This is a genomic window from Comamonas sp. E6 (assembly GCF_001010305.1).
GTDB classification, from domain to species: domain Bacteria; phylum Pseudomonadota; class Gammaproteobacteria; order Burkholderiales; family Burkholderiaceae_C; genus Comamonas; species Comamonas thiooxydans.
The window spans coordinates 1-56915 of record NZ_BBXH01000007.1; the positions used below are offsets into that span (position 1 = coordinate 1).

Consider the following 56915-nt stretch of genomic DNA (forward strand, 5'->3'; position numbering starts at 1 on the left):
AAGAAGCTTGATTTCAAATCTCGTTGCTTGCTGCGATCAGCGAAGCCTTGAATTCTATCACAACTTTGCCGTCTGATTTCTTTCAGATCGACTAGCAAAAATTTGCATTTCGCTCAGTGAAGCCTTGCATTGTACACAGATTTTGGCAGGCCAGGCAACATCCGCACGGACATCCAGACAAAGAACCCCGGCAGGCCTTGCCTGCCGGGGTTCTTTGTCGCTTCTCAGGCGCTAGCTGCCTGCTCCAGTGCATCAACAAACAGTGCTGCCACATCGCAGCCGGTCTGATCAAAGATCTCCTGGAAGCAGGTGGGACTGGTCACATTGATCTCGGTGACGTTGTGACCAATCACATCCAGTCCGATCAATAGCAGGCCACGCTGCACCAAACGCTCCCCAATGAACTCGGCAATTGCCTTGTCCTGCTGCGCCAATGGCTGGGCAACCCCCTTGCCGCCAGCCGCCAGATTGCCGCGCACCTCATTGCCCTGCGGAATGCGTGCCAGGCAGAACGGCACGGGCTTGCCGCCGATGATAAGCACCCGCTTGTCGCCATGAACGATGTCGGGCAGGAATTTCTGCACCATGACGCTGGTAGAGCCCCCCTGATTCAGGGTTTCGATGATGCTGCCGAGATTGCGGCCGTCTTCGCCGACCCGGAAGATGCCCATGCCGCCCATGCCGTCCAGCGGCTTGAGGATGATGTCCTTGTGCTCTGCATGAAAAGCACGGATGTCCTGGGCGCTGCGCGTGACCAGGGTGGGCGAGATGAACTGTGCAAACTCCATGATGGCGAGCTTTTCGGGATGCTCGCGCAGTGCGCTGGGTTTGTTGAAGACCTTGGCGCCCTCACGCTCGGCCTGACCGAGCATGTGCGTGGCGTAGAAGAACTCGGAATCGAAGGGCGGATCCTTGCGCATGACGATGGCATCAAAATCTGCCAGTGCCGTCAAAGCGCTTCGCGTCTCCTCAAACCAGCGGTCTTGTTCCCCGGTCAGGCTGATGTGGCGCACCTGCGCCATGACCTTGCCGCCGCTTTGCCAGGAGATATGGCGGGGCTCGCAGGCCACGATCTGGTGTCCTCGGCGTTGAGCCTCACGCATCATGGCAAAGGTGGAGTCCTTGTAGATGACAAAGGATTCCAGCGGATCGGCAACAAACAGTATTTGCATGGTGAAAAACTCTAGCGGTAGAGGTAGATACCGGCATCATGCCCAGCCAGGCAAAACACCACAATATGACGGCAGATACTCAGGTCCTGCGCGCACGCAGGCTCTGGACAAGCAAGGCCAGGCTGCCAGCGACCACGCCCCAGAAGGCTGAGCCCACCCCTGCGATGACGACGCCGCTGAGCGTGACCAGAAAGGTGATGAGCGCTGCCTCTCGGTGCTTTTCCTCCTTGAAGGCCGTCGCCATGCCGCCGCCTATGGAGCCAAGCAGGGCCAGTCCGGCGATGCAGGCCACCAGCTCCTTGGGAAAGGCCGTCAGCAGGCCCGTGACCACCGCACCAAAGACACCTATCAAAATATATAGCAGTCCGCACACAGCAGCAGCGGTATAGCGCTTGTCCCTGTCCTCATGCGCCTCGTCTCCCATGCAGATCGCCGCCGTGATGGCGCTGAGGTTGAGGGCATAGCCGCCAAACGGCGCCAGCAACAAGGTCGCCATGCCGGTCATGCTGATGACCTTGGACACCGGTATCGGATAGCCCGTGGCACGGATCACCGCCACGCCTGGCAGATTCTGCGAAGCCATGGTCACGACAAACAGGGGCAACGCCAGGCTGATGAGCGCCTGCAGCGAGAACTCGGGAGCCGTATAGACCGGCATGGCCAGCCCGCCATGCACGGCCGACCACTGCATCTGCCCGCTCAGCGCCGCCCAGGCGGTTCCGGCCAGCAGGGTGATGATGACCGCATAGCGAGGAGCCATACGCCGCGAAAGCAGATAGGCAAGCAGCATGACCAGCACCAGGGACAGATTGGTCTCGGCCGCAGAGAAAGCCTGCATGCCGAACTTGGCCAGCACGCCGGCCAGCAGGGCCGACGCAATTTCCATGGGGATGCGGTTCATGATGCGCTCGAACCAGCCGGTCACCCCCACCAGAATGATGAGTGCCGCGCTGACAATAAAGGCACCGATCGCCTCCCCCATGGAGAAACCGCCCGCCAGCCCGGCGGTCGCCAGCACCGCCGCCCCTGGGGTGGACCAGGCCACCATGACTGGCATGCGCAGAATCAGCGACGGGAGCAGCGAACACAGACCCATGCCCAGACCCAGTGCCCAGATCCAGGAAGTAATCTGCTCAGGCGTGGCATGAAACGCCTGCGCCGCCTGAAACACCAGGGCTACCGAGCTGGTAAAGCCCACAAGCACGGCCACAAAGCCTGCGGCCACGGCGGCAGGACTCAAGTCTTTGAAAAAGCGCATCCGTGCATTCTGGCACCAGCCCCACCCCAAATGATGCACTCCGCGTAAGCGCGAATGACGAAGCCCATCATCACGTCAAAATCAATAGCTATCAGCGCTTGCGGATAAAGAGCCAAAGGCCTATTTGACTCAAAGTATTTACAGCTCGATCTTGGAGCCCAGCTCCACCACCGAGTTGCTCGGCAGGTGCAGGAAATCAGCCACCCGGCTCGCATTCTTGTGCATCTGCGCGAACAGCTTTTCGCGCCAGTGCGCCATGGAGTTGTTCATGCGCGGGATGATCACATCACGCGACAGGAAATAGCTGGTGGACATGGAGTCCAGCTTGCAGCCCTGGGTACGCAGTTGCGCCAGCGCAGCAGGCACATCGGGCTCATTCTTGAAGCCGTAGTGGATGATGACTTCCCAGCAGTCGCCGCCCAGCGACTCGGACTCCACCCGCTTGTCCATTCCGACCCAGGGCACTTCGTGGTTGCGTACGGTCACAAAGAGATTGCGCTCATGCAGCACTTTGTTGTGCTTGAGGTTATGGAGAAGCGCATGCGGCACGGTGCCGGGCTCCCCCGAGAGGAAAACCGCCGTGCCGGGCACGCGCGTGGGCGGATGACGCCAGGTGGATTCCAGAAACTGACGCAGATCCAGCGCATCCGCCTGCAACTTCTGATGCAGCAGCTCGCGCCCTCGGCGCCAGGTCATCATCAGGGTAAAGACCGTGCCACCGATCAGCAACGGGAACCAGCCGCCTTCAAACAGCTTGAGCAGATTCGAGGCGAAGAAAGCCAGATCCACCACGAAGAAGAAGCCCGTCGCCAGCAGGCACAAGGCCAGCGAATAGTTCCAGCGATAGCGGATGACAAAGAAGGTCAGCATGGTGGTGATCAGCATGTCCAGCGTCACCGCAATACCGTAGGCCGCCGCCAGATTGCCGCTATTGCGAAACAGCAGAACAGCCAGCGCAATCGCCACAAACAGACCCCAGTTGACCAGAGGCATATAGATCTGGCCGGTCTCCTTCACACTGGTGTGGCGTACCTCAAAGCGAGGGAAGTAGCCCAGCTGAATGACCTGACGCGTCACGCTGAAGGCTCCCGTGATCAGCGCCTGCGAGGCGATCACCGTGGCCATGGTGGCCATGATGACCAGCGGCAGCAGCGCCCAGCTGGGCGCCATCATGAAAAACGGGTTCTTGACTGCCTCGGGATTGGCCAGCAGCAAAGCGCCCTGACCGAAGTAATTCAAGGTCAGCGCCGGCATGGCAACGCTGAACCAGGCCAGACGGATAGGCTTCTTGCCGAAGTGCCCGAGATCGGCGTACAGCGCCTCGGCACCCGTCACACAGAGCACGACCGAGCCCAGAATGATGAAGCTGATGCCCGGGCTGTTCCAGATGAAGCGGACCGCGTAATGCGGGCTGAGTGCCGCCAGGATTTCCGGATGCCCCATGATCTGGTGCACGCCCAGCAGGGCGATACAGACAAACCAGGTCACGGTGACAGGGCCAAAGAACTTGCCTATGCCTGCGGTGCCGCGCTTTTGCACGAAGAACAGCAGAAACAGAATCACCAGTGTCAGCGGAATCACGGCCTTGGTGAAATGCGGCGAGATGACTTCCAGGCCCTCGACCGCCGAGAGCACGGAAATCGCCGGAGTAATAACGCCATCGCCATAGAAGAGCGAGGTGCCGAACATCCCCACCAGAAACAACGTGCAGGACAGTCGCGGCCTGTCCTTGACCGTCTGCGAGGCAAGGGCCAGCATGGCCACCAGCCCGCCCTCGCCGTTGTTGTCGGCGCGCAGCACCAGGGTCACGTACTTGAGGGAGACGATGACCGTGAGCGTCCAGAACAGTACCGAGAGCACGCCATAGACGTTGTCCGGCGTGAACGGCACATAGCCTGAGCCGAAAACCTCCTTGACCGAGTACAAAACACTGGTTCCGATGTCTCCGTAGACGACACCGATCGCGCCCAGGGTCAGGGCGCCTAGCGAGGATTTCGAATTTTGCACGATTCAGGAAGCGACTCGTAAGGCAGTCACCAAGTGATCAAATTGTCGGCATTGTGCGCTGTCCTCAGCGCCTGCGAAATCAGTCGTAAATTTCTGCGTCGGGATTAGTGGCTTCCAACTCGTAGCTGGCCGCCAACATGGCCAAACGTGCTATCACGCCATACATATAGAAGCGGTTGGGTGCGCTGGCACCCGGACGTGCGCTGGCCTGAGGCAGGTGGTTGCTCTGCTGGAAAGCCAGGGGCACGTAGCCCGCACCGGGAGCATTGAGGTTCTCGTCCTCGCCGCGCTCGGGGTGCATGCGGTAGAAACCGCCCACCACATAGCGATCCATCATGTAGACCACGGGCTCGGCCACGGCGTTGTGCATGCGCTCATAGGTCAGCACGCCCTCCTGCACGATGACGTCATGCACGGTCTGGCCGTCCTTGATGACGCCCATCTTGTTGCGGCTCTTGCGCGGCAGCGCAGCCAGCTCCTTGGCGTCGCGCACGGTCATCACGCCCATGCCATAAGTGCCGTTGTCGGCCTTGACCACGGCAAACGGCTTTTCCTTGATGCCGTATTCCTTGTACTTGCGGCGCACCTTGGAGAGGATCACGTCCACCTGCTCGGCCAGGGCCTCCATGCCCGTGCCTTCGGCAAAGTCGATGTTCTCCACATGACCGAACAAGGGGTTGATCAGCCAGGGGTCGATGCCCAGCAGCTTGCCGAAGCGCTTGCCGACTTCCTCGTAGCTCTGGAAGTGACGGCTCTTGCGGCGCACATTCCAGCCTGCATGCAGCGGCGGCAGCAGGTATTGCTCGTACAGCTCCTCGATGATGCCGGGCACGCCGGTGGAGAGGTCGTTGTTGAGCAAAATGGTGCAGGGGTCGAAATCCTTGAGGCCCAGACGGCGCTTGCTGCGGATCACCGGCTCCAGCTTGATCTCGTCGCCCAGGGGCAGCGTGATGGACAGCGTCTTCTTGATCTCGGGGCTGATGGAGCCGATGCGCACATTGAGACCCGCCATGCTGAAGATGCGCTTGAGCTGCAGCACGCTGGCCAGATAGTGGGTGTTGCGCGTGTGGTTCTCGGGAATGATGAGCAGATTGCGCGCCTCGGGGCATATCTTTTCGATGGCAGCCATCGCAGCCTGGACAGCCAGTGGCAGCATTTCATCGGTCAGGTTGTTCCAGCCGCCAGGAAACAGGTTGGTATCCACCGGTGCCAGCTTGAAACCCGCATTACGAATGTCCACCGAACAGTAGAACGGCGGCGTGTGCTCCATCCATTCCAGGCGGAACCAACGCTCAATGGCAGGCATGGAGTCGAGAATGCGCTGCTCAAGTTCGTTAATGGGGCCGGTCAAAGCCGTGACGAGATGTGGAACCATAAATACCCTCAGGAGACGATGGTGGGGGGCAATTGTAGAGATTGAAGCATGAGATAGGTGTTTTCCCCAGTCTTTGTTTCAACGACGCCAGAACGCCGGTGACAGCAAAGCCATGAAACTCAGTATCTCGAGCCGCCCCAACAGCATGCCCAGAGTACACACCCAGATCTGGAAATCCGTCAACACCGTGTAGTTGGATGATGGGCCAACCGCGCCCAGTCCCGGTCCCATGCAGTGCACGCTGGCCAGCACGGCAGAGAACGCGGTCAGAGGGTCGAGATCGGTCAGCAGCAGCACCATGCTCAGCACAATGACGGTGGCACCGTAAACCAGCATGTAGGCCAGCACCGAAAAAATCATCGGGTTATCTACCACCGCATCGCCCAGCCGCACCGGCTGCACGGCTCGCGGGTGCACCAGACGTGTCATCTCGCGCCTGGCCTGCTTGACCAGAATCAGCATGCGCACCATCTTGATGCCGCCGCCGGTCGAGCCTGCGCTGGTGGCCACCCCCGACAACAGCAACAGCAAAACAGGAATGAACACCGGCCAGGACAGATAGTCCGTGGTGGAAAAGCCGGTGGTCGTGGCGACCGAGACCGTGTGGAACATGCCGTTGCGCAAGGCATCGAGCGGCCCATAGACCCCCTTGACCCAGAGCAGCAGCGCCACCAGCAGGCCCGAGCCCAGCAACACGCCGATCGTGGCGCGCATTTCGGGGTCGCGCATGAAACTATCGATACGCCCCTTGCGCATGGCCACGAAGTACAGCGCAAAGTTGCAACTTGCCAGCAACATGAACAGCAAGGCCGCGGCCTCCAGCAGCGGCGAGTTGAAATAGGCAAAGCTGGCATCGTGCGACGACAGCCCGCCCAGGCTCACCGTGGCGAACATATGCATCAGCGCATCCAGCGGCTGCATGCCGCAGGCCCAGAAGGTCAGAAAGCAGCCAATGGAGAACAGCGCGTACACACCCCACAGGCCTTTGGCCGTCTCGGTAATACGCGGCGTGAGCTTGGTGTCCTTGACGGGACCTGCAGCTTCCGCTCTGAAAAGCTGAGCACCGCCGACACCCAGCAGTGGCAACACGGCCACGGCCAGAATCAGAATCCCCATACCCCCCATCCATTGCATGAAGGTACGCCAGACATTGATGGACACCGGCAACTGATCCAGACCGCTGAGCACCGTGGCCCCGGTCGTCGTCAGGCCCGATACAGCCTCGAAGTAGGCATGGGTGAGACTGATGGAAATGCCCACCCGGTTCAGCCCCATCATCAGCGGCACCATGGCACACAGCGGCAGCACTACCCAGACCAGGGTCACCAGAATCACGCCATGGCGCGGTTGCAGATCCTGCTTGTGACGGTGCAGCCCCCCCCACAGCAGCAGGCCCACGCCTACCGTCAGTCCGATCGACCAGGGATAGATGCGCCAGATGCCATCCTGCGTGAACCAGGAGATGCCAAAGGGCAGCAGCATGGCGCCGGCAAACATGATCATCAGCATGCCCAGCACACGCAGGACAGGAAGCAGGTCTTTCATGTGTGCAGCTTAGAAAAAGGTGGCGCTGACGCGGAACAGGTTTTCCACGTTGCGCACCAGTCGCTTGTTGGGCAGAAAGAACACCACATGGTCGCCGGATTCGATTACGGTATGGCTGCGCGGAATGATGACCTCGGTCTCCAATGCCGTGCCCGCCACTTCCTCGCAGGTCTTGCCTTCTGGAATGCCGCGCACAATGAGACCGATATGCACTTCCTCGGGCAGGCGCAGCTCTTCCACCTTGCGCCCCACTACGCGCGAGCTTTTGCGGTCGCCGCGCGCCACGATCTCCAGTGCCTCGGCCACGCCGCGGCGCAGGCTGTGCACGGCCTGCACATCGCCGCGGCGCACGTAAGCAAGGAACTCGCCCAACATGGCCTGCGCCGGCGACAGCGCAATATCGATCTGCGTACCGTGCATTAGATCGGCATAGGCGCGGCGATTGATCAGCGACAGAACACGGCGCGCGCCCATGCGCTTGGCCAGCAGGCTGGACATGATGTTGTCCTCATCGTCGTCCGTCAGCGCGAGGAACAGATCCACCTCCTCGATGCCCTCTTCCTCCAGCAGGGCCTCATCGGTGGCATCACCCTCCAGCACCAGCACTTCGGCAGGCAGCGCCGACGACAGGCTCAGACATTGCTGGGCGTTGGACTCGATGATCTTGACGTGAAAGCGCCCGGGCGTCTGCGCCAGCTTCCTGGCCAGCCGCAGGCTGACCTGACCTCCGCCCGCAATCATGATGCGAAACACCGGCCGGCTCGGGCGGCCTTCGGGCAGATTGATGGCCTTGAGAGCCTCGGACACATGCTCGGTCGCTGCCAGCATGAAGACCTCGTCGCCGGGCTCTATGCGCGTGGCCCCGTCGCAGCGCACAAACCGGTCTGGCTCGTCCATGAAACGGCGGTAGATCGCCACGATGCGCATGGCCAGCTCGGGCATGCGCTCTCGCACCTGGGCAATCTGCAGGCCCACAGCAGGCGCGCCGGCGCGCGCGCGCACCGAGGCCAATGCGGCCCGACCGCCCGCAAAGGCGCGCACCTGCATGGCTTCCGGGTATTCGATGAGCTTGCGGATGTAATGGGTGACCGATTCCTCGGGACAGATGATGCGATCGACCGCAAAACCCTCCTTGCCCAGCACCGGGTCGTCCACCGCAAAGCTGGACGAGCGCACCCGCGCAATACGGGTCGGAATATCGAACACGGCCTGGGCAATCTTGCAGCAGACCAGGTTGGTCTCGTCCATGGAGGCACAGGCGATCAGCAGGTCGGTATCCTTGGCGCCCGCTTCAGCCAGCACCTGGGGATCGATGCCGTTGCCAACCACGCCGCGCAGGTCGAAGCGCGACTCCAACTCACGCAATGCTCGCGCATCCGTGTCGATGACGGTGATTCCGTTTTGCTCGGACACCAGACTTTCGGCCACACTCTGGCCTACGCGCCCGGCACCCAGAATAATGATTTTCATGGTGTTATGGAAAGGGATCCAAGCTGCGGCATTGAGTCATATCCGGAAAAGACCGCGCCTGCAGCCTCTCCGGAAGACGGATTTCAGGAGCGGACTTCGCCGTCGCCCAAGACCACGTATTTGAGCGAAGTCAGGCCCTCGATGCCCACCGGCCCACGCGCATGGAACTTGTCGGTGCTGATGCCGATCTCGGCGCCGAGTCCGAACTCGAAGCCATCGGCAAAGCGGGTGCTGGTATTGACCATGACGCTGGCCGAATCGACCTCGCGCAGGAATTTCTGCGCATGCAGGTGATTGGTGGTCAGAATCGACTCCGTATGGTGGCTGGAGTACTTGTTGATGTGTGCAATGGCCTCGTCCACACCGTCCACCAGCTTCACGCTGATGATGGGGGCCAGATATTCCTCGTACCAGTCCTGCTCCACTGCCTGGGCCAGCTTGGCATCCTTGACAGTCTGCAAAATAGCCAGGGCCTCGGCATCGCAGCGCATCTCCACGCCCTTGGCAGCATAGACGACACCGATCCTGGGCAGGAAGTCTGCAGCCACGGCGCGTGCCACCAGCAGGCTTTCGCTGGCGTTGCAGGGGCTGTACTTGTTGGTCTTGGCGTTGTCGGCCACCTTCACGGCCATGGCGATGTCGCAGGGATCATCCACATAGGTGTGGCAATTGCCATCCAGATGCTTGATGACGGGCACCTTGGCCTCGCGACTGATGCGCTCGATCAGGCCCTTGCCGCCACGGGGGATGATGACGTCCACATAGTCGGGCATGGCGATGAGTTGACCCACGGCGTCACGGTCGGTGGTCTCCACCAGCTTGACGCCGTCTTCAGGCAGACCGGCCTCGGCCAGCGCCTGGGCCACCAGCCTGGCCAGCGCCTTGTTCGAGTCGATCGCCTCCGAGCCACCGCGCAAAATGCAGGCATTGCCGCTCTTGATCGAGAGGCTGGCCGCTTCGATGGTCACATTCGGGCGGCTTTCATAAATCATGCCGAACACGCCCAGGGGCACACGCATCTGGCCCACGCGGATACCGCTTGGCATTTGCTTGAGGCCGCTGATCTCGCCGATCACATCGGGCATGGCAGCCAGCTGCTCGCAGCCTTCGGCGCAGGTCTCCAGCACCTTGGGCGTCAGTCGCAGCCTGTCGACCATGGGCGCCGACAGGCCATTGGCCACGGCACGCTCCAGATCGCGGGCATTGTCGATCTGCAGCGGCTCGACGTTCTCGCGAAGCAGACGGGCCAGCGCCTTGAGTGCTTTGTTTTTAGTAGCTGCAGACGCACGCGCCATCAGTGCAGAGGCGGCTTTTGCCTGTACACCGAGGTTGTGCATGTATTCGACGGTATTGAGCGCGTTCATGGCGTGATTTTCGCCGAGATAAGCAAGTTGCGCAGACAAGCCCGACCATGAGGGGGTTTATGGCCCTGCTGACACCTACACTCGGCCTCTGAATCGCAAGGAGACTTATGAGCCACAACACCACAGCGCTGCAGGAAAGCGCCCGCCAGCTCCAGCAGCTGCGCAGCGGATTCGAGCAGCTCGCCCGCTCACAGATCAGCGCCAGCGCCCTCGGCCAGCAGGCACGCGCCGCGACCACATTGCTTGCGGCACTGCCGCCACGCTATGGCGAGGTGCTGCTCAATCTGCTGGACCGGCTCGAATCCAGCGCGCTGTTCACCGAGGAAAGCTGCTCCTTCAGCCAGAAGGACCTGCTGGACAATCTTCGCCTATGGGCCGACAAGGCCCAAGCCCAGCTCACTGCCAATCCCGACTGAGCCGCAAATCAGCGCCCGGCCTGGGCCAGCTGCATGGCCAGCTGCCGCAGGGCCTGCCAGCTGTCGCGCGGCCAGCCCTCGCTGGGCAGACCTTTGACAATGCCGTCCACCGCATGAGCTGCCTGCAGCAACTCGGCCGCGCGTGCATCGCTGACACGTGGCAGCAGCCGCTCCATCAGCCTCTCCTTGGGGCCCCAGATGCGGTTTTCGCGCAGTGCCATGGGCAAAGGCTTGCCGCCCGCCATGGCGTCCTTGACCCGCTTGATGTTGCGAATGTCCTCGGCCAGTGCCCAATGCACCAGCACCTCGGCCTCGCCTTCGGCCTGCAAGCCGTCCAGCATGCGCATGCTGCGCGCCACCTGGCCCGAGAGCACGGCTTCGGACAGTTTGAACACGTCATAGCGCGCCACATTGAGCACGGCCTGCTCCACCTGCGCCAGACTCAGCTCGCCCGCGGGGTGCAGCAGGGCCAGTTTCTGAATTTCCTGGTGCGCGGCCAGCAGATTGCCTTCCACGCGGTCGGCAAAGAACTGCAGCGTACGCTGGCCTTCTTCCCCGGCCGCCACGCGCTGGTTCTGCAGCGCCAGACGCTGGGCAATCCAGTGCGGCAGCGCACCGCGCTCCACCGGGTCGACCTGGATGGAGACACCGTTGCCGTCCAGCGCCCCAAACCAGGCCCCGGTCCTGGTGGCCTTGTCCAGGCGCGGCAGACTGATCAGGGTCAGCGTGCTGTCGTTGCCCTGGGCGCTGCTGGCCAGTTGCTGCAGCGCAGCACTACCATCCTTGCCGGGTTTGCCGCTGGGAATACGAATTTCCAGAATCTGCTTGTCCGCAAACAGGCTCAGGCTGCCGCCGGCCGCCAGCACGCCGCTCCAGTCAAAGTGCGCGCCCATGACGGTATAGCTGCTGCGCTCGGTATAGCCCTGAGCACGCGCCGCTGCACGAATCGCGTCGGCCGCTTCCTGCTGCTGCAAGGGCTCATCGCCATGCAGCACATAGAGCGAGCGCAAGCCCTTGGCCAGATGGGAGGTAAGCTGGTTCAGCGCAAGCTGCATGGAGAAAAGTTTTCTATAAAAAGTATCTGAAACGCCCTGAATTCAAGCGTCAGCAGCTATCAGATTCACCGGCGCATCGCCGGCGACTCGCGGCCTCCGCCCGGGACCGCCGCGCAGCAACTCAGGCAATGGCTTATGACACCTGCAGGCTCTTGACCGCAGCCAAACGGCGAATGATCTGCTGCACGATGTCGTTGCGCATGTCCTTGTTCAGCATTTCCTCTTCTACTGCCTTGGACAAGGCATTGGTTTCGTTATAGGTCACGTTGCGAATCTGGCGAATCTCGACCGGCTCAATCAGCTCATCGCCGCCGGGCGTGCGCAACGAGAAGCGCACGATCAGGCGCAGTTCGATTTCACGCACCTGGCCAGCCACGTTGGAGCCGATGATCACGCGCTGGGCCTGCTCGCTGATGATCTGGCAGATCACCTCGGCGGTATCGGGCGATGCCGGGTCCTTGACCACGGTCAATTGATCGCTGCTCGATTCCAGACTGCGACGCAGCAAAGTGCCCACGGGCGCACCACGCCCCGCCTGCACATAAATGGAGCGAAACACAAAATTCGGCGCACCGCGCAGGCGAAAGCCGCAGGCCCCCAGCAAAGGCGTCAAGGCCATGGCGGCCAGCAGCGTACGTTTTTGCATCAACTGTCCTCAAATCTTCAAGCCCTGCTGCGAGCATCGCCTCCTGCTCCAGAAATACCGAGCAAGAGCCGCCCCGCAGCGAAGGTATTGTCCCCCTCCCGCGAAGCGAGAGAGGGGGAAGGCGGGGCCGCCTGGGCGCGAAGCGCCTCAGGGGGTGACTCCGGTCACACGACAATATTCACCAGACGACCCGGCACCACGATGATCTTCTTGGGTGCACGGCCTTCGGCAAACTTCTGGTACTCCTCATTGGCCAGTGCAGCCGCCTCGATGGCAGCCTTGTCGGCAGTGGCGGAAACCAGGATCGCACCGCGCAGCTTGCCGTTGACCTGCAGCACCAGCGAGATCTCGTCCTGCACCAGGGCCTTGGGATCGACCTGCGGCCAGGGGGCATCGAGCAGATCGCCCAGGTGGTTGGCATAGCCCAGTTCGCTCCACAGCACATGCGCCAGATGGGGCGTAGCGGGGTAGAGCACGCGCAGCAGAATGCCGAAGCCTTCGATCAGCGCCACCTTGGCACCGGTGTCATCCAGGGCCTTGAAGTCTTCCAGCGCATTGATCATCTTCATCGCGCCGGACACCACGGTGTTGTACTGCATGCGCGAGTAGTCGTACTCGACCTGCTTGAGCACGTTGTGGATTTCCAGACGCAGGGCCTTGGCCGCCTTGCCGAATTCCACATCGTCCAGCGACTTGGCGCCGGCCACGCCCTGCACGGCGGAAGCCATGTCCATGCCTGTCAGCTTGCTGCCGAAGTTGTAGACGCGGCGCAGGAAGCGATAGCTGCCTTCCACGGCGGCGTCGTTCCACTCCAGCGTCAGCTCGGGGGGCGAGGTGAACATGGTGTACAGACGTGCGGTGTCGGCGCCGTACTTCTCGATCAGATCCTGAGGGTCCACGCCGTTGTTCTTGGACTTGGACATGGTGCCCACGCCCTCGTAATCGATGGCGGTACCCACGGGCAGCAGGCCGTCGGCGCTGTCCACTTCGACCTTGAGCTTGGCGCCGATGATCTTGCCGGAGTCGTCGAACACATGCTCCACATCCTTGGGCCAGAAGTATTCCTTGGCGCCCTTGGCCGTGCGACGGCTGTAGATGTGGTTGAGCACCATGCCCTGGGTCAGCAGCTTGGTGAAGGGCTCGTCGATCTTGACCAGACCCAGGTCGCGCATGACCTTGGTCCAGAAGCGCGCATACAGCAGGTGCAGGATGGCGTGTTCCACGCCGCCGATGTACTGGTCCATGGGCATCCAGTAATCGGCGCCGTCGGCCACCATCTGCTCGCTGTTCTTGGCGTCGCAATAGCGCATGAAGTACCAGGACGAATCCACGAAGGTGTCCATGGTGTCGGTTTCACGGCGGGCAGGCTTGCCGCAGCAGGGGCAGACCACGCCTGCGTGGAAGGCCTCGGACTTGACCAGCGGATTGCCGGAGCCATCGGGCACCAGATCCTGGGGCAGGACCACGGGCAGATCCTTCTCGGGCACGGGCTGAGGACCGCAATCGGCGCAATGAATGATGGGGATGGGGGTGCCCCAGTAGCGCTGACGGCTGATGCCCCAGTCGCGCAGGCGCCAGGTGGTCTTGAGCTCGCCCAGGCCCTTGTCGCCCACAATCTTGGCCACGGCCTGCACCGCATCCTTGTGGTTCAGACCGTCGAGATCGCCGGAGTTGATCAGTACGCCGCGCTCCTTGTCGCCATACCAGTCGCTCCACTGCTTGTCGTCATAAGCGGCCTGGCCTTCCACGGCCACCACCTGCTTGATGGGCAGGCCGTACTTGTTGGCGAAGGCGAAGTCGCGTTCGTCGTGGGCGGGCACGCCCATCACGGCGCCGTCGCCATAGCTCATCAGCACATAGTTGCCGATCCACACCTCGACCTGCGCGCCGGTGATGGGATGGGTGACGAACAGGCCCGTGGGCTTGCCTTCCTTTTCCTTGACGGCCAGTTCGGCCTCTGTCGTGCCACCCTTTTTGCATTCTTCGATGAAGGCAGCCAGTTCGGGCTTGTCGGCAGCAGCATGCTGTGCCAGGGGGTGCTCAGGCGCCACGGCGCAGAAGGTCACGCCCATGATGGTGTCGGCACGCGTGGTGAAGACATACATCTTGCCGTCCTGGATCAGTTGGCCGTCAGCCCCCTTGATGTCATGGGTGAACGCAAAGCGCACGCCAGCGGACTTGCCGATCCAGTTCTCCTGCATCAGGCGCACCTTGTCGGGCCAGCCATTCAATGTGGCCTTCTCGTTGCCGACCTGCACATGGTCCAGCAGCTCCTGGGCGTAGTTGGTGATGCCCAGGTAGTAGCCGGGAATCTCGCGCTTTTCCACCAGCGCGCCGGTGCGCCAGCCGCGGCCGTCGATGACCTGCTCGTTGGCCAGCACGGTCTGATCCACCGGATCCCAGTTCACCACCTGGGTCTTGCGGTAGGCAATGCCTTTTTCCAGCATCTTGAGGAACAGCCACTGGTTCCACTTGTAGTACTCGGGGTCGCAGGTGGCGACCTCGCGGCTCCAGTCGATGGCCAGGCCCATGGCCTGCATCTGCTTCTTCATGTACGCGATGTTCTCGTACGTCCACTTGGCAGGCGGCACCTTGTTCTTCAGCGCAGCGTTCTCGGCAGGCAGGCCGAAGGCGTCCCAGCCCATGGGCATGAGGACGTTGTAGCCCTTCATGCGCAGCTGACGCGTGAGCATGTCGTTGATGGTGTAGTTGCGCACATGGCCCATGTGCAGCTTGCCGCTGGGGTAGGGCAGCATGGAGCAGGCGTAGTACTTGGGCTTGCTGCCGTCTTCGGTGACGCGGTAGGCGTCCTTGGCTTGCCAGTGGTCTTGCGCGGCGCGCTCGACCTCAATGTGGTTGAATTTTTCTTGCATGGTGCAGTGCAGTGGCCGCCAGCCCCACTTGGGACCCGGCAAGGTAGAAATCTGAAATCAGCAGGGATTTTAGGCTGCCCGACCGCTTGCGCCGTTTTAGCCCCGCATGACCGCAGAACCCGCTGCGCCATCCGGGCGGCCTTCCTGCACGCCACGCTGGGAAATACGGCTTTGCGTAAGCTAGTGGCTGTTCACACATTGCTGAACTTTTTGCACGCCAGCCGGTCTGACCGGCCTGTTTCCGTGCCCGACGCCATCGCCTGCCTTCTGCCCGAAGTTGCCAGACTTGCGCTCCTGCCCCGGTCCATTCTTCTGAGGAGCTGCTCTTGCTTTCCCGCTGGTCTTTTGTTTCTGACTGGAATCCCGCCATGCAAATGCTGGCCTCGCTCTGCGTCCTGACCCTGACCGCTCTTGTGGCCGGCTGGCTGACCCAGTGGCTGGGGCTCAAGGTCTTTCGCCGTATGCGCGACACCCTCAGGACCGGCTGGGCCCAGATCCTCATGCACGACAAGGTGCTGCGCCGCCTGGCCAAGGTCGTGCCCTCGCTGATCGTGCAGTTCGGCGTGCAAGGCGTGCCGCATCTGGAGCCGCGCTGGACCACGCTGATCACCAATGTGGCGGTTGCCTTCACGCTCTACCACCTGGCACGCGCGCTGTGCGATCTGCTCAATGCCACGAACGAGGCCCATGAACGCGACGAGGCACGCAAGGCCGCCGTCCAGACCCACTCCATCAAGAGCTATGTGCAACTGGGCAAGCTGCTGGTCTGCAGCTTTGCCGTGGTGCTCATCGTGGCCACGCTGATGGACCGCTCGCCGCTGCTGCTGCTCTCGGGCCTGGGCGCCATGTCGGCCGTGCTGATGCTGGTCTTCAAGGACACCATCCTCTCATTTGTCGCCGGCGTTCAGCTCGGCAGCAACGACATGCTGCGCGTGGGCGACTGGATAGAGATGCCCCAGGTCGGCGCCGACGGCTTTGTGACCGATATCGCGCTCAATACCGTCAAAGTGCAAAACTGGGACAAGACCATCACCACCATTCCCACCTGGCGGCTGATGACGGACAGCTTCAAGAACTGGCGCGGCATGTTCGACTCGGGCGGACGCCGCATCATGCGCTCGCTGAACCTGGACGCCAACACCGTGCATCTGCTCTCGCCCGAGGAACGCGCAGGCATGGGCCATATCGCGCTGCTGCAACCCTACTGGAGCGAGCGCGACGGCCTGCAGGCCATGCCGGGCGCGGCCGAGGCCGCCATGCCAACCCAGGCCATCGCCGCCCACCAGGTGACAAATCTGGCCGCCTTCAAGGCCTATGCCTACGCCTATCTGATGGGCCATCCGCGCATTGGCAAAGGCCCGGGCATGTTCCTCATGGTGCGCACCATGGAGACATCGCCCACGGGGCTGCCGCTGCAGCTGTTCTGCTACACCAACACCACCGTCTGGGTGGAGTACGAAGGCATACAGGGCGAAATCTTCGACCATCTGATCGGTGTGCTGCCGCAGTTCGGGCTGACGCTGTACCAGCGCTCGTCGGACTATGGCACCCACTATCCGCCCGCCCGTCCCGATGTAGTAGCCCGTTAATACCTGCCGCGTGCCCTGACTGCCCACAATGGCCTGACCCAACCACAAGGAGACAGACCATGGCAGGCAAGAAAATTTTGATGATTTGCGGCGACTACTGCGAGGACTATGAAACCATGGTCCCGTTCCAGGCCCTGCTGGCCGTAGGCCATACCGTGCACGCGGTCTGCCCCGACAAAAAGGCCGGCGACCAGATCAAGACCGCCATCCACGACTTTGAAGGCGCACAGACCTATAGCGAAAAGCCCGGCCACAACTTCACGCTCAACGCCACGTTTGCCGATGTGAAGCCCGAGCAGTACGACGCCCTGGTCATCCCCGGCGGCCGCGGCCCCGAGTATCTGCGCGGCTATGAAAGCGTGCGCGCCGCCGTACGTCACTTCTTCGACACCAACAAGCCCGTGGCCGCCGTCTGCCATGGCGCGCAACTACTGGCCGGGGCCGGCGTGCTCAAGGGCCGCACCTGCTCAGCCTACCCCGCCTGCCGCGCCGAGGTGGAACTGGCCGGGGGCAGCTACGCCGACATCCCCGTCGATCAGGCCCATACCGAAGGCAATCTGGTCAGCGCTCCGGCCTGGCCTGCCCATCCTGCCTGGATTGCACAGTTTCTCGCGCTGCTGGGCACGAAAATTTCACACTGAAATCGGCCTCCAGCGCTTTCCCATAAAGCGTATCAAGCTATTAATTCGAGAGTTCACCTCTTGACGCAGCAGTCGCCGGGCCACACCATGGCCCGGTTTTGTTTTGGAGAGTCGCGCCATGTGCCAGGTCTTTATCAGCGCCGATCCGCAGCTCTGGGCCCACCGGGCCCGCTCCATCCGGCTGCATGGAGTCGCCACCAGCATCCGGCTGGAAAACCTGTTCTGGCAGGTACTCGAAGAGATTGCCGCGCGGGACGGCTATACCGTTCCCCAGCTCTGCACCAAGCTCTACGACGAACTGCTGGCCGAGCGCGGAGCGGTGGACAACTTCAGCTCTTTTTTGCGCGTCTGCTGCACCCGCTATCTGGCGCTGCAGCTGTCGGGCGAGATTCCACAGGACATGGGCATACCGATTCGCTCGCTGGGCAATGCCTCGTCACTCAAGTCCTCAAGCCCACAACTCACGCACTGAGGTTCAGCGCAGATACACGGCCTCGAGTCGCAGCAGCGCACGCCCCTCGGCATCGCTGAGCACCAGCTTCTGTCCCTGCACGGCGTAGCTGCTGACCTGAGCCAGGGTTGCCAGCAGCAGTTGCTCCCGACGCATGCCCTGCACACAGGCCATGCGGGTGCCGCCCACGTCCGAAAATCGCAGCCAGCGCCCGTCCAGGCTGTAGTTGCCGCGCAGGCGATTGCAGCCGCCCGCGCCATGAAAACGGCCGCTGCCGGTCTCCAGCACCAGATGCGGCTCGGGCTGATTGTCATAGGCGCTGACATGCGGGCCGTCACCCAGCTGTACCAGTTTCCAGTAGGTATCGAGAAGCGGGGCCGGCACGGCAGCCATGGCTTCGCCTTCGGACGCTGCAGGCCCTGCATCCGCAGCGCCGACTGCCAGGATCCCCAACAGCAAGAGTGCGCTCAATGCCGGGCGAAGAACGGCATGCAGCTTCGAGAAAGCAGTCATCACAAACACCTTTGCGGCCTTCAACGCATACAGACAAAGCGCTTGCAGCTCATTATTCAGGAGCATCAGACGCTTGCGCAAGCACCTGATCACCGCGCACAAAGCTGCAGGCCACCGCATTGGTACAGCGCCAGATGGCCTGCCCCGCCAGCGGCCCGCGCTGCATCAGCAACCTGCGCAGCGGCCATTCGCATTGCGGGCAGACCGGCACAGCATCGACCCGTCCGTGCCGCACCGGCTCTGCAGCCTCTGCCGCAGAGTCAGCCAACCTGGCAGGAGCCGCAACGGCAGGCTGGGCGGGCGACACCTGCGCCGACAGATCCCTATCGACCGCTGTCGAAGGCGGCGCCGGCATGACAGGCTCCAGCAGAACATCCACCGTCTCGGGCGCGGGCGGCCTGACCAGCTGGTCAGCGGCCTCCGCCACCGGCTCCTGCCTGGGTTTGCGCGCCTTGCTGGCCGCCTGCAACTGCCGGACATGCGCCACATGCCGCCTGTCGGTGGCACGACCGGGCTGCAGCCGCAGTTCTTCGAGCTTGTCCAGCAGCGCCTGCATTTGCTCGGGACTCCACACGGGCTGGGTAAAGCTCTGGATATGGCCGACAAAGCCAAGGCCGCGCGTGACATGGGCCGGCATCTCGGTCTTGAACTCGCAGTCACCCACAAATGCGATCACCGAGTGCAGATGCTCGGGTGCGATGTCCAGCAGCGACTGCAAGGTCTTGATGTGCTTGTAGTTCTGGCGCAGCGGGTTCTGGAAGCGGCTGCGCTTTCTGAAGATCTGCTGCGTCCATTCGCGCTGCTTTTCGGTGCCGAAGATCCAGCCCTGGAAGTTCTTGGTTTCCAGCACAAACAGGCCGTAGGGCGAAAAGATCAGATGGTCGATCTGCGTGCTGCCGCCATCCGCCGTGGGCAGGGTGACGTTGTGCATGTCCACATAGACCAGCGGATCGAGCTGCCGGCGAATCGCTGCCTGCACGGCCCGCTCGCCGCGCCAGCCCTTGAAGCGCGGCGAGCGCAGCACGGCCGCCAGCACCATGAATGCGAGCGCCAGCCCCAGATACAAAAACAGGCCATCAAAGGCCGTGGAAAGAATCTGATTCATTGATCCCACCATGTCAAAAACTGGCGCGTACAAAAGTCAGAGATGCCAAGCAAGAGCCGCCTCGCGGCGGGGGCGCCCAGCCGAAGGCATCGCCCCCCTCCCATAACGCGCAGCGCGTAGAGAGAGGGGCGCCCGGCCAGAGGGAGGTGCGGGGCCGCCCAGGCAAAGCGCCTCAGGGGGAGGTTTAATTCAACGCCATGCTCAGCTTGCGGCGATAGCTGTTGACCAGCGCCGTCGCCTCGTCCTGCTCGGCACTGTTCTTGCCCAGCAGCTCGATGCCGCCACTGGTCTTGCCGGGAACGGCGTCCTGCTTCTTGGGCTTGGGCGGGGTCAGCAGCTCCAGCACGCCGACGATGAGCTTGCGCGCCGCCTGCTCGTTCCAGGTCTTGTCGCGCATGATGATTTCCAGCAACTCGTCCATGGCATCGGTCCACTGGCTGTGGGCCAGCAGCGCGCGCGCACGGCCAAAGCGGGCGTCGAAGTCGCGCTTGTTGGCGGCGATGGCGGCGTCGTACTTGGCCACATCGGCATTGTCGTCCTGCACGGCAAATTCCAGCGCCTTGAGCCACTGGTTCAGCGCTTCGAAGCGCAGCGGCTGGGGAATGCGCTTGACGGGCTCAGCCAGCAGGGCTGCAGCTTCCTCGAAGCTGCCGGTGGCGATCAGCAGGCGCACATAGTCAAAGCGCGCATCGTCGTTGGCCGGGTCGGCCGCCAGCGCATCGGCCAGCTTTTGCAGCGCGGCCTGGGTGTCGCCGGACTCCAGCAGGGCCTGGGCTTCGTCGGCGTCAGCCTCGGCCGACAGCTCGCCCTCGGAGGGCAGATGCTTGTCCAGGAACTCGCGCAGCTTGCCTTCGGGCTGGGCGCCCATGAAGCCATCCACGGGCTTGCCGCCGATCATCAGCACGCAGGTCGGGATGGAGCGGATGCCGAACATGCTGGCCAGTTGCTGCTCCTGATCGGAGTCGATCTTGACCAGTTTGAAGCGGCCTTCATAGGCGACTTCCAGCTTTTCGAGCACCGGGCCCAGCGTCTTGCAGGGACCGCACCAGGGTGCCCAGAAGTCCACCAGCACGGGTACGGCCATGGAGGCGGCTACGACTTCGGCTTCAAAATTCTCGAGGGTGACGTCAATCATGTGATTCCCAATGCTGCTTGTGCGCTGCCACGCGGGCAGCGGCGCTGAAAAGTCTGCGAACCGGCCACTCCAGCAGAGTGCCCACCGCGCGATGCTGCGATTCTCCACGCAAATGCGCGAGCGCAAGCCATAGACCAGAGCGGACCGGGTCTTTGCTACTCAGATGGGAGCAGCCTTCGCCTGTTTCAAGGTCGATTCGAGGTGTTTTATGCTGAAAACCAATGAATGACATGCGCAAGTAGCTACGGTTTCAAGAGTAACCACCCCGCAGTCTCGCTCGCCCCTGGGCTATATTGCTTGCGAACCAAGGAGCGCAGACTTGATTGAAGTTTCACAACTGGTGTTTGAATATCCGGGCCACCGCGCCCTCGACGGCGTGAGCCTGTCCATCGCTGCGGGCAGCGTGACGGCACTCGTCGGCCCCAACGGCGCTGGCAAATCCACACTGATGCGCTGCATCGCCGGCCTCGAGCAGCCGCTGTCCGGCCATATCCGTGTCAAAGGCCTGTCGGTCGAGGAACAGCCGCGCGAGGTGCATCGCCACCTGGGCTATCTCTCGGACTTCTATGGTCTGTATGACCGGCTCAGCGTGATGCGCTGCCTCCAGTACTCGGCCCTGTCCATGGGCGTTGCACCCGGTGACGTGGATGCCCGCGTACGGCAGGTGGCCGCCCAGCTGGGCCTGACGGAGCTGCTGCACCGCCACCCGACCGAACTCTCGCGCGGTCAGCGCCAGCGCGTGGCGATCGGCCAGGCCATCGTCCACCAGCCCGGCGTGCTGCTGCTCGACGAGCCGGCCAGCGGCCTCGATCCCGATGCGCGCAGCAGCCTCTCGACGCTGTTTCGCCAGTTGCAGGCCCAGGGCATGACGCTGATCGTCTCCAGCCACATCCTCAGCGAGCTGGACGAGTACTGCACCCATATCCTGAGCATCCGCGACGGCCGCATCGAAAGCCATGAGGCGCTGCAGAACGCCCACGGCCCGGGCCAGCCCGCCGCTGTCGGCCAGCAGCCCCAGCTCTATGCGCTGGAAGTGGCCATGGAGCAGAGCGAAGGCCTTGAGGCCCGCCTGCGTCAGGCCTTGCTGAGCACCTCGGTGCAGGACTTCGACACCACAGGTCGCCGCCCGATCCAGCTCTGGCTGCCGGCCGCCGCCGGCGCACGTGCCCAATGGCTGGCCGAGCTGGTGCAGGCCGGCATTCCCGTCGCCGCGCTGTACCCGGTGCGCGAGCGGTTGCAGGACCGCTATGCCCGCACTGCCCAGGCCCGCGATACCGAAAGTCAGGAGCAAGCATGAGCCAACGCAATCCCGAATTCCAGCGCCAGCTCTGGCTGAACTGGCGCCCCTCGCTGCTGGCCTGGAGCCTGGGCCTGAGCCTGCTCATCCTGGCACTGCCCTTCGCCTTGTCCTCTGCCAAGGGTCTGCCCGGCACGCTGAGCATGACCGCCATTGCCGGCCTGTATCTGGCCGCCATCATCTATGGCAGCGTGCTGGCCGGGCGCAGCCTGGCCGAGGAAGCCAGCCAGAACACCTGGGACTGGCAACGTCTGTCCGTGCTCACGCCCTGGCAGATGGCCTGGGGCAAGCTGCTGGGCGCCACCTTGCCTGCCTGGCTGTATGTGCTGTGGTTTGCGCTGGCCGTGGCGGGTGTGACCCACTTCTGGGCGCTGGAGCCCCTGAAGTTGCAACACACGATTGGCCTGGCCGTGATCTGGGGCCTGGGCCTGCAGACCTGGGCCATGAATTCCGTGCTCATGAGCTGGGGACTGAGGGACAGGCCCATCAATCGCCGGCGAGCGGCACTGCTGCCTCTGCTGATCCTGTTCTTCGCCCCCGGTCCCTTTATCGACCATGTCTACAAAGGCATTGTGGACATCGACGCCGAGCCGGTGTTCTGGTGGGGCCTGAATGTGGGCGGCCTGGGCCTGGCCTATCTGGCCGGTGTGCTGGTGCTGGGCCTGGGGCTGCTGGCCCTGTGGCGCCAGCTTTGCACCCGACTCGATGTACGCACCCTGCCCTGGGCCTGGCCTCTGGGTCTGGCGCTGACTGGATTTTTCGCAGCCGGCTCGCTCAATCTGGGCATTGCCGAATTTTTCAGCAGCACAGCCTGGATCGCGCTGATCGGCACCGCCTATGTCGCCCTGCAGCACATGGACCAGCATCTGCGCGCCTGGCGCCAGGTTCAATGGTCGGCCAGCCGCCAGCGCTGGCGTGAGGCGCTGGAGGCGCTGCCGCTGTGGCCGGTCAGCCTGCTGCTGGGCTTTGCCATGGCCTTGCTGCTGCTGTTCGCTCCCCAAAGCCTTGAGGCGGCCATCAGCGGCAAGCTCAACAGCTTTACTTTCTATCTGTGTCTGCATCTGCTGCGCGACTGCCTGCTGCTGACTGGCTTCGCCCTGCTGGCGGGCAGGCTCAAGTCCCCCCTGGCCTCGTTTGTCATCGCCTGGCTGATCCTCAACATCGCCGCGCCGCTGCTGGCCTATGGCATGGGGGGCTATACAGGTGCCATGTTTGTTCAGCCCGTGGTGGCCATGTGGATGAGCTCGCCGGACGGCATAGAGCAAGCCGGTGCCTGGCTCAGCTATGTGCCCTGGGCTTCCCTGAGCCTGCAGATCCTGGTCACGCTGGCCTGGGTCATCCATGTCTTCAGGGACCGCGTGCTGGGCTTTGCGCGCGATAACGCGGCGGCCCATATCCGGGAGTCATAGTTGCTTTACCCGGACGGCTATGCCCCACAGTCGGGCGGCAATGCGGCGAAACCGTAAAATCAAGGGTTCCACTAGGTCGGGCGGCAGCGCCCTGAAGAACATGAACCCCATCCAAGTTGGCGTGGTCATGGGTTCCAGCAGCGACTGGGACACCATGCAACACGCAGTTGCCATCCTCCAGCAATTCGGTATCGCTTTTGAAGCGCAGGTCGTATCGGCCCACCGCATGCCGGACGACATGTTCCGCTTTGCCGAAGCCGCAGCCGACCGTGGCCTCAAGGCCATCATCGCCGGCGCCGGCGGTGCTGCCCACCTGCCCGGCATGATTGCCGCCAAGACCACCGTGCCGGTGCTGGGCGTGCCCGTGGCCAGCCGTCACCTGCAGGGTGTGGATTCGCTGCATTCCATCGTGCAGATGCCCAAGGGCGTGCCCGTGGCCACCTTTGCCATCGGCAATGCCGGTGCGGCCAATGCGGCCCTGTTTGCCGTGGCCCTGCTGGCCAACGAAGACCCCGCGCTGCGCGCCAAGCTCGAAGCCTTCCGCGTCGAGCAGACCGAGGCCGCCCGCAATATGACCCTGCCGGTGAACGCATGAGCAACACCGATGTGATCCTGCCCGGCGCGACGCTGGGCGTGCTCGGCGGCGGTCAGCTGGGCCGCATGTTTGCCCATGCCGCACAGGCCATGGGCTATTTCACCGCCGTGCTGGACAAGGACGAGACCAGCCCCGCCGGTCTGGTGAGCCACCAGCATGTTCGCACCGGCTACGAAGACCCTCAGGGCCTGGCCGAGCTGGCCAGACTCTGCGCGGCCGTGACCACCGAGTTCGAAAACGTACCTGCCGGCTCGCTGAACAAGCTGGCCGAGAGCCTGCCCGTATCGCCCGCCGGCTCTGCCGTGGCGATCGCCCAGGACCGCGCTGCCGAGAAAGCCCACTTCGTGAAGTGCGGCGTGCCCTGCGCCCCCTATGCCGTGATCGAGACGGCCGAGCAGCTGGCCGCCGTCAACGACGCGCTGCTGCCCGGCATCCTCAAGACCGCGCGAATGGGCTATGACGGCAAGGGTCAGATCCGCGTCAAGACCCGCGACGAGCTGATCAAGGCCTGGGACGAGCTCAAGCAGGTGGCCTGCGTGCTCGAAAAAATGCTGCCGCTGGCGCACGAATGCTCGGTCATCGTGGCCCGTGGCCGCAATGGCGACATCGTCAACCTGCCCGTGCAGCGCAATCTGCACCGCGACGGCATTCTGGCCGTGACCGAGGTCTACGAAGGCAACGTACCTGCAGCACAGGCAGAGCAAGCGGTAGCCGCTGCGAAATCCGTAGCTATCGGCCTCGATTACGTGGGCGTGCTCTGCGTGGAATTCTTTGTGCTGGACAACGGCCAGCTGGTGGTCAACGAGATCGCCCCGCGCCCGCACAACAGCGGCCACTACAGCCAGAACGCGATGGATGTGTCGCAGTTCGAGCTGCAAGTGCGCTGCATGACCAATCTGCCCCTGGTGCAGCCGCGCCAGCACAGCGCCACCGTCATGCTCAACCTGCTGGGCGATCTGTGGTTCAAGGACGGCGAAACCGCCAAGGCTCCGGCCTGGGATCAGATCCTGGCCCTGCCCGGTGCCCACCTGCACCTGTACGGCAAGGTCGATGCCAAGCCGGCCCGCAAGATGGGCCACTTGAACATCACCGCGGCAAGCCCCGAAAAAGCGCGTGAAACCGCTTTGAAGGCCGCTGAAATCCTCGGCATTGCTGCGTTCTGATAACACCCCCTGAGCGGCTTTGCCTAGGCGGCCCCGCCGCTTCCCCCTAGCCGGGCGCCCCTCTCTCGCTACGCGGGAGGGGGACGACGCCCTCGCTGCGGGGCGGCCCTTGCTCGGCGTCCTTCGCTGATGCTCTGCAAGCGCAAAAGCACTGCACATACGGCGGTGCAGTGCATGAAAGAGGAATTGAAATGATCTTGGATGGAACGCTGGAAGCCTCGGTGCAAGCCGCTGCTGCTGCGCTGCAGCAAGGCCGGCTGCTGGGCCTGCCCACCGAGACGGTCTACGGCCTGGCCGCGGACAGCGACAACGATGCGGCCGTGGCGCAGATCTTTGCCGCCAAGGGCCGCCCGGCCAACCATCCGCTGATCGTGCATGTGGCCGACGCGGCCGCCATCACGCGCTATGCCAAGGAAGTCCCGGTCTTTGCCCAGCAGCTGATCGACGCATTCTGGCCGGGGCCACTTACCTTGATCCTGCCGCGCCTGCCGCATGCCGCCAAGGCATCGACCGGCGGTCAGGACAGCGTGGGCCTGCGCTGCCCCTCCCACCCCGTGGCCCATGCGGTGCTCAAGGCCTGCCAGCAGCTCGATCCGCCGGTCTGGGGCGTCTCGGCCCCCAGCGCCAACAAGTTCGGCCGCGTCAGCCCCACCACGGCCGAGCATGTGGCCACCGAGTTTGGCGAGGAACTGCTGGTGCTCGATGGCGGCGCCTGCGAAGTGGGCATTGAATCGACCATCGTCGACTGCACGCGGGGCGTGCCCGTGCTGCTGCGCCCCGGCGCCGTCACGCGCGACGATATAGCGCGTGCCTGCGGCCTGCGACCGCTCTCGAAAGAAGAGCTGACTGCGGATACCCCGCGTGCATCAGGAACGCTTTTGGCGCACTACGCGCCCAACGCCAAGGTCCGGCTCATGGATGCCGGGCAGCTGCAATCGGCACTGGACATCCTGGGCAAGGATGGCAGGAATATTGCCATCTATCACCGCAGCCCCCTCAATGTCACCACAGCCCAGTTGCTGCTGCGCCGCATGTCCGACGAGCCGCGCGACGTGGCCCGCGAGCTGTTCGGCATGCTGCGCAATTTCGACGACTGGGGCGCCAAGCTGATCTGGATCGAAACCCCACCCGACACCGCCGACTGGGAAGGCGTGCGCGACCGCCTGCAACGTGCGGCGGCTGCGGGCTGAGCGGTCGCTTAGCTGATTTTCAAGTAAAGATACAAATTTTTATTCGTTTTCTTTATTAGACGCCTTCTCTAACCTTGCTTGCTTCAAAGCAACTTCAAAGGTTAGAACCATGGGAACCCGTCGCGACGCGCTTGGCAAGCTTCTGTCCATCAGTGCTGCATCCCTGGGCTTGGCGGCTTGCTCGCGCTCCGACAACCAGGCCAGCAGCGAAACGAGCCGCACGGCACAAAACGGCAAGGTCGTTCCCTTCAACTACCCCGACAACCCCTCTTTCGACCTGATCTATCTGGCCGACAGACTGGGCTACTTCGACGGGACCACCACCCGCCCCAACTACGTGGGCAAGATTGCCGCCCCTCAGATCATTCCGCTGGTCGGCACGGGCGACATCCATTTCGGCTCGCGCATGGTGCCGCTGGTGATTTCGGCCATTGCGGCCGGGGCCGACATGAAGGTGATTGCCGCCGGCAGCAAGACGCTGCAGGAGGCACCGCATATGAAGTACTTCGTGCGCAAGGATTCGGGCATTCGCACGCCCAGGGATCTGGAAGGCAAGACCATAGGCTTCAACAGCTTCGGCGCCTGCGCCGAGTTTGTCTCCAAGACCTATTTCCGCGAGCACGGCGCCGATGTCAACAAGATCAACTTCCTGGTCGTTCCCGACAACCAGGGCGAGCAGGCCGTGATCGGCCGCAATGTGGATCTGGCCATCATCCATCCCCCCCATTCCGGCGGTGCCGAGGCCAACCCCGAGTTGCAGCGCCTGTGGACCGACTACGACCTGGACCGCGGCCTGGGCGGCATGGCGCCCTATAGCGTCAACGGCAAGTTTGCGCGCGAGAACCCGCAGGCCGTGCGCGATGTGGTCACCGCCATCGCCAAGGCAGGCAACTGGGTCAACGCCAACACCGACGAAGCGCGCCGCTACACGGCCGAGCGCCTGGGCATGGAGCTCAAGCATGTGGAGCGCTATGCCTATGTGGACGACCAGATCATCACCGAGCCGCCCATCCAGTACTACATCGACGTGCTGGAGCGTGAAGGCAAGCTGCAGCCGGGCAAGGTGGCGGTCAAGGATGTGTACACCAACGAGTTCAACCCCTTTGCCAAGGGAGCTGCGACATGAGCACGGCCCTCGACGACTCCGGCTCCGCCATCAAGATCCGGGCACGCGATGTGCGCATGGATTTCGCCATTGCCGACGAGCGCGGCCGCAAGCAGCAGATTGCCGCCCTGCAGGACTTCAATCTCGATATCCGTGAAGGCGAGTTCTTCACCCTCCTCGGGCCCTCGGGCTGCGGCAAGTCCACGTTTCTCAATGTGCTTGCCGGGCTGGCGCGCAAGAGCGGCGGCAGCATCAGCATCGACGGCCAGCCGGCCAGCGGCATCAACCGCGAGCAGGGCGTGGTGTTCCAGGGCTATGCGCTGTTTCCGTGGCGTACCGTGCTTCAGAACATCGAGGTCGGGCTGGAGATCCGCAAGATTCCCAAACGCGAGCGCCGGGAGACTGCCGAGCAGTTTTTGCACCTGGTGGGCCTGGCCGGCTTCGGCCAGCGCTACCCGCACGAACTCTCGGGCGGGATGCGTCAGCGCGTGGCCATCGCCCGCTCCCTGGCCTATTCGCCCAGTCTGCTGCTGATGGACGAACCGTTTGCCGCCCTGGATGCCCAGACACGCGAAATCCTGCAGTCCGAGCTGCTGCGCATCTGGGAGCAGCACAAGACCACCATCGTCTTCATCACCCACAGCCTCGATGAAGCCATCTATCTGTCGGATCGCATCGCCGTCATGACGCACCGACCCGGTCGCATCAAATCCGTTCTGGACATAGCGCTGCCGCGTCCGCGCCCCGCCGAGATACGCCACGCCCCGGCCTTTGTGCAGCTGCGCGAACAGGCCTGGGATGTACTGCGCGACGAAGTCGCCTTTGCCAGCGGTCACCGCCAGCAACCGCTGGCACCGCTGCTGCCCACCGCCCCTGATTTCAGCCTGGCCTTGCGAGGATTTGCCATATGAGCCAACTGGCCGCATCCCCATCCCGGCGCTCCGCCAAGCCGGTGTCACTGCTTTCCTCCCGGCAACTCGGGCTCCGATGGCTGGAGCGCTCGGCCTGCGTGCTGCTGTTCTTTGCCATCTGGGAATTCCTGCCGCGCGCTGGTCTGGTCAATTCGGCCTTTCTCAGCCCGCCATCCGCTGTTCTGGCGGCCATCGTCCAGCTGGCGCAGACCGGCCAGCTGGGCAAGCATGTGGCGGCCAGCCTGCAACGCTCGCTGGCAGGCCTGATTCTGGCCGTCGTGGCAGGCGTGGCGCTGGGCCTGCTGATGGGCGTGGTGCGCCGCTTCGAAGCCTTTGTCGACCCCTTGCTTCAGCTGTTCCGTCAGGTTTCTGCCCTGGCGCTGTTTCCGGTCTTTCTGCTGTTCTTCGGCATCGGCGAGGCGTCCAAGATCGCCATCATCTTCTGGGCGGCCTTCTGGCCGGTGTTGCTCAACACCATCAGCGGCGTCAAGCAGGTGGAAAAACTGCTGATTCATTCGGCGCTGTCCATGGGGGCCTCGCGCGGCTTCATCTTCTTCAAGGTCATCCTGCCGGCGGCGGCACCGTCCATCTTCACCGGCATCCGACTGGCGGGTGCCTATTCGATCACCGCGCTGGTCGCTGCCGAGATGATCGGCTCGCATGCAGGCCTGGGCTTTCTCACGCTGAACTCCCAGGAAATCTTCCAGATCCCCAGCATGTATGCAGGCATTGTGCTGCTGGCCATTCTGGGCCTGGCCCTCAACTATGGGCTGGCCTTGCTCGAAAAGCGCCTGACGCGCTGGCGCAGCGGGCTGGAATTTCATGAGTAGCGCCACGCAATCCTGGCGGCGTTTGGTCCTGGCCGGTACCGCGCTGGCGGCCGCTGCCGCCGGCGCTGGCGTGCTCTGGCCCGCCCTGCCGCAGCTCGGCGACATCGAGGCTGCAGGCCCGGTGCTGCAGCAGGCTCGGCGCAATGGCGTGCTGCATGTGGCCCTGCGCAGCTATGCGCGCCCTGCCCTGCCCGGCGAAGCCTTGCCGCCAGAGCCCGATGCCTATGACCTGGCGCTGGCGGACTGGTTGGGCCGGCAACTGGGAACCAGCGTCAAAATCACCCCCGCAAGCGATGCAGACCTGATGCTCGAAGGCGTGGCGCCGCAGGACGGCCAATCCGCTGCTGATCGACAGACCGGCGGCAGCTATATGCCGCAGAGCCTGCAACTGCTGGTGCTCAAGCAGCAGGCCTCCCTCTGGAGCCGCCATGCCCCCGGTCACTGGAGCTCCTGGCTGCCGCATGTGGCGCAGAAGGCCGCCCTCAGACCCACGGCCTGCGTCGCCACGGGTCAGGCCTCTGCCAGTACCTTGCAGGCCCAGGGCCTGCAGCCTCTTTTCGCGCCCTCCAGCATTCATGCAGTCAGCGATTTTCTGGCCGGCAAATGCCATGTTCTGGCCGAGTCGCCAGAGGTCATCACGCGCCTGCTGCAACAGGACAACTGGCGCTTCTACACCCGCCTCGGCAACCGATTTCGCACCACGGATCAGGCCCATATCCGTCTGGCCAAGGCCGATGCGCAGTCCACCCGCTGGCTGCAGCACGCCGTCCAGCAATGGCAGCGCAGCGGTCTGCAGCAACGTGCACAGGACAACCGCGTCAGCACGATTGCGCTGGAAGCTTCCTTGCTGGAAGACGGAGCCATCTGCCACTGACCTCCCGCCTCTTTTCCGCTCTCCACCTTCTTCACCATGTTCTCCAGTCACTTCAACGATGTACTCGGCGCCCTGGAAAAAACTGCCGTTGCACGCGACCGCCAGGGCGGCCATGCGGCAGCGGAAAAAGCCTTGCTGCGCGATGCCGGCCTGCTGCGCCTGGCCATCCCCCACGAACATGGCGGCGATGCGCTGAGCTGGCCCGACATCTACCGCCATGTCCGTGCCCTGGCCGCAGTCGACAGCGCCCTGGCCCATGTGCTGGCGTTTCACCAGCTTCAGGTCGCCACCGTGCTGATCTATGGCTCGCGCCAGCAGCAGCGCCTCTGGCTGCGCCGCACCATCGACGAGAACGGCTGGTGGGGCAATGCACTGAACCCGCGCGACACGCGTCTGCAGGCCCTGCCCCGCAGCTCGGAGCTCGCCGGCGGCTATGTGCTCGACGGTCTGAAAGGCTTTTGCTCGGGCACGCGCGGCTCTCATTACCTGACGGTATCGGCCAGCGTGGCAGGCCATGCGCAGCCGGTTCTGGGCCTGCTTGAAACCGCCTCGCCCGGCATTGCCGTCAAGGATGACTGGAACCCCATGGGCCAGCGTCAGACCGACAGCGGCTCGGTTCAGTTCAATCGCGTCCAGCTTCCCGCCAGCGCCGTCATGCGCGATGAGAATGCCGAGGTCACGGCCTTTCATACGCTGCGCAACTGCCTGGCTCAGCTGGTGCTGGTGAATCTGTTTGTCGGCGTGGCCCAGGGCGCACGCCGGCAGGCACGCGACTACGCGCGCGAGCATGGCCGCCCCTGGCTGGGCTCGGCGGTGGAGCGCGCCACCGACGATCCCTATCTGCTGCGCCGCATGGGCGAGATGCAGGCCCAGATTTCGGGAGCAGCCCTGATGGCCGACCACGGCGCAGAGCTGCTGCAAAAAGCCTGGCAGCGCGGCCCTGCGCTGAGCGCAGCGGAACGCGCCGAGGTCGCCATCGCCGTCTTCGAAGCCAAGGTCATGGCGCATCGCTGCACCCTGTTCGCCACCCAGGAAATGTTCGATGTGGTGGGCTCGCGCGGCACCCATGCCGATCTCGGCTTCGACCGCTTCTGGCGCAATGTGCGCACCCATACCCTGCACGATCCGCTGGACTACAAGCTCCAGGCCCTGGGCCGCTGGGCCGTGCATGGCGAAGAGCCCTCGGCCCAGCACTACAACTGAGCCGCAACACAAAAAAAATCCGGGACCAGCCCGGATTTTTCGTGTCGACCGTGCCGACTCAGAAGCGATAGCCTATGGCCATGGCAAACACATCGGGATTGAGCCTGACGCTGACGCTCTGGCCCGAAGACAGATGGATCTTGGTCTTCAGAAAGCTCTTGGAGTAGGAGGCATCCACAAACCAGCGCTCGTTGAACTGGTAGACAAAGCCCAGCTGCGCCAGCGCGCCGAACTTGTCGTCGAGCTCGGCCGTGGTCGGATTGGCCAGCGTGCCGCCGCTCAGACCGTTGAGCGTGGCCGTGGTCTTTTCGCCATAGAAATGGGCATAGGTGACACCGACTCCCAGATAGGGGCGGAACGCGGCCTTGGCCTCGTTGAAGCGGTATTGCAGCATCAGCGTCGCGGGTATCGCCTTGGTGCTGCCCAGCTTGCCCACGCCGGCAATCGAGCCTGCTCCCGACAGGTCATGCTTGAAGGGCGTGGCCAGAGGCACGTCCAGAGCCAGATTGTCGGTCACCATATAGGTGATGCCGCCGCCCAGCTGAGTATTGCTGCCGGCGTCGACCTTGGTGTTGGGAAAGGACGGCGCCGACAGATTGCCGCTGCTCACATCAGGCGACAGATGGGTCACGCCCACACGCGCCATCCAGCTTCCGGCCGATTGGGCGCTGGCCAGACCGCAGGCCGCCAGCGCAGCAGCGGCTGCAATGATCCGCACAGAAATTTTCATGGTTTTGTCTCCTTGTTATTGAGGTGCGGACGGATTTACAGCCAGCCCTTCTGGGCCAGAGAGCGGGAAACCAGCTGGCTCATTTGCTGATGGCCGTAAGGCGTGGGGTGGAAACTGTCGGCAAAGACATGGTGCTGCCACCAGTCAGGGCTGGATTTGCCGGGTGTGGCACTCAAGGCCGCCGCCGTGCAGGTGGGGAAGGTATAGGTGGGCAGGCCGCTTGCGTCCACGCCAGTGATCGGGCAGACCGGGTCCTTCACGTTATCGAAGTCGTATTGGGCCGGGTTGCTGATCTGGCTCTTGAACTCGGTGTAGAAATCGACCAGGACCACCTGGGACTGGCCTGCCAGACTGGCAGCCAGCTGGTTGTTGAAGACCTGTACCAGGGCATCGAATGACGCTTCCTGCTTGGCAGCCGCAGCAGCCCCCTGATCCCCGCCGCCTGCGGCCTTGGCAATGCTGGCCAGGACCATCTGGAAGCGCGGTGTCTTGGTAATGGCGGGAACATTCAGCACGGCCACACGCGTGGCGCCCTTGGCGACCACATTCTGCGCAATGGAGCCGGCAAAAGTCTTGGCCAGGGTCTGCAGATAGGCACCCGCCGCCAGGCCGGCAAACTTGGAGGCATCGCCACCGGCCTGGGTCATCAGGGCCGTGGACGTGCCCGGAGCCTTGGAATCCAGCCAGGCCACCATGGCGTTCAGCGGCTGCGAATTGCCCTTGGCTGCGGCAATCAGCGCCCCGATCACGTCGGCGGCATCGTTGGCGCCGCCATCGATGACGACGAGATCATCGGCGCTGAAGCCAGCCTTGGATGCGGCCTGGATCTGCACCAGAACCGACTTGGGCGATGTCGGCGCATCCAGCGGGTTCACGCGGCCACCACCCACTGCGTAGTTGGTGCAGGTGGCGACTTCCTGATAAGTCGTGAGATTTTCGTCACCGGCACGAAAGTGGGCGCACAAGCTCTGACTGAACTGGTCGGCAATGCGCTCAGGCCAGATCATGGTCGAGCCAGCCCCGGTGGGCGCCGAGCCCTGTACCGTGAACTTGAAGCCGAAGGTACCGCTGTCCGAGAGGCTGTCGCCCATGACCTTGACCGAGGTGACCTTGGCCTTGGGGGTCGTATCGGCCCCGCCTCCACCGCCGCAGGCCGCCAGCAGGCCTACCGTTGCCATTGCAGCCGCCAAGAGTTTGAGTTTGCTTGCCAAGATGATGTTCTCCTGATGTGTTGTGAATCGCACGGTCGTGCTTTTTTTCATCAGCGTCATCCTAGCGACAGTCACCCAGGCGCGGTTATCGGGCAATTACCGATGGTCGGACAAAAATCCAACGCCCAATAACCTGGTCATCGTTCCGTCACGCAACAAAAAAACCGGACCAGGGTCCGGTTTGTCGAGGCGGGCAAAGGGCGGTGATTGGGCAGGGATAGAGCGGCCGCCCTCGGGCGGCTACTGGGCCGCCGTCCAGTCCACCAGCGCATCCCAGGCCGTGCGCGCCGCGGCCGCATTGGCATGGTTGGCCATGGCCACCAGCACATAGCGCTGGCCGCTGGCACCGTCGACATAGCCGGCCAGCGCGGCCGAGTCGCGCAAGCTGCCGGTCTTGAGGTGGGCGGCGCCTGCAAACCGGCTCTTGCTGCGCCGCAGCGTGCCGTCCACGCCGACGATGGGCATGGAGGAGACGAACTCGGGCATCACGGGCGAGACCCAGGCGTTCTGCAGCATCTGCCCCAGTCCGTTGGCCGTGATGCTGGCATTGCGGCTCAGGCCTGCGCCGTTGTCCACCACGGGCTGCTCGGCATTGCCCCAGCGCGCGGCCCACCACTGTGCCAGCGACTGGCGCGCGGAGTCGAAGCTGGCCACGCCGGTGCGCTGCATGCCCAGGGTGAGCAGCACATGCTGGGCCATGATGTTGTTGCTGTATTTGTTGATGTCGCGCACCACCTCGGACAGTGCCGGAGACTCCAGCTGGAAGGCCGGCAGCAGGCCCTGGGGCACGCTGCCGTCGCGTACGGCTCCGGTGAGCTTGCCGCCCAGCTCGCGCCACATGCCTTCTATGGCCTTGGCCGCAAAGCGCTCGGGCTGCGCCGGTGCGATGGACCAGCTCTTGTCGCCGCAGCTTGCCGGATAGCTGCCGTTGAAGGCTATGCGCTGCGGATTGTTCATGTCCAGCTGCATTTTGCTACGCCAGTCGCCGCAATCAGAAGTAGGAGCAGCCAGCGCAATCGTTTGCTGGTTTTCCATGCCAAACATTGGTGGATCGTATTGAATACGAGCGACACCAGCTCCTGTATCAGGAGCAATATTCAGCGCCACGGCCTTGTAGTTGATCAGCAGCGCATCGGGCGAGGCGTTGTAGGGCCGCCAGGGCTCGTTGTCGAAGACCGCCGCATCATGCGTGGGCAGCTGAAAGGCGCTGCGGTCCAGCACGATATCGCCCACGATGACCTTGATGCCCATGCCTTGCAGGCGGCGCAGCATCAGCCACAGGCGCTCCAGCACCAGCTTGGGGTCGCCCTGACCCTGGATGTAGAGATTGCCGCGCAAGGCGCCATCGACCACCGAACCGCCCAGATAGACGGGCGTGCGCCAGACGTAGGCCGGGCCCAGTTGGTCTAGCGCCGCATAGGTGGTGACCAGCTTCATGACCGAGGCCGGATTCATGGCCTGGTGCGTGCGCCAGGCCAGGTTCGGTGGCGATTTCCCATCCACATTCATCACCAGCAGCGATACGGCATCGCGCGGAATCTTGGCGCGTTGCAGCGCCGCGTCCACGGCGGCGGGAATGCGGGTGTCGGCAGGCAGGGACTGCGCCAGCGCGGGCTGGGCCAGCAGCGCCAGCAACGATGCGCCCAGTGCGCTCAGGGTCTTGCGAAGAAAGAAGGGGGTCTGCAGCATGGGGCCAGAGTCTACGCCGGGCTGCGCCCATGCCGGGCATTGGCGGCGCCCGCGGCAAGCTGGCGGCGGGCGTCCGATAATGCAGGGCTACGCTGCCGTCCGTTGCAGCCCAGTGCATTCCGTATTGCGCTCCAGCCCGCCTGCGGCTGACGCCCCGCCGAACATGAATCTTCTCGCCATCGACACCAGTACCGATACCTTGTTTGTTGCCGTCCAGCGTGGCGATGCCATCTGGCAGCACAGCGGGCCGGGCGCGCAGCAGTCGTCGGCCCAGTTGCTGCCGGCCATACGCCAGCTCATGAAGGATGCGGGGCTGAGTTTCGCGCAGCTGGACGCCATTGCCTTCGGGCGCGGCCCCGGCTCCTTCACGGGCCTGCGCACGGCATGCGCCATCACCCAGGGTCTGGCGTTTGCCGCCAAGGTGCCCGTGCTGCCTGTGGACTCGCTGCTCACCGTGGCCGAAGAGGCCCGTCATCTGCATGGCTGCACCGAGGTAGAGGCCGTGCTCGACGCGCGCATGCACGAGGTCTATCACGCAGCCTTTTGCTATGTGGACGGCCAGTGGATCGAGCCCGAGGACTTCGGCCTGTGCGCCCCCGAGGCTTTGCAGGCTGCAGCCGGCCATGCCGTGGCGGGCAATGCCCAGCCCGTCTACCCCGAGCTGCTGGCGCCCGCTGCCCGCCATGTGCACGCCATGCCCACGGCCACGGCCATGCTGCGCCTGGCACCGGCACTGTTGGCAAAAGGCTGCGCGGTGCCTGCCGAAGAGGCGCTGCCGCGCTATATCCGAGATAAAGTGGCAAAAACCACGGCCGAGCGCGAAGCCGAAAAGGCCGCCGCGGCCCTCACACCCGATGCAACCGGCATCGCCTCCCGATAAGCGCCCAATGACCTTGCCCAGCAGCTCCACACTCGCCGCCGACGCCAGCGCCCAGGATGCGGCATCCCTGGTGCATTTCGAGCCGCTGTCCGCGCTCTGGCTTGACACCCTGCTCCCGATCGAGGAGCAGGCCTATGTCCATCCCTGGACGCGCGGCAACTTCCAGGATGCCATGGTGGCCGGCTACCAGATACAGCTGCTGGTCGATGCCGATCACCAGTTGCTGGGCTACTTTGTCGCCATGCAGGCGCTGGACGAGGTGCATCTGCTCAATATCACCGTCAACCCGGCCTGCCAGCGCCAGGGCTGGGCACGCGTGCTGCTCGATGCGCTGGCTTTGTGGTCGCGGCAGCAGAACGCCCAATGGATCTGGCTGGAAGTGCGCGAAAGCAATGCCCGCGCCCGCGAGGTCTATCTCAGGCATGGCTTTGCCGAAGTCGGGCTGCGCAAGAACTACTACCCCAACCCCAACGGCCCGCGCGAACATGCGGTGCTCATGAGTCTGAAACTATGGCCCTGAACCTGGATGCCCGCCAGCGGGCCATGCTGGAAGCCATGGGCATCACCGTCTGGTTGCCCGACCCCGTGGAACCCGCAGCAGTGGCTGCAGTCACTGCAGTCGCAGCCGCACCATTGCCGGTCGCGGAGCCCCTGCCCGTCACAGCGCCGGTGGTGCGCATGGCGCCGCCCGCCCCCGTAAGCCCGCCCGTGGCGCAGGCCGCTGCACCCGCGGCCGAGGCAGCGCCGGCACCGGTTCAGCCGCCCGCCCAGACCGCCAGCCCACCGCCCCAGAATCTGTCCGGGCACCGGGCGCACGAGCCTCGTCAGTTTGTGCAGCAACCCGCCGCAGGCCCGGCAGGCGAGCCAGGCCTCGGCTGGACCATCAGTCCCGCCCAGCTGGTCTACCCCCATGCGCCGCAGCATGTGCACAGCGCCGAGCAAGGCGGCTGGCTGATCCTGCTGGAGCCTGCCGCCAACCCGCCTTTGCTGAGCCCGGCGCAAAGGCCTGCGGCCGACAGCGCCCAGACGGCGCTGCAGGGTGATGCCGCCAAGCTGCTGGACAATATGCTGCGTGCCCTCGGACTGCAGGAAAAACCGCGTGTCTTCAGCGCCGCCCTGCACCGTGCGCCGCCCGATGCCGATCTCAGCCATGCCCAGGCGCTGCAACCCGCCCTGGAGGCTCTGCTGCGCGAACTGCGCCCGGACTGTGTACTGGTTCTGGGCTTGGCCAGTGCACGCGCCGTGCTGGGCCGCCATGATGCGCTGGGCCGGCTGCGGGCCGAACCGCACCACATTGCGGGCGTGCCCACGGTGGTGACCTACGACCCCAACTATCTGCTGCGTGCGCCGCAGGCCAAGGCCGGTGCCTGGGCCGATCTGGTGCAGGCCGACGCGTTTACCAAGGGGCTGTGACAGGCGGGCGACAAGCCCCGCTTACCCACTTGCCCAACTATGACGCACGCGACATGCTGCAGTGCAACGTAGCATAATCACTGGCTTCGAATTACTGAAAGACATCCGTGGAAACCTACCCTAGTTGGTAGCTTTCAGCTCCCGGTGAAGACTGTGGGGGTTGAAAGCGCCCTGATCCCTGCAGAACCTCAAGAACAACCGGGAGTGAGCTGATGCTCAACATCTTTACGCTAGCCAATGGTCGACTCGTTCAGGAAGAAATCGAGTCCCTGGCAGACCTTGAACGCTTTCGCCCCGTCTGGGTCGATCTGGAATCGCCAACCCTCGAAGAAAAGCGCTGGATCAAGCAGCACTACGAGCTGTCCATCCCTGAGGATGCGATGGACGACGACATCGAGGAATCGGCGCGTTTTTACGAAGAAGACAACGGCGAGCTGCATATCCGCAGCGACTTTCTGATCGACGACGACGAAGACCCCCGCTCGGTGCGCGTGGCCTTCATCGTCAACCAGCACAACGCAGCGCTGCGCAGCCATGGCGTGCTGTTCTCCATCCACGACGAGGATGTGCCTGTCTTTCGCCTGCTGCGCATGCGAGCGCGCCGTGCGCCCGGCTTGATCGACGATGCCAAGGACGTTCTGCTCAAGCTGTTTGACGCCGATGCCGAGTACTCTGCCGACACGCTGGAGCGCATTTACGACGACCTGGAAAAAGCCAGCAAGATGGTGCTGTCCGGCGATGTGACCGACGAGATGGCCAAGGAAGTGCTGGGTGCCATTGCCCGCCAGGAAGACTTGAACGGCCGCATCCGCCGCAACGTCATGGACACGCGCCGCGCCGTGAGCTTTCTGATGCGCTCCAAGATGCTCAACGCCGAGCAGTTTGAGGAGGCTCGCCAGATTCTGCGCGACATCGAGTCGCTGGACAGTCACACGGCCTTTCTGTTCGACAAGATCAACTTCCTGATGGATGCCACGGTCGGCTTCATCAACATCAATCAGAACAAGATCATCAAGATCTTCTCGGTGGCCAGCGTGGCTCTGCTGCCGCCCACGCTGATTGCCAGCGTCTACGGCATGAACTTCAAGTTCATGCCCGAGCTGGAGTGGGAATTCGGCTACGGCTACGTGGTCGCCCTGATGATTCTGAGCGCCGTCGGCCCCATGCTGTACTTCCGCAAACGCGGCTGGTTGAAATAACACATTCCCGGCACAGCTGGTCGCTCACACATCGACACAGGCAAGCGCCCTCTCCTTGGAGCCGAAGAGCGCGCTTGCCACCAGTCAACGCGCCACTAAATCGCCATTGATCACTCGGGCAAGTCCCTGCGGGTTCGCTTGCTGTACAGCCGCTGGGAGCAGCACATCCGGCAAATCCTGATAGCACACCGGGCGCAGAAAGCGGTCAATGGCGCTGGCGCCCACAGAAGTGAACATAGCGTTGGACGTGGATGGGAAAGGACCTCCATGCACCATGGCGTGGCATACCTCGACTCCGGTCGGAAAACCATTGGCCAAGATGCGTCCCGCCTTGCGCTCCAGCACGGGGATGAGGCGCTGCGCGTCGGCATAGTCTGCGGGATCGATCTGCAGCGTCACTGTCAGTTGGCCCTCCAGTTGCTCAGCCAGTTCAAGAACCTCATCGAAATTCCTGGCCCGAATGACAATAGAGGCCGGGCCAAACATCTCCTCCTGCAGCACAGGCGATGACAACAGGCGCTGCACATCCGTCACATACAGAGCGGCCTGCGCAGCATTGTGCAGCCCATCCGCAGGCTGCCCTTGTGCAACTTTCTCCACACCTTCCACGCCATCAACCTTGGCAACGCCGGTATCAAAGGCCTGGTGAATGCCCGGCGTCAGCATGGTCTGGGCCGGCTTGGTGGCAAGCGCCTGGCTTGCGGCATCGATGAAGCGCTGCACATTGCGGTCACCAATGACCACCACCATCCCAGGATTGGTGCAGAACTGCCCCGCCCCCATCGTCAGCGAATCGGCAAAACCGCGCCCTATCGACTCTGCACGCGCGGCCAGGGCAGCCGGCATCAGAAACACCGGGTTGATGCTGCTCATCTCCGCGTAGACGGGAATGGGTTCCGGGCGTGCGTTGGCGATGCGCATCAACGCAAGCCCTCCCTGGCGAGATCCGGTAAAGCCAACGGCCTTGATGGCAGGATGTGCTACCAATGCTTCACCCAGCTTGCGCCCGGCGCCCATCAGCAGGGAAAACACCCCTTCGGGCAACCCCAAATCTCTGACCGCTTTCTGAATCGCTCGACCCACCATTTCGGAAGTGCCTAGATGGGCGCTGTGGGCCTTGACGACCACAGGGGCACCGGCAGCCAAGGCCGACGCCGTATCGCCCCCTGCCACCGAGAACGCCAGCGGAAAATTGCTCGCACCGAACACCGCCACCGGGCCCAGTGCCATCTTGGCCAGACGCAGGTCGGCACGTGGCAGCGGCATGCGCTCGGGCTGTGCGTGGTCGATGGCGGGGCTCATAAAACGGCCATCGCGCACCACCTTGGCAAACAGCCGCAACTGTCCAACCGTGCGCCCACGCTCGCCTTGCAGGCGCACCAGCGGCAGGCCGCTTTCGGCCATGGCGCGCTCGATCAGGGCATCGCCCAAAGCCATGATGTTGTCGGCAATCAGCTCCAGAAATTCTGCACGCTTGGCAAGCGACAGCTGACGGTAGGGATCAAATGCCTGCGCTGCCAACTGGGCAGCCCTGTCCACTTCGGCCTGCCCTCCCATACCGAACGTGGGCGTTGCGATGAATTGATCCATGCAGGGATCGAACGCTTGCTGCTGTCCTTCTGTGCCGCGCACCGAACTCGCGCCGATAAGCATTTCGCCAGTAATTTGCATCTTTGTCTCCTAATGTGTTTATGGATCGGAATGGCAGAGCTCCAGCCGACCAGGAAGTGCAAGCAACGCCTGGATAACGCACGATCTCGTCAGGAATATGAGCGCCTTTGAAAATCATAAAGTATCTTGATAATATATTTAAATTATCCTTATAAAATTTTCCACAAATCTTGACAGGCTTCTTTGCCATTCCGCGCAACCAGGGCACGTCAACAAGCAGTCCATAACCAAGCACAGGAGCACGCCATGGAACTCATGCCAAACATCGACCTGAACCACCCTGGCCAAAGTGCTCAAACAACCGCATCGAAACCAGGCCACACTGCGCTGACGCTGGATGAGGTGCACAACCTGGCCTATCGCGTATTTACTCACCTCGGCCTGTCTGCTGAACATGCGCAGGCCATTGCGCGCGTGATCACAGCGGGAGAGCGCGACGAGTGCCATTCGCATGGCATGTACCGGGTTCTATCGTGCGCTCGCACGCTCCAGCATGGCGCTGTCGTGCGCGATGCCATACCCATCATCAGCGACCGCGGACCTGGCGTCGTCGCCGTCGATGCACAGCGCGGCTTTTCACAACTCGCTTTCGAGGTGGGCAGCAAAGTACTGCTCGAGAAGGTCCGGACAACCGGGATCGCAGCCTTGGCCATCAACAACTGCTATCACTTCTCAGCCCTGTGGCCCGAAATCGAAGCCTTGGTCGAGCATGGCGTTGCGGCCTTAGCCATGACCCCCAGCCATTCCTGGGTGGCCCCTGCGGGCGGAAGCCGACCTGTTTTCGGAACCAACCCGATCGCCTTTGGCTGGCCCAGGGTCGGTGCTCACCCCTACATTTTTGACTTTGCGACCAGCGCAGTGGCCCGCGGTGAAATTGAGCTCTACCAAAGAAGCGGTCGCGCACTGCCCGAAGGCTGGGGGGTCGACGCCGAAGGCTTACCAAGTACCGATGCCACAACCGTACTCCAACAAGGCGCCATGCTGACTTTTGGCGGCTACAAAGGCTCTGCCCTGTCGACCATGATCGAGCTGCTGGCCGGGCCATTGATTGGCGACATGACCAGTGCTGAATCACTGCGCATCGACGACGGTGCCGGTGCAACCCCTTGTCATGGGGAAATCGTTATCGCATTTGATCCCCAATTTTTCAGCCCGGGCAATTTCATCGAAGAGCGTCAACGTGCTGAAAAGCTGTTCGAGAGTATTACCGGCCAAGGGGCGCGCCTGCCTTCCCAACGCCGCTTTATCGCAAGAAGCCGCAGTCTAGCCAATGGATATGTGCAGATCCCCGAGCCCTTGCTGCGTGACATCCAGCAGTTGTTGAACTAGGCTCATGAGAACATGCTCGCATGCCTCTGCTGAGGAGAAAGAATCCAGATAAAGAGTTTTGTCACAGGCTGCGCCAAGCGCCAAGCCCATGATGTATTCTAAATATCGGATCAATATAATCAAAACCCCGCCATCTCTGCTCTTGCGACACGATGGCGCCAGCACGCTTTTTTGATGCCAACTTCCAAGAAATCTCCAGCTGCACGTGTAAAAGCCGCTGCAACAAAAACCAAGACTTTGCCTACGGTGAAGCGCCGTGCTGCAGACCTTGCCTACGACGCCATTGAAACCATGCTGTCGACCATGCAACTTGAGCCTGGAAGTCCCATCGTGGAGGCGGAGTTGGCAGAGCGCACGGGCATGGGCCGGACGCCTGTGCGCGAGGCATTGCTGCGCATGATCTCCATCGACTTGATCGTCCAGCAGCCGCGTCGCGGACTACTGGTTTCCAACATCGATCTGGCAGAGCACCTGGACGTCATCCAGACACGCAGGGTTCTGGAGAATCTGTTGGCGGCTTGCGCTGCCCGGCGAGCCTCGGTGCAGCAGCGCAAAGATATCCTCCAATGTGCCAAGCAGATGGTCGCTGCAGCCAAGCGCGGCAACCTGGAAGAGTACATGCATGAGGATCATGCGCTCGATGCCATCATCCATACTGCCAGCCGCAACCGTTCAGCAGTCAAAAGCGTCACGCCTCTGATCGTGCAGTGCAGACGTTTTTGGTATGCCTACCAGCATGAAGGCGATATCCTTGAAGGCGCACTTGCTCATCTGGAGCTGGCTCAGGGTATCTCTACCGGGGATGAAGCGGCCGCCATTACCGGCGCCAACCGCCTGATGGACTATCTGGAAGCTTTTGCCAGACGCATTATCGAAAGCTAAACAGCAGGCCGCCCCCTGGGGCGGTCTGCTGTGCATATTCATGGCGCCTCCCAATCGGCGCCCCCCGATCATCAATCAGAGCTTGGCTCCCACCGCGCGCAGTTCTGCAATCTGAGGCGCTTTGGGCAGCCAGATCTTGTCGAAGGCATCAATCGCAGGCTTATTGTCAAAGGCATTGATATCGCGAATGACAATCGACTCCTTCTTGAGTTTCTCCAGCAGGCCAACCTCTGTCGTCACGATATCGTTGATCTGGCCGTCCAAGGCTTGGCTGGTCAATTGGCGAATCAGGTCACGGTCCTTCCCATCCAGCGTAGCCCAGATACGACCCGAGAACAGTGGTGCCACAGGCATGAACAGCGCGTTCATGGGCATCATCAGTTTCGACACCTTGTCAAAGCGCTGGCTCCAAGAGAGCTCTATATCCGCCTCGAGTCCGTCCACTTGCCCATTGGTCATGGCATCGAACACCGCAGGTGTGGGAATCGGAGTCGGCGCTGCGCCGAAATACTGGTAGAAGTCACGGTAAACCGGCGTCGGATTAATACGCAGCTTCATACCCTTGAGGTCATTGGGCGTCTTGATCTCCTTGTTCGAGAACACCACACGCATGCCGGTGATGCCCCAGCCCAAACCGATGCAGCCGGTTTCGCGCGGCAGCACATCCAGCAATTTCAAGGCTGCAGGCGTCTTGACCAGCTTCGCTACAGCAGCAGTGGATCGGACAAGATATGGCGCATTGATCGAGGCTACGCTCGGAACACGCGTTCCCAGCTCTGCCGCCTGAATCCACCCCATGTCCAGCGCACCCGATTGCAGCTGCTGCATCATGGCCGACTCATTACCCAATTGACCCGAATGAAAGACGGTCACCTTGAGCCTGCCATTGGTTTCTTTCGCCAAAGCTTCTCCAAACTGCACCGCCGCGCGATTCCACGAATGCCCAGCAGGCGTGATGACGCCTAAGCGCAGTTCCTTGGCCGCAGCCGCACGCGAAGGCGTCACAAAGGCCAGTGGAGCAGCGGCAACAGCCGTGGTCTGAAGAAAGTGGCGTCGATTGAGTGTCATGAAAAACTCCGTAGAGGGAAAGGCGAAGCAGGGCGAAGAATCGGATCAGTTCAGCAGGCCCAACGACAAGCTGGGGAACAGCGAGAGCATGACAAGTGCCACGCAACTGATGATGAAGAATGGCAACGTGACGATGAACATGGGACCCGGCTTGGCACCAGTGACCGCTGCAGCCACGAAGAAGCTCAGCCCCACCGGCGGCGTCATCAATCCCAGCACCAGGTTGATGACGATCACCACTCCAAAGTGGCGGGGGTCGATGTGGTAGATCTCGGTGGCGATGGGCAGAAGAATCGGCGCGGTCATGATCAAGCCGGGAATCCCGTCGATCACCGTGCCAATGACCAGCAAAATCACGTTGACCAGCAGCAGGAAGGTAATCGGGTCATGCGCCACGGTCTGCACCCAGGCAGCGACCATCTGAGGCACCTTGCCGTATATCAACAACCACGAGAACACTGCCGCTGCTGCAACCAGAAACAGCACGATGGCCGAGTAGATGCCCGAACGCAGCATGATCGCGCCCAGGTCTGAGTATTTGAATTCACGGGTCACATAGCGACCGACCAACACTGCGCTGATCGCGCCCACAGCGGCAGCCTCCGTGGGATTGGCGAAGCCGGTGAGGATGGAGCCCACGATGACCAGCGGAATCAACAGTGTCGGGCTGGAAACCAGCACGGTCTTGGCCCGTTCGAGCAAGGTTCGCTTGGGGCTTCGTGGATAGTTGTAGATCACGCCCATACAGGCAATGACTGCAAAGAACAGCACCGTCAACAGAACACCTGGCAATATGCCTGCGATCAGCATATCGCCCACCGCGACCTGGGCCAGCACGCTGTAGACCACAAACATCACCGACGGCGGAATGATCGGACCCAGCATGCCGCCATACACGGTCAGGCCTGCAGCAAAGGTCTTGTCATAGCCTTGCTTCTCCATCTCCGGCACCATCACCTGCGACATGATGGCCACCTGCGCCGTTGCGGAGCCAATGATGGATGACACCAGCATGTTGGCCAGGATATTCACATAGGCAAGCCCGCCCTTGATGGAGCCCACGAACGCCATCGACAAGTCCACCAGTCGGCGTGTAATGCCGCCGCTGTTCATGACCTCACCGATCAAGATAAAGAGCGGTATGGCAATCAGGCCATAGCTGTCCACCCCCCCGAACATCTGGGAAGGGAAGGACTGCAGCAACACCGTGTTCTCGGTGTTGTAGATATAAAAAATCCCCGAAAGGCAAAGACAGAGGCCGATGGGAACACCCACCATCATGATTGCGATGAAGAAAATGGAGGTCAGCATGTCAGTTCACCGCGTCTGGGTTGGTTGCCGCAAAGCCAGGGTGCTGGCGCTTGGGTGCGAGGCTCATGTCTTCCAACAGGTTGGCAAGTGCATGCAGGCTCATACAGACTGCGAAGATCGGCATGATCAGTTGCAGCACCCAGACCGGCCACTCCAGCGTCTGGGTGTGTTCGGTATAGAGAAAGTTAAACGACTCCGCCGCGTATTCCTTGGCATCAAACCCCTTGCTGGCGATACCAATGGGATCCATCCAACGCCAGCACATCGCAAAGAGCGCCAAAGAAAAAAACAGCACTCCGACCGTGGCAATCACCTTGGCACGCCGCGCGTTGCGAGGACTCAGCTTATCGGTGAGCATCGTCACTGCAAAATCCAGTCGCAGGCGCGTCATGACCGAAGCACCGATGAAGGTGAGCCAGACCACGGTGTACACCGCCGCTTCATCCACCCAGTACAGCGGCATGCCGCTGTAGCGTGTCACCACATTGAGCAAAATGAGTGCGGTCAGAAAACACATCGCGAAGGTGAGCAACCACCGTTCCATGCGCAGCAGCGCATCAGAGGCATCCAGCACCCAGCGCACAATCCATGGCGGCTGCTTGATGGCGGTAGCGGGTCGGGTTGTATCGTCCATATAGGTTCTTTAGATTTGACGAAATGAGGCGCAGAAGATTGAATACATCTCAAAAATATATTAAATATATTAGAAGTTTTTTCAATTGATCCAATAGGTGTTTGCCTGGAAACCCGGCGAAACTGCTAACCCTGGTTTCTGGAAGATGCAAGCTTCCGATCTGGATCGATGCCCCAAAAAAAGCTCCCCACGGGGAGCTGACTCACGCTGGATCAATGACTCAGACCCTTGGACCAGGCGGCATACCAGTTGCGAAAGAGTTGATACTGGGATTCGGCATACCGGCGTTGCGAGTCGGTCAATACATCGCTTGCATTGAAGTGCAGCGTGTACTCCTTCTTGCCGTTGAGGACCAGCAGGTGCTTGTAGTACAGAACCAGATCCGTGCCTTCGTCAAAGGACGACAGCACGGCCAGTGCAGCATCCAACTCCTGAGCTTGACGCCGAGCAACGACATCTCCCTGGGCTGCTTTTTTGCTCAGCTCAACCAGGAGCAGAACTTCCTTGGGTAGTGCATTGCCAATGCCCGTAATGCAACCCGTAGCACCGCAATTCACAAAACCATAGAACACCTGGGTGTCGACACCCGCCATCAATGTGACGTCGTTGTCCTTCGAGGTGATGTGCTCAGCGGCATAGCGCAGGCCTTCTGCACCACCAAACTCCTTGAAGCCGATCAGGTTGGAGTACTTGGCGCGCAGCTCGAAGAACATGTCGGCGCGAGTTGCAAAGCCGTAGTGTGGGCTGTTGTAGATCACGGCCGGCAGCTTCGGGGCGGCTTCCAAAATAGCAGTGAAGTGGGCTTTCTGCGCAGCCAGGGAAGTGCCGCGCGACAACACCCGAGGAATCACCATCAACCCCTGTGCCCCCACTTTCGCAGCGTGGGCGGCATGAGCCACGGCTTCCTTCGAGTTCACCGCGCCGGTCCCCACAATAGTCGGGATACCTGCGGCCACCAGCCTGGCCACGCCCTCTTGGCGTTGCTCTGCCGTTAAAAGAGGCCAATCCCCCATGGATCCGCAGTACACAACAGCGCTCATGCCTGCGGCCATGAGCTCTTTGCCCATGGCGACCAGCGCGTCGTAATCTGGCGTGCCTTGTGCGGTGCATGGAGTCATGAGTGCAGGAATGGTGCCGGTAAAGATGTTCGTTTCCATAAAACTACCCTTGTAAAAAACCACCTAAGAACACCGCCTTCAGTTCCGCGCAAGTCCGTTGCACGAAACCGTTTGTTGGGATAACGCTCGCTGCATCAGCGCACGGAATCCAGATGAGCGGTGAAATACTTCGTCTTTAAATAGACTGTAAATATATTTGAAATATTCAGAAACGAAGACTAAGTAGTTCTTAGGCGTTGTGCAATAGGGTTCTCCTGGATACCTCGCCGAGATCGCCACCGCCCTCCCGTTGCATCCAGGCAGCGGTCCGCTTGCGACCATGACCCCACCGCGGCAGAAGCACCGCCTTCAGTTACTGCCCGGCGCTGCGGTCAAACCCGGCGCCGGGCCACGCTGGCGCTGCGCCGGGGTCAGGATGCACAGGTGATCGTTGTATGGCACACAAACCGCTCATGGAGGCAGCTTTGCGCTGGTCCCGGTCGCATGGCGACGGGACTGCCTCTTGCATCCCAGTTCGATGAGTTCGCGCGTTTGTTCCACATAGTCGCGGACGCGCTGAATGCGATGTTCGCCATCGCTCATTACCGCAGCTCCAGTCTGCCAGCACCAAGTACCAAGTGCATTGACGCGGTCCACCTCAGCCCCCATGCAAGCGGGGATGAAGTCAAGCGCAGGCCCAGGACTGAAAATCCACAGGTCGCAGAGACAAGGTCACGGCACTGCAGAAGCTATCGTCTGAGCAGCATCACAGATGCATAAGGCAGGATGATCTGAGACTGCTTCCACTGAACAGTCTGAGGGTAGCTTATGCGGCACTACCCTCACCGCGCTCGCGCACCCAGAGCACGATGCCGCAGAGCATCACGATCACCTGCGTGCCTATCAGCGCCGCGAAGCCCGCAAAGAATCCCGCACTCACACCGCCGCGAGCCGAAAGCGCGCCTATCACAGCACCCATGATGGCCGGCATGAAGCCCGCGACCAGGCTGCCCGCGCCGTTGACCACGCCATAGGCGCTGGCCACATGCTCGGGCCGCGCGCAGTGCTGCACGGTGCTGGGGATGGCCGGGCTCATCAGTCCCCAGCAGAAGTTGGCGGCAATCAGGCAATAGGCTGCCGCATAGCGGTCTTCCATATGGATGGCCAGCCACACTGCAATCGCCACGCCCAAGCTGCCGAAGACAAAGATTAGCGGCACCTGGCGGCGCGCGATGCGGTCGATGATCATGCCGCCGACGAAGACCGCCGCCACGCTCGCATATTGCGGCAGCGAAGCCAGCCAGCCCATCTCGCGCATGGAAAAGCCGCGCGACTCCTTGAGATAGGCGGGCAGCCAGTTGCTGCTGCCCCAGAGATAGGACAGAAATGCCGCAGTGAGAATGGTGATCAACCACAGATAGCGTGTGTGCATGGCTCCGCGCACGATCTGGCCGACCTGACCCACGGCCTCGCCCATCGACTGGGGCTTGGGCATGCCGGTCTCCACCTTGGGCATGCGCACAAAGGCCCAGACCAGGGGAACGCCCAGCAGCACGTTGATCAGGCCCAGCACATGGAACGAGGTCTCCCAGTTGTGGCCCACGACTAGGTAGCCGACGAAGGGATAGCCCACCGCCAGGCCCAGTCCGGTGCCCATATTGACCAGGGAGTTGGGTTTGCCGTTCTCGCGGCTCTCGAAATGCGCCTTGATGTAGCTGCCGGCCAGGGAGAACAGCGGCCCCTCGGACACGCCCAGCAGAATGCGCGATGCCAGCAGCAAGCCGTAGCTGTTCATGGCCGGCGACAAAAAGGTCACCACGCCCCACAGCAGCAGCCCCGCGAACAGGCTGCGGCGCACGCCGAACAGCGCCGCGCAGAATGGCGTGAGCACAAAGGACGAAACACCGTAACCGACCATGAAGGCCGTGGCCAGCAGGCCCTGACGCGTTCGATCGTCGGGTGTGAGACCGATGTGCGACAGAAAGTCGTGATCGGTGATGAGGACCGAGATATTGATCCGATCCACGTAGGAAATGGCGACGATCACGAACAGCGTGACCACGCCCCACCAGCGCAACGAGCGTGAGTCTTTCATGATATGGGTCCGGCTAGCGTTGGAAGAGAGAAAAGCCGGGACCGGCACTCGCCGGCCCCGCCAGGGCGCACGTCCTGGCGGGCGCGCGGTTCGGCAGCCGTGCTGCCGCCGAAACCCCGGGGCCGGCCAAGGCCGGCCCTGCGGGGCAGGATCAGAAGAAGTGGCGGATGCCCAGTTCCAGGCCATTGGAGTTGCCGCCCGGCGTGGTACCGGGAGCGCTCAGCCCCTGCACGCCGATGGACTTCGCCGCCGAGCCCTTGTTCTTCAGGAAGGCATAAGTGCCGTAGACCTGGGTGCGCTTGGAGAGGTTGTAGCCATAGCCCACGCTGATCTTGTTCCAGTCCGCATTGCTACCGGACAGGTTGTAGTGGCCAAAGGAGGCACGGGCCTCGCCATTGCCCACGGGAGCCGTCACGCCCAGCTGCACGGCCGTGATCTTGGTGGGGCCGCGTTTTTCCGAGGCCCAAAGCAGCATGGGCTTGGCCACGCCGAAGTCGTAGGACAGGCCTACGTTGTTCGCCGTCAGATTGGTGTCGCTGGTATTGCCGTAGAGCCGGCCCGTGGCCAGCGCACCATTGAAAGCGCCCTGGCGGTAACCCAGGCGCAGGCCACGGTAGTCGCCCTCGCGCTTGTTGGGAGCACCGCTGGGCTGCTCACCGAATGCCAGCTGTGCCTGGCCGTAGAAGCCGCCCAGGTTCTGGGGCAGGAAATAGCTCACCGCATTGCTGATCTGTATGGGCGCACCGCCAGTCGAAGGGATGCCCGGAATGCCCAGCATGGTGAAGGCACCCGTGCCGCCGACGCCGTTGGTCAGGAAGGGATCGAAGATCAGCGTGTTCAGAAAAGTGGCCGAGTCATCGCGCCCCAGGCGCACCTCGCCCCAGTTGCCCATCAGGCTGACTGTGGAGCGGCGGTTGAAGCTCAGACCGCCGCCCGTGGCCTTGCCAGCGCCGCTGTCCACATCCAGGCCGGCCTCGAGCCAGAATCCCGCCTTCAGGCCGCCGCCCAGGTCCTCTGTGCCTCGAAAGCCCAGGCGGCTGATGTTGGCACCGCCTGTGGAAAGACCGGTCTTGGAGGCTCCCGAGCCGCCCAGATGGGCAACGCCGACGTCGACGACGCCGAAAAGCTCGACCTTGGACTGTGCCGAAGCGGCACCGGGCAAAGACGCCAGACAGGCTAGCGCCACGCCGAGGGCCGGCGTATGGATGGATTTCATGGTTTTGTCTCCTCTAAGAGGTGGTTTGGGACGGTGGCTTTTATTCAGTGGCTGGTCCGGTGCTGCGCTGGTCAATTCAACATGGCGCGGCCAAGGGATACCGAGCAAGGGCCCGGGCCGGTCGCGTCGCACCGAAGGTGCCACCTCACTCGCGCAGCGAGCAGGGAAGCACCGGTACGACACGTACCCCGGAGCGTCATATATCCAGAACTAAACGCTCGCTCTTGCAGCCGGAGACGCAGACCATCATGACCTTGTTGGCGGCGCGCTCCTTGGGGCTGAGCACCGAGTCGCGGTGGTCGGGCACACCTTCCAGCACGCGGGTCTCGCAGGAGCCGCAGACCCCTTCGCAGCAGCTGTGGTCCACATCGACACCGGCGTCCAGCAGCGTGTCCAGCAGGGACTTATCGGGCGTGATCTCGATGAAGCGGCCGCTGCGCTTGAGCTCCACCGTGTAGTTGCTGCGCGCATCGGACGACGCCTTGACTTCCACCGGCGTGAAGCGCTCGATATGGGCGTTGGCATGGCCAAGCTCGGCGCAGAACTTCTCGAAGGCATCGAGCATGGGCGTCGGGCCGCAGGAATAGTGGTGCAGGCCCGCATCGGGTGCGCGCTGCGCCAGCAATGCCTTCAGGTCGGGCGGCCCGCCCGCCTCGGCATCGAAGTGCAGGTGCAGCGGCATGCCCAATGCCGTGAGCTCATCGAGGAAGGCCGCGCTCTTGCGCTCGCGCGCAAAGTACAGCATCTCGAACGAATGTCCCTGGGCCTTGAGCCGGCGTGCCATGCACAGCATGGGCGTGATGCCTATGCCACCGGCCACCAGCACCGAATGCGTCGCTGTCTCGTCGAGTGCGAAGTGGTTGCGCGGCTCGGAGATGGTGATGGGCATGCCCACGCGCAGCGACTCGTGCACGCAGCGCGAGCCACCGCGGCTGGCGCGGTCGCGCAGCACGCCGACCACGTAGCGGTGGCGCTCGCTGCTGTCGTTGGACAGGGAATAGCTGCGCACCAGCCCGTTGGGCAGGTGCAGATCGATGTGCGAGCCGGCCGTAAAGGCCGGGAACTCGCCGCCATCGACCGGGCGCAGCTCCACGCTGATGGTGTCCTGGGCCTCGAAGCGCAGCGTGTGCACAAAGGCCTGCAAGCTGTTGCTCATGATGCGATGCCTTCGTCGATCTGTTCCTGGGCCTGACGACGCAGGTGGCGACGCAGGCGCACCAGGCCGATGTCATGCTGGTAGAGATTCTCGCGCTCGTTGGCGTCGGCTTCCATCTGCTCCATCATGATGCGGTCCTGCTCCAGCACGGCCCAGTGGCGTGCCTCGAGGCGGTTGCGGTAGAGGAAGCGCCAGGTGTCGCGCATCCAGCCCTGCACCTTGCGCGCACGCCAGAAGAACACGGCGCACAGATCGGCGCTGATGGGCGTGACGCAGGCGACGATGGCAAAGTTGCCGCCGGGGCCGCCGGTCTTGGGATACGGGATCTCCAGGCGCATCCACTGCACGCCGGTTTCGCCATATTCGGTCCAGTCGAAGTTCACGCCGCGCTGGCCGACCTTCTCGAACACAAAGCCGTGATCGGTGTCACGCACCTGGAAGCTGGCCTTGCTGTCGCCCTCGGCCATGGAGTGCGACTGCTTGTGCAGGAAGGTGCCGTGCATGGGGTCCATGACGTTGTCCAGCGCGTAGCGGTAGTCGCTGCGCCACTCGGCATAGCACAGGAAGTTCGAGTACTCGGGCGAGCTCAGTTCCTCGGGCAGGCTGAAATCGGGAGCTTCGTCCACATGCTTGTCGCTGTTGTAGAGAAAGATCGCGCCATGCATCTCGCGCACATGGAAAGCCAGCGCGGCGCGCGAGCCTTCGAGCTTGCAGCCGGGGCTGCCGGGCACCTTGGTCACCGTGCCGTCGCAGCGCACTTCCACGCCGTGGTAGGGGCAGGCCAGGCGGTCGCCCAGGATCACGCCCTGGGACAGCGGTGCACCGCGGTGCGGGCAATGGTCTTCCAGCGCATGGACCTGACCGGCAGCATCGCGCCACAGCGCGATCTTGCGGCCGAAGCGGCGCAGCGAGACGGGCTCGGTCTTGACGAAATCCGAAGGGCAGACCGCATACCAGAGGTTCTTCAGACCCGTGTTGAGCAAACGGTCCACCGGATCGATGGTGATGGTTTGTACGTTCATGGGGTACTCCTGTCCTGTTCTGTCTCAATAGCCCAGACGGGCCATCAGCGCCTGAAAGCTGTCTTCGGTCCAGGGCTCGCCGTTCTCGCCGGCGGGGCCGCTGCGGTTGATGTAGGCCACCAGCTCGGGCAGCGTCTGCACGCCCTCGCCGAAGGCACGCTCAATGGAGTCGCCCAGCAGGTCCTCAAACAGGGTGGAGGCGCGCTCGCGCGCCTGATGCGGCTCGAGATATCGATCAGCGGCCATGGTTCTCTCCTTCGAAAACTGTCTTGAATCGTGGTTCTGCTTCATTGCCCTGAGTGCCGCTCCACACCGAGGGTCTCGTCCCCCTTGGGGGGCGCCGTGCCACGGGAAGGCGCGAAGCGACTCAGGGGGGTGATCATTTAGTCGGCCCGGATATCCAGGTCCTTGATGAGCTTGCCGAAGCGGTTGTAGTCGGCAGCATTGGTCTTTTCCAGACGTGCCGGCTCGCCGCCCGCAGGCAGGGCGCCGAAGGCCGCCATCTTGGCAACCACGTCCGGCATCCTCAGAATTTCATTGAGGTGGGTGTTCAGCAGCTTGACGGTCTCGGGCTTCATGCCCTTGGGACCGAACAGGCCTTGCCAGGCCGACACTTCCACATCCTTGACGCCCTGCTCGGCCAGCGTGGGCACATTCGGTGCCAGCGGGCTGCGCTGGGCATCGGCCACGGCCAGCACATTGACCTTGCCGCCTGCGTAGGGCGCGATGGGGCCCCAGGTCATGAAGGTCGTGGGCACATGGCCGCCGATCAGGTCGTTGACTGCGGGCGCCACGCCCTTGTAGGGAATGTGGGACAGCTTGGTGCCTGCGGCCTTGTTGAACATCTCGCCCAGGATGTGCATGGGCGAGCCGCTGCCCGGGCTGGCATAGGTCAGGCCGTCGCGCTTGCCCTGGCTCGCCAGGGTCTTGATGTCCTTGATGCCCGAGCCCTGGCTGGCGGCCACGAACATGGGCTGCACGCTGGTCTGCACGATGGGCGTGAAGCCACCAAGCACGTCATAGCTCGAACCCGCGTTGGTCTTGAGCACGAACTGGGCGATGGCAAAGGTATTGGGCGCCAGCAGCAAGGTATAGCCGTCGGGTGCGGCCTTGGCCACATGCACGGTGCCGATGGTGCCGCTGGCACCTGGCCGGTTGTCCACCACCACGGGCTGGCCCAGTCGCTGGCCCAGCTTCTCTGCATACAGGCGCGCCATGGCATCGGTATCGCCGCCGGCCGGATAGGCCACGACGATGGTGATGGGCTTGCTCGGATAGGCTTGCGCCAGCGCGGAACCGGACATCTGGGCTGCAGCCAGCAATGCAGCAGAGATAACTACCTGGCGACGAATGTTTTTCATGAAATAGCCCGTGGGGTTGTGGTTAAGCCTCTAGCCAGCCAGAGGATCTGGTGAACACATCAGAGACACCGAGCAAGGGCCGCCCCGCAGCGAGGGTGTTGTCCCCCTCCCGCCCAGCGAGAGAGGGGGAAGGCGCGAAGCGACTCAGCGGGTGTTTCATTTCTTGTCGGTCAGGAACTTGCCGTCGGCAGCGCCCACGCCCTTTTGGCGCCGCGTATTGCCGTCGAGGCCGCCGTCGATGGCCCATTCGGCAAACACCGTCGGGCCGGGCTCGAACTCGCGCGGCTGCCAGTCGGCTGTCAGCTGGTCCTCGTCGGCGTAGTACTCGACCAGGGCGCCGGCCGGGTTCTTGAAGTACCAGAAATAGGCCGAGGACACGGGGTGGCGGCCCGGGCCGAGCTGGGTGTCCCAGCCGCAGCGCGAGATATGCATGCCGCCGCCGAAGACCTCGTGGATGTCGCGCACGGTGAAGGCAACATGGTTCAGGCCCGCATGCTTGTCGGGGCGCTGCAGCAAAAAGATGTCGTGGTGGCCGCCATCGGGCGCAGTGCGCAGAAAAGCGCCTCGCTCGGGATAGCGGTCCGAGGCCGCAAAGCCGAAGTTCTCCACATAGAAGCGCTCGCAGGCCTGCACGTCCTTGACGAAGAACACCACATGGCCGACCTCGATGGGCTGGGCGCGCTCGTAGGCCGGGCTGGCCTGGTTGATGCGACCCTTGCGGTCCCAGGTGTTGTACTCGGCACTTTGCATCTGCACATCGCGCTTTTGCGTGAGCTGCAGGCGCACGGCCAGGCCGTTGGGGTCGGTGCAACCGATGCGGCCATTGCCCTGGACGAAGCCTGGAAGCGCGCGGATGCGATCTGCATACAAAGCCAGGTCGGCTTCGCTTTCCACCCCCCAGACCACTTCGCGCAGCGTGGGGCCGGCTTCGATGGCGGGCGGCAGATCGGGGTGATTGGTGGCGGCCACGATCACGCGGCAGCCGTTCAGTGTCTCGAACACCAGCCGGTCGGCCTGCTCCTCGGCCAGGCTCAGGCCCCAGTCGAGGAAGAACTGGCGGCAGGCCGCGAGATCGTCGGCGCCGTAGCTGATTTCGTCAATGCCCAGTACGCTCATGTCGTGCTCCTTCAATTCGCCCAAGCGATGGGGTTCTCGTTCAAACCCCAGTACATGCTTTTCTGCTCCATGTACTGCTGTATGCCCAGACGGCCTTTTTCGCGGCCCAGGCCGCTATCGCGCCAGCCACCGAAGGGCGTGGAGATGGAAAACTGCTTGTAGGTGTTGATCCACACGGTGCCGGCCTGCACGGCACGGCCGATGCGCCACGCGGCCTTGTAGTCGCGCGTCCAGATGCCGGCGGCCAGTGCGTAGACGCTGTCGTTGGCCTGCTCCAGCAGCGCCTCTTCGTCGTCGAAGGGCATGGCCACGAGCACGGGGCCGAAGATCTCCTGCTGGCAGATCTGGTCGTTGTTGTTCACGCCTTCGAGGATGGTCGGGCGGTAGTAGTAGCCGCGCTCGTACAGCGCGCCCTCGGGGCGGTGGCCGCCGGTGCGCAACTGGCCGCCTTCGGACAGGCCCAGCTGCACATAGCTCTCGATGGATTCGCGGTGCTTGGCGGTGATCAGCGGGCCCATCTGGGTGCGCTCGTCTGCCGGATCGCCCACGCGCAAGGCGGCGGCCTTGGCCGTGAGGCGCTCCATGAAGTCGCCATAGAGCTTCTTCGCCACGAACAGGCGCGAGCCGGCGATGCACGACTCGCCCGAGGAGCTGAAGATGCCGTAGAGCACGCCGTTGACGGCATGGTCGAGGTCGGCGTCTTCCAGCACCATGGTGGCCGACTTGCCGCCCAGCTCCAGCGAGACGGGCATCATCTTGTCGGCCGCGATGCGGGCAATGTGCTTGCCGGTGGAAGTGCCGCCGGTGAACGATACGCGCTTGACCAGCGGGTGCTTGGTGATGGCGTCGCCGATCACCGAGCCGCGGCCGGGCAACACGCTGACGATGCCCTTCGGAACACCGGCTTCCTCGCAGATCTTCGCCAGCTCCAGCGCCAGCAGCGGCGTGGCTTCGGCGGGCTTGACCACCACCGCGTTGCCTGCGGCCAGCGCGGGAGCGAGCTTTTGCGCCTCGCTGGCGATGGGCGAATTCCACGGCGTGATGGCCGCGACCACGCCCATGGGCTCGTAGACGCTCATGGTCATGAAGTCGCCACGCGACGGCGTGATGGTCTCTTCCATGGTCTCGCAGGCCGCAGCGAAGAACTGGAAGGTTCCGGCGGCGCTGGCCACCAGGGCGCGCGTCTCGCTGATGGGCTTGCCGTTATCGAGGCGCTGCAGCTGGGCCAGGGGCTCGGCGCGTTCGCGGATCAGTTGGGCCACGCGATGCAGCACGGCGGCGCGTTCATGGGGCTTTTTCTGGGCCCAGCCGCTGGTGCGGAAGGCGTGATCGGCCTTCTCGATAGCCTCGTGCACATCGGCCAGGCTGGGGGCGCGCAGGCGGCCCACCACCTCGCCGGTCGCGGGGTACAGCGTGGCGGATTCGTCGCCGCCGCCCAGGCGCCATTCGCCGGCGATATTGATGGGGAGCAGTTCTAGCTTGGACATGGTGAAACTCCTCACTGAGCCTTGGTGGTGGCCGGGATCTGGTCCAGCTTGTTCACCGGCGGGCCCGAGAACGTGGTCTTGAAGCTGCCGATGGCGCGCATGTCGATCTCGAGCAGGAATGGCCCCTTCCTGCCCCAGGCGCCTTCCAGCACCGCAGGCAGCTCGTCGAGATGGCTCACGCGGGCATGGGGCAGCTTGATGGACGCGCACAGCTGGGCGTAGTCGGGCGTGTGCAGCTCCACATAGCAGCGGCGGCCGCCGTAGGAGGCGTCCTGGATGTTCTGGATCACGCCATAGCGCTGGTCGTTCATCAACACGATCATGGTGTCGCACTCTTCCTGCACCAGAGTGGCGAGCTCGCCCAGATTCAGGATGAAGCCGCCGTCGCCGGCCAGGCCCAGCGTCTTGCGGCCCGAGCCGCTTTCGGCCGCACCGATGGCCGCGCCAATGGCCATGGGCATGCCCATGCCGATGCCGCCGCCCGTGGCGTGCACGCCTGCGTTGGGCTCGAAGAAGCGCAGCTCGCGGTTGCCCCAGGTGCTGTTGGAGACGGTCACGTCACGCACCCAGTTGAAGTTGCGGCCCACGGCCTGCTGCAGCTTCTGCACCAGGGCACTGTAGGGGCCCAGGCCGTCGCGCATGGTGGCCACGACTTCGTCGTGCACCTGGCGCAGGTCAGCCAGCAGCTCGGGATCGGCCTTGTAACCGCGCGCTTCCAGGCGGTCGGCCAGGCCGTTCAGGGCCAGGGCCGAGTCGCCGCAGACAAAACCGTCATCTATATAGCAGCGGCCCTGCTGAGCGGCGTCCACATCGATGCGCAGCAGCGGGCGCGGCAGCTTGAGTTCGTACTTCAGCGTCTCGTTGCTGCGCAGGCGCGTGCCCACGGCCAGCATGGCGTCGCAGCGCTGGTAGAAGGCCTCGACGGGCTTCTGGATGTTGTAGGCGCCCAGCGACGCGGGATCGTCCTCGGGCACGATACCGCGGCCCTGGCCGGTGCTGACGATGCCGAAGCCCATGGCTTTGAGGCGCTGCACTGCGGCAACGGCATGGCGGGCGCCGCCGCCCAGCCACAGCAGCGGGCGCCTGGCCTTGGCCAACTGGTCGGCCAGCGCGTCGAGTCCAGCCTCGCTCGGTGCCAGCACAGCCACCGGCAGCG

The 56915-nt window shown here is 62.9% G+C and carries 50 protein-coding genes (1 of these 50 running past the window's edge); 20 read left to right on the forward strand and 30 right to left on the reverse strand.

All coding sequences use genetic code 11. From position 1 onward, the window contains the following. Positions 1-224 precede the first annotated feature (224 nt). The 7 genes from gshB to CSE6_RS04355 all read right to left on the reverse strand — a co-directional run bounded on the left by gshB (position 225) and on the right by CSE6_RS04355 (position 10191). Complete coding sequence (gene gshB, locus CSE6_RS04325; RefSeq protein ID WP_045839398.1) at positions 225-1172, reverse strand: glutathione synthase; 948 nt, start codon at positions 1170-1172, stop codon at positions 225-227. Positions 1173-1251: 79 nt separating this feature from the next. Next, positions 1252-2430 carry a benzoate/H(+) symporter BenE family transporter gene (locus CSE6_RS04330; protein WP_059439965.1) on the reverse strand — a complete coding sequence of 393 codons (1179 nt, stop codon included), beginning with the start codon at positions 2428-2430 and terminating at the stop codon, positions 1252-1254. A 138-nt stretch (positions 2431-2568) separates the two neighbouring features. Further along, the gene (locus CSE6_RS04335) at positions 2569-4437 is read right to left on the reverse strand and encodes a potassium transporter Kup (RefSeq protein WP_059439966.1); all 1869 of its coding nucleotides are present in this window, start codon (positions 4435-4437) and stop codon (positions 2569-2571) included. Positions 4438-4516: 79 nt separating this feature from the next. Continuing rightward, entirely contained in the window at positions 4517-5812 is a 1296-nt protein-coding gene (gene gshA, locus CSE6_RS04340; RefSeq protein ID WP_004340452.1) for a glutamate--cysteine ligase, read from the reverse strand. A gap of 78 nt (positions 5813-5890) precedes the next feature. Beyond that, positions 5891-7357, reverse strand: coding sequence for a TrkH family potassium uptake protein (locus tag CSE6_RS04345; protein WP_004340449.1), 1467 nt, complete (start codon positions 7355-7357; stop codon positions 5891-5893). A 9-nt stretch (positions 7358-7366) separates the two neighbouring features. After that, positions 7367-8827 (reverse strand): Trk system potassium transporter TrkA, encoded by a 1461-nt coding sequence (gene trkA, locus CSE6_RS04350; protein ID WP_034405556.1) that lies wholly within the window; start codon positions 8825-8827, stop codon positions 7367-7369. A gap of 83 nt (positions 8828-8910) precedes the next feature. Then, on the reverse strand, positions 8911-10191 hold the full coding sequence (locus CSE6_RS04355; protein ID WP_059439967.1) for a glutamate-5-semialdehyde dehydrogenase: 1281 nt from the start codon (positions 10189-10191) through the stop codon (positions 8911-8913). A 107-nt stretch (positions 10192-10298) separates the two neighbouring features. Between CSE6_RS04355 and CSE6_RS04360 the strand changes: the two genes are divergently transcribed. Next, positions 10299-10607: a hypothetical protein gene (locus tag CSE6_RS04360; protein WP_034350740.1), complete on the forward strand. Its 309-nt coding sequence runs from the start codon at positions 10299-10301 to the stop codon at positions 10605-10607. An 8-nt stretch (positions 10608-10615) separates the two neighbouring features. Here CSE6_RS04360 and holA read toward each other — a convergent pair whose 3' ends face one another. From holA to leuS, 3 genes are all read right to left on the reverse strand, one after another. Beyond that, positions 10616-11662, reverse strand: coding sequence for a DNA polymerase III subunit delta (holA, locus tag CSE6_RS04365; protein ID WP_059439968.1), 1047 nt, complete (start codon positions 11660-11662; stop codon positions 10616-10618). Positions 11663-11795: 133 nt separating this feature from the next. Beyond that, entirely contained in the window at positions 11796-12308 is a 513-nt protein-coding gene (lptE, locus tag CSE6_RS04370; protein WP_004340434.1) for an LPS assembly lipoprotein LptE, read from the reverse strand. 164 nt (positions 12309-12472) lie between these two features. Next, complete coding sequence (gene leuS, locus CSE6_RS04375; protein WP_059440143.1) at positions 12473-15181, reverse strand: leucine--tRNA ligase; 2709 nt, start codon at positions 15179-15181, stop codon at positions 12473-12475. Between the two features lie 368 nt (positions 15182-15549). Here leuS and CSE6_RS04380 point away from each other — a divergent pair, with 368 nt between their 5' ends. The 3 genes from CSE6_RS04380 (at position 15550) to CSE6_RS04390 (ending at position 17883) form a co-directional block, all read left to right on the forward strand. Further along, positions 15550-16770 carry a mechanosensitive ion channel family protein gene (locus tag CSE6_RS04380; protein ID WP_059439969.1) on the forward strand — a complete coding sequence of 407 codons (1221 nt, stop codon included), beginning with the start codon at positions 15550-15552 and terminating at the stop codon, positions 16768-16770. A 59-nt stretch (positions 16771-16829) separates the two neighbouring features. Further along, a complete protein-coding gene (locus tag CSE6_RS04385) occupies positions 16830-17411 on the forward strand; it encodes a DJ-1/PfpI family protein (protein ID WP_003060496.1) in 582 nt (193 codons plus the stop codon). A 118-nt stretch (positions 17412-17529) separates the two neighbouring features. Next, positions 17530-17883, forward strand: a complete 354-nt coding sequence (locus CSE6_RS04390) for a ribbon-helix-helix domain-containing protein (protein ID WP_034394599.1) — start codon at positions 17530-17532, stop codon at positions 17881-17883. 3 nt (positions 17884-17886) lie between these two features. On the opposite strand, the gene CSE6_RS04395 is transcribed toward CSE6_RS04390, so the two are convergent. The 3 genes from CSE6_RS04395 to trxA all read right to left on the reverse strand — a co-directional run bounded on the left by CSE6_RS04395 (position 17887) and on the right by trxA (position 20615). After that, positions 17887-18375 carry an META domain-containing protein gene (locus CSE6_RS04395; RefSeq protein ID WP_059440144.1) on the reverse strand — a complete coding sequence of 163 codons (489 nt, stop codon included), beginning with the start codon at positions 18373-18375 and terminating at the stop codon, positions 17887-17889. Between the two features lie 52 nt (positions 18376-18427). Then, the gene (locus CSE6_RS04400; protein ID WP_059439970.1) at positions 18428-19480 is read right to left on the reverse strand and encodes an NERD domain-containing protein; all 1053 of its coding nucleotides are present in this window, start codon (positions 19478-19480) and stop codon (positions 18428-18430) included. A gap of 184 nt (positions 19481-19664) precedes the next feature. Then, on the reverse strand, positions 19665-20615 hold the full coding sequence (gene trxA / locus CSE6_RS04405) for a thioredoxin (protein ID WP_034394605.1): 951 nt from the start codon (positions 20613-20615) through the stop codon (positions 19665-19667). A gap of 319 nt (positions 20616-20934) precedes the next feature. On the opposite strand from trxA, the gene CSE6_RS04410 reads away from it, so the two are divergent. The 10 genes from CSE6_RS04410 to CSE6_RS04455 all read left to right on the forward strand — a co-directional run bounded on the left by CSE6_RS04410 (position 20935) and on the right by CSE6_RS04455 (position 31192). Continuing rightward, positions 20935-21912 (forward strand): ABC transporter ATP-binding protein, encoded by a 978-nt coding sequence (locus tag CSE6_RS04410; RefSeq protein WP_059439971.1) that lies wholly within the window; start codon positions 20935-20937, stop codon positions 21910-21912. Then, on the forward strand, positions 21909-23321 hold the full coding sequence (locus tag CSE6_RS04415; RefSeq protein WP_059439972.1) for a hypothetical protein: 1413 nt from the start codon (positions 21909-21911) through the stop codon (positions 23319-23321). The genes CSE6_RS04410 and CSE6_RS04415 overlap by 4 nt, the downstream gene beginning before the upstream one ends. 100 nt (positions 23322-23421) lie before the next feature. Then, a complete protein-coding gene (purE, locus tag CSE6_RS04420) occupies positions 23422-23916 on the forward strand; it encodes a 5-(carboxyamino)imidazole ribonucleotide mutase (protein ID WP_034350760.1) in 495 nt (164 codons plus the stop codon). After that, positions 23913-25079 (forward strand): 5-(carboxyamino)imidazole ribonucleotide synthase, encoded by a 1167-nt coding sequence (locus tag CSE6_RS04425; RefSeq protein ID WP_034350763.1) that lies wholly within the window; start codon positions 23913-23915, stop codon positions 25077-25079. The genes purE and CSE6_RS04425 overlap by 4 nt, the downstream gene beginning before the upstream one ends. A gap of 191 nt (positions 25080-25270) precedes the next feature. Then, positions 25271-26269: an L-threonylcarbamoyladenylate synthase gene (locus CSE6_RS04430; RefSeq protein WP_059439973.1), complete on the forward strand. Its 999-nt coding sequence runs from the start codon at positions 25271-25273 to the stop codon at positions 26267-26269. Positions 26270-26378: 109 nt separating this feature from the next. Beyond that, positions 26379-27395, forward strand: a complete 1017-nt coding sequence (locus CSE6_RS04435; protein ID WP_045839388.1) for an ABC transporter substrate-binding protein — start codon at positions 26379-26381, stop codon at positions 27393-27395. After that, positions 27392-28285 (forward strand): ABC transporter ATP-binding protein, encoded by an 894-nt coding sequence (locus tag CSE6_RS04440; protein WP_003072548.1) that lies wholly within the window; start codon positions 27392-27394, stop codon positions 28283-28285. The genes CSE6_RS04435 and CSE6_RS04440 overlap by 4 nt, the downstream gene beginning before the upstream one ends. Continuing rightward, complete coding sequence (locus CSE6_RS04445) at positions 28282-29115, forward strand: ABC transporter permease (RefSeq protein WP_034394614.1); 834 nt, start codon at positions 28282-28284, stop codon at positions 29113-29115. The genes CSE6_RS04440 and CSE6_RS04445 overlap by 4 nt, the downstream gene beginning before the upstream one ends. Then, positions 29108-29989: a hypothetical protein gene (locus CSE6_RS04450; RefSeq protein ID WP_059439974.1), complete on the forward strand. Its 882-nt coding sequence runs from the start codon at positions 29108-29110 to the stop codon at positions 29987-29989. Before CSE6_RS04445 ends, CSE6_RS04450 begins: the two co-directional genes overlap by 8 nt. A 36-nt stretch (positions 29990-30025) precedes the next feature. Next, complete coding sequence (locus tag CSE6_RS04455) at positions 30026-31192, forward strand: acyl-CoA dehydrogenase family protein (RefSeq protein ID WP_034350778.1); 1167 nt, start codon at positions 30026-30028, stop codon at positions 31190-31192. A 58-nt stretch (positions 31193-31250) separates the two neighbouring features. Here the strand turns inward: CSE6_RS04455 and CSE6_RS04460 are convergent, their stop codons facing one another. The 3 genes from CSE6_RS04460 to dacB form a co-directional block, all read right to left on the reverse strand. Beyond that, complete coding sequence (locus CSE6_RS04460; RefSeq protein WP_034350779.1) at positions 31251-31922, reverse strand: OmpW family protein; 672 nt, start codon at positions 31920-31922, stop codon at positions 31251-31253. A 35-nt stretch (positions 31923-31957) separates the two neighbouring features. Continuing rightward, positions 31958-33100 carry an SGNH/GDSL hydrolase family protein gene (locus CSE6_RS04465; protein WP_174447080.1) on the reverse strand — a complete coding sequence of 381 codons (1143 nt, stop codon included), beginning with the start codon at positions 33098-33100 and terminating at the stop codon, positions 31958-31960. Between the two features lie 273 nt (positions 33101-33373). Continuing rightward, positions 33374-34822 (reverse strand): D-alanyl-D-alanine carboxypeptidase/D-alanyl-D-alanine-endopeptidase, encoded by a 1449-nt coding sequence (dacB, locus tag CSE6_RS04470; RefSeq protein WP_034394622.1) that lies wholly within the window; start codon positions 34820-34822, stop codon positions 33374-33376. A 163-nt stretch (positions 34823-34985) separates the two neighbouring features. Between dacB and tsaB the strand changes: the two genes are divergently transcribed. The 4 genes from tsaB (at position 34986) to corA (ending at position 38314) form a co-directional block, all read left to right on the forward strand. Then, positions 34986-35702, forward strand: coding sequence for a tRNA (adenosine(37)-N6)-threonylcarbamoyltransferase complex dimerization subunit type 1 TsaB (gene tsaB, locus CSE6_RS04475; protein WP_034394625.1), 717 nt, complete (start codon positions 34986-34988; stop codon positions 35700-35702). 7 nt (positions 35703-35709) lie between these two features. Beyond that, on the forward strand, positions 35710-36222 hold the full coding sequence (gene rimI, locus CSE6_RS04480; protein ID WP_012840217.1) for a ribosomal protein S18-alanine N-acetyltransferase: 513 nt from the start codon (positions 35710-35712) through the stop codon (positions 36220-36222). Next, positions 36213-37115 (forward strand): uracil-DNA glycosylase family protein, encoded by a 903-nt coding sequence (locus tag CSE6_RS04485; protein ID WP_034394628.1) that lies wholly within the window; start codon positions 36213-36215, stop codon positions 37113-37115. The genes rimI and CSE6_RS04485 overlap by 10 nt, the downstream gene beginning before the upstream one ends. Positions 37116-37327: 212 nt before the next feature. Continuing rightward, complete coding sequence (gene corA / locus CSE6_RS04490; RefSeq protein ID WP_034350790.1) at positions 37328-38314, forward strand: magnesium/cobalt transporter CorA; 987 nt, start codon at positions 37328-37330, stop codon at positions 38312-38314. Between the two features lie 84 nt (positions 38315-38398). On the opposite strand, the gene CSE6_RS04495 is transcribed toward corA, so the two are convergent. Next, positions 38399-39985: an aldehyde dehydrogenase (NADP(+)) gene (locus CSE6_RS04495; RefSeq protein WP_059439975.1), complete on the reverse strand. Its 1587-nt coding sequence runs from the start codon at positions 39983-39985 to the stop codon at positions 38399-38401. A gap of 246 nt (positions 39986-40231) precedes the next feature. Between CSE6_RS04495 and CSE6_RS04500 the strand changes: the two genes are divergently transcribed. Next, entirely contained in the window at positions 40232-41314 is a 1083-nt protein-coding gene (locus CSE6_RS04500) for an Ldh family oxidoreductase (RefSeq protein WP_238585637.1), read from the forward strand. 171 nt (positions 41315-41485) lie between these two features. Then, positions 41486-42196: a GntR family transcriptional regulator gene (locus CSE6_RS04505; protein WP_012840221.1), complete on the forward strand. Its 711-nt coding sequence runs from the start codon at positions 41486-41488 to the stop codon at positions 42194-42196. 75 nt (positions 42197-42271) lie between these two features. On the opposite strand, the gene CSE6_RS04510 is transcribed toward CSE6_RS04505, so the two are convergent. The 13 genes from CSE6_RS04510 to CSE6_RS04575 form a co-directional block, all read right to left on the reverse strand. Beyond that, on the reverse strand, positions 42272-43264 hold the full coding sequence (locus CSE6_RS04510) for a TRAP transporter substrate-binding protein (RefSeq protein WP_012840222.1): 993 nt from the start codon (positions 43262-43264) through the stop codon (positions 42272-42274). A 45-nt stretch (positions 43265-43309) separates the two neighbouring features. Further along, the gene (locus CSE6_RS04515) at positions 43310-44575 is read right to left on the reverse strand and encodes a TRAP transporter large permease (RefSeq protein WP_034382281.1); all 1266 of its coding nucleotides are present in this window, start codon (positions 44573-44575) and stop codon (positions 43310-43312) included. Position 44576: 1 nt separating this feature from the next. Beyond that, positions 44577-45209: a TRAP transporter small permease gene (locus CSE6_RS04520; RefSeq protein ID WP_012840224.1), complete on the reverse strand. Its 633-nt coding sequence runs from the start codon at positions 45207-45209 to the stop codon at positions 44577-44579. Positions 45210-45421: 212 nt separating this feature from the next. After that, the gene (locus CSE6_RS04525) at positions 45422-46366 is read right to left on the reverse strand and encodes a dihydrodipicolinate synthase family protein (protein ID WP_034382285.1); all 945 of its coding nucleotides are present in this window, start codon (positions 46364-46366) and stop codon (positions 45422-45424) included. A gap of 766 nt (positions 46367-47132) precedes the next feature. Then, positions 47133-48401, reverse strand: coding sequence for an MFS transporter (locus tag CSE6_RS04530; protein ID WP_034405607.1), 1269 nt, complete (start codon positions 48399-48401; stop codon positions 47133-47135). A gap of 151 nt (positions 48402-48552) precedes the next feature. Further along, positions 48553-49617: a porin gene (locus CSE6_RS04535; RefSeq protein WP_034382288.1), complete on the reverse strand. Its 1065-nt coding sequence runs from the start codon at positions 49615-49617 to the stop codon at positions 48553-48555. A gap of 196 nt (positions 49618-49813) precedes the next feature. Beyond that, on the reverse strand, positions 49814-50773 hold the full coding sequence (locus CSE6_RS04540; protein ID WP_034394647.1) for a PDR/VanB family oxidoreductase: 960 nt from the start codon (positions 50771-50773) through the stop codon (positions 49814-49816). Next, entirely contained in the window at positions 50770-51795 is a 1026-nt protein-coding gene (locus tag CSE6_RS04545) for an aromatic ring-hydroxylating dioxygenase subunit alpha (RefSeq protein WP_034382290.1), read from the reverse strand. The genes CSE6_RS04540 and CSE6_RS04545 overlap by 4 nt, the downstream gene beginning before the upstream one ends. A gap of 24 nt (positions 51796-51819) precedes the next feature. Beyond that, positions 51820-52041 (reverse strand): recombinase-like helix-turn-helix domain-containing protein, encoded by a 222-nt coding sequence (locus CSE6_RS04550; protein ID WP_003060438.1) that lies wholly within the window; start codon positions 52039-52041, stop codon positions 51820-51822. 137 nt (positions 52042-52178) lie between these two features. Further along, positions 52179-53156: a tripartite tricarboxylate transporter substrate binding protein gene (locus CSE6_RS04555; RefSeq protein WP_034350813.1), complete on the reverse strand. Its 978-nt coding sequence runs from the start codon at positions 53154-53156 to the stop codon at positions 52179-52181. A 156-nt stretch (positions 53157-53312) separates the two neighbouring features. Then, entirely contained in the window at positions 53313-54272 is a 960-nt protein-coding gene (locus CSE6_RS04565; protein ID WP_034350816.1) for a VOC family protein, read from the reverse strand. A gap of 11 nt (positions 54273-54283) precedes the next feature. Beyond that, positions 54284-55759, reverse strand: a complete 1476-nt coding sequence (locus tag CSE6_RS04570) for an aldehyde dehydrogenase (RefSeq protein WP_059439976.1) — start codon at positions 55757-55759, stop codon at positions 54284-54286. An 11-nt stretch (positions 55760-55770) separates the two neighbouring features. After that, on the reverse strand, positions 55771-56915 hold the 3' portion of the coding sequence (locus CSE6_RS04575; protein ID WP_059440146.1) for a thiamine pyrophosphate-binding protein. 550 nt of this gene lie beyond the right edge of the window; the window shows 1145 of its 1695 coding nt (coding positions 551-1695); its start codon lies off the right edge, out of view — the gene reads right to left on this strand; its stop codon occupies positions 55771-55773.

Excerpts from the sequence above, each read along its gene's own strand:
- CSE6_RS04520 (WP_012840224.1), bottom strand. The coding sequence starts at position 45,209 with ATGGACGATACAACCCGACCCGCTACCGCCATCAAGCAGCCGCCATGG.
- CSE6_RS04355 (WP_059439967.1), bottom strand. The coding sequence starts at position 10,191 with ATGAACGCGCTCAATACCGTCGAATACATGCACAACCTCGGTGTACAG.
- corA (WP_034350790.1), top strand. The coding sequence starts at position 37,328 with ATGCTCAACATCTTTACGCTAGCCAATGGTCGACTCGTTCAGGAAGAA.
- CSE6_RS04530 (WP_034405607.1), bottom strand. The coding sequence starts at position 48,401 with ATGAAAGACTCACGCTCGTTGCGCTGGTGGGGCGTGGTCACGCTGTTC.
- CSE6_RS04545 (WP_034382290.1), bottom strand. The coding sequence starts at position 51,795 with ATGAACGTACAAACCATCACCATCGATCCGGTGGACCGTTTGCTCAAC.
- tsaB (WP_034394625.1), top strand. The coding sequence starts at position 34,986 with ATGAATCTTCTCGCCATCGACACCAGTACCGATACCTTGTTTGTTGCC.
- CSE6_RS04455 (WP_034350778.1), top strand. The coding sequence starts at position 30,026 with ATGTTCTCCAGTCACTTCAACGATGTACTCGGCGCCCTGGAAAAAACT.
- CSE6_RS04515 (WP_034382281.1), bottom strand. The coding sequence starts at position 44,575 with ATGCTGACCTCCATTTTCTTCATCGCAATCATGATGGTGGGTGTTCCC.
- CSE6_RS04500 (WP_238585637.1), top strand. The coding sequence starts at position 40,232 with ATGGAACTCATGCCAAACATCGACCTGAACCACCCTGGCCAAAGTGCT.
- trxA (WP_034394605.1), bottom strand. The coding sequence starts at position 20,615 with ATGATTGACGTCACCCTCGAGAATTTTGAAGCCGAAGTCGTAGCCGCC.
- CSE6_RS04510 (WP_012840222.1), bottom strand. The coding sequence starts at position 43,264 with ATGACACTCAATCGACGCCACTTTCTTCAGACCACGGCTGTTGCCGCT.
- CSE6_RS04535 (WP_034382288.1), bottom strand. The coding sequence starts at position 49,617 with ATGAAATCCATCCATACGCCGGCCCTCGGCGTGGCGCTAGCCTGTCTG.
- CSE6_RS04570 (WP_059439976.1), bottom strand. The coding sequence starts at position 55,759 with ATGTCCAAGCTAGAACTGCTCCCCATCAATATCGCCGGCGAATGGCGC.
- CSE6_RS04565 (WP_034350816.1), bottom strand. The coding sequence starts at position 54,272 with ATGAGCGTACTGGGCATTGACGAAATCAGCTACGGCGCCGACGATCTC.
- CSE6_RS04540 (WP_034394647.1), bottom strand. The coding sequence starts at position 50,773 with ATGAGCAACAGCTTGCAGGCCTTTGTGCACACGCTGCGCTTCGAGGCC.
- CSE6_RS04415 (WP_059439972.1), top strand. The coding sequence starts at position 21,909 with ATGAGCCAACGCAATCCCGAATTCCAGCGCCAGCTCTGGCTGAACTGG.
- CSE6_RS04430 (WP_059439973.1), top strand. The coding sequence starts at position 25,271 with ATGATCTTGGATGGAACGCTGGAAGCCTCGGTGCAAGCCGCTGCTGCT.
- CSE6_RS04465 (WP_174447080.1), bottom strand. The coding sequence starts at position 33,100 with ATGGCAACGGTAGGCCTGCTGGCGGCCTGCGGCGGTGGAGGCGGGGCC.
- CSE6_RS04345 (WP_004340449.1), bottom strand. The coding sequence starts at position 7,357 with ATGAAAGACCTGCTTCCTGTCCTGCGTGTGCTGGGCATGCTGATGATC.
- holA (WP_059439968.1), bottom strand. The coding sequence starts at position 11,662 with ATGCAGCTTGCGCTGAACCAGCTTACCTCCCATCTGGCCAAGGGCTTG.
- CSE6_RS04435 (WP_045839388.1), top strand. The coding sequence starts at position 26,379 with ATGGGAACCCGTCGCGACGCGCTTGGCAAGCTTCTGTCCATCAGTGCT.
- CSE6_RS04440 (WP_003072548.1), top strand. The coding sequence starts at position 27,392 with ATGAGCACGGCCCTCGACGACTCCGGCTCCGCCATCAAGATCCGGGCA.
- CSE6_RS04395 (WP_059440144.1), bottom strand. The coding sequence starts at position 18,375 with ATGACTGCTTTCTCGAAGCTGCATGCCGTTCTTCGCCCGGCATTGAGC.
- purE (WP_034350760.1), top strand. The coding sequence starts at position 23,422 with ATGAACCCCATCCAAGTTGGCGTGGTCATGGGTTCCAGCAGCGACTGG.
- gshB (WP_045839398.1), bottom strand. The coding sequence starts at position 1,172 with ATGCAAATACTGTTTGTTGCCGATCCGCTGGAATCCTTTGTCATCTAC.
- CSE6_RS04450 (WP_059439974.1), top strand. The coding sequence starts at position 29,108 with ATGAGTAGCGCCACGCAATCCTGGCGGCGTTTGGTCCTGGCCGGTACC.
- CSE6_RS04550 (WP_003060438.1), bottom strand. The coding sequence starts at position 52,041 with ATGGCCGCTGATCGATATCTCGAGCCGCATCAGGCGCGCGAGCGCGCC.
- CSE6_RS04390 (WP_034394599.1), top strand. The coding sequence starts at position 17,530 with ATGTGCCAGGTCTTTATCAGCGCCGATCCGCAGCTCTGGGCCCACCGG.
- CSE6_RS04360 (WP_034350740.1), top strand. The coding sequence starts at position 10,299 with ATGAGCCACAACACCACAGCGCTGCAGGAAAGCGCCCGCCAGCTCCAG.
- CSE6_RS04525 (WP_034382285.1), bottom strand. The coding sequence starts at position 46,366 with ATGGAAACGAACATCTTTACCGGCACCATTCCTGCACTCATGACTCCA.
- CSE6_RS04460 (WP_034350779.1), bottom strand. The coding sequence starts at position 31,922 with ATGAAAATTTCTGTGCGGATCATTGCAGCCGCTGCTGCGCTGGCGGCC.
- CSE6_RS04385 (WP_003060496.1), top strand. The coding sequence starts at position 16,830 with ATGGCAGGCAAGAAAATTTTGATGATTTGCGGCGACTACTGCGAGGAC.
- rimI (WP_012840217.1), top strand. The coding sequence starts at position 35,710 with ATGACCTTGCCCAGCAGCTCCACACTCGCCGCCGACGCCAGCGCCCAG.
- CSE6_RS04380 (WP_059439969.1), top strand. The coding sequence starts at position 15,550 with ATGCAAATGCTGGCCTCGCTCTGCGTCCTGACCCTGACCGCTCTTGTG.
- CSE6_RS04330 (WP_059439965.1), bottom strand. The coding sequence starts at position 2,430 with ATGCGCTTTTTCAAAGACTTGAGTCCTGCCGCCGTGGCCGCAGGCTTT.
- CSE6_RS04495 (WP_059439975.1), bottom strand. The coding sequence starts at position 39,985 with ATGCAAATTACTGGCGAAATGCTTATCGGCGCGAGTTCGGTGCGCGGC.
- CSE6_RS04425 (WP_034350763.1), top strand. The coding sequence starts at position 23,913 with ATGAGCAACACCGATGTGATCCTGCCCGGCGCGACGCTGGGCGTGCTC.
- lptE (WP_004340434.1), bottom strand. The coding sequence starts at position 12,308 with ATGCAAAAACGTACGCTGCTGGCCGCCATGGCCTTGACGCCTTTGCTG.
- dacB (WP_034394622.1), bottom strand. The coding sequence starts at position 34,822 with ATGCTGCAGACCCCCTTCTTTCTTCGCAAGACCCTGAGCGCACTGGGC.
- leuS (WP_059440143.1), bottom strand. The coding sequence starts at position 15,181 with ATGCAAGAAAAATTCAACCACATTGAGGTCGAGCGCGCCGCGCAAGAC.
- gshA (WP_004340452.1), bottom strand. The coding sequence starts at position 5,812 with ATGGTTCCACATCTCGTCACGGCTTTGACCGGCCCCATTAACGAACTT.
- CSE6_RS04445 (WP_034394614.1), top strand. The coding sequence starts at position 28,282 with ATGAGCCAACTGGCCGCATCCCCATCCCGGCGCTCCGCCAAGCCGGTG.
- CSE6_RS04485 (WP_034394628.1), top strand. The coding sequence starts at position 36,213 with ATGGCCCTGAACCTGGATGCCCGCCAGCGGGCCATGCTGGAAGCCATG.
- CSE6_RS04400 (WP_059439970.1), bottom strand. The coding sequence starts at position 19,480 with ATGAATCAGATTCTTTCCACGGCCTTTGATGGCCTGTTTTTGTATCTG.
- trkA (WP_034405556.1), bottom strand. The coding sequence starts at position 8,827 with ATGAAAATCATTATTCTGGGTGCCGGGCGCGTAGGCCAGAGTGTGGCC.
- CSE6_RS04555 (WP_034350813.1), bottom strand. The coding sequence starts at position 53,156 with ATGAAAAACATTCGTCGCCAGGTAGTTATCTCTGCTGCATTGCTGGCT.